Origin of the sequence: Filimonas zeae (genome assembly GCF_014641615.1) — a bacterium.
Classification (GTDB): domain Bacteria; phylum Bacteroidota; class Bacteroidia; order Chitinophagales; family Chitinophagaceae; genus Filimonas; species Filimonas zeae.
In genome coordinates this window covers 461,374-519,044 of the sequence record NZ_BMIB01000002.1, presented here as the reverse complement: position 1 = coordinate 519,044, position 57,671 = coordinate 461,374, and the positions used below count along the sequence as shown (strand labels likewise).

Below are 57,671 nucleotides of genomic sequence, written 5' to 3'. Positions count from 1 at the left end.
TGCTGCTGCCGCATCTTTCAGAAAAGTAATGCTTTCTATGTCTGAAGGATTGAAAGAGCTTAAAATGGAATTGCCGGAATAAGTTGGTTGTGGAGGGGAGGTAGGGTTGATACTACCCGAAGTGGGGCCTGAGCTGAAATTGGTTGCCTGAATATTGGTAAGCTTCTGGTCTATGTAAGGGAAACCATCAATTACAATCAGAGGGGCCGGAGAGTTGCCGGTTCCAAAGGTGCTGATACCTCTTACGGTTATTTTGTTATTCCGTACATCAAACTGCACACCCGGTACCTTACCTTCCAAACGCTCCATAATGTTTGGCGATGGTGTTTGCTCAATATCTTTAGCAGTAACCACAGCAAAGGAACCGGTAACGCTGTTCTTTTTCAGCCTTTGATAACCGGTACTCAGTACCACTTCTTCCTGCTCCTGCTCTGTTGGCTGCAGGGTAATGGTAATAGGAGCGTTGTTGTTTGCAGGGTTGGCATAAGCCCGCCCCATGTTGTAGCCCACATAAGTGGCTTCTACTTTGTAGCGTCCGTCGGGCACCCCTTTAAAGCTGAATTCTCCTTTGGCATTGGTTTGTACTTTCCAATCCAGCGGGTTCAGTATTACGGTTGCGCCTTCCAGCGGCTTACCCTCTCTGTCTGCCACTTTGCCGGAAATGACATAGTCTGCGGGTGCTGCCTGTAAAGGTGTATAATTATCATCTGTAGCACCGGCTGCTTTCCTTTCTTTAATCAGTACAATGTTGCCCTTAATTTCATAAGAAAGATTAAGCCCATTCAGGCACTTATCTAAAGCCACGGTAAGAGGGGCATCTTTTACGGCCACAGTAATCAGCGGCGCTTTGTCCAGCAATTGCTGGTCCCAGAAAAAGGAATAGCCGGTTTGTGCCTTAATACTGTTGAACGCCTGTGTTAACGGTATTTGTTTGGCAGATAAAGTTACTTTTTGTGCATAGCCACGCGCGCTTACCTGCTGCAGGCACACAAATAATAATACGATACTTAATCTCATAACCAGTGCAATTTTTCTCCGGAGGGGCGACTGCAATACAGTACGTACGGAATTCCGGAAATTTTCGTTTGTTGTGAACAAACGCCCGCTCAATAGCCGGCGTTTGAATAACGCTGCCAGTTTCATAGCTTTGTTGTTAGTTGAGGATGTTAAATAAACAGTCTTTTTACTCGAAATGCCTTGTTTAGCGTAAACGCCGCAACATCATAAGCCGGGAGCAGGTAGGAGCGCTCCTGGTTTTTTTATGCGGTACGCCCGTTGTTCTCTCAATGTTTGATAATCACCATGTAAATCTTCCTGTATTACGGGGGTTAAATAATCTATTTTGCTGACGAAACATAGAGTTTGCTGCCTTCCAGCCGGCAACGAATGCCCTGGCTTTGCAGCACCTCAATTATATTGGATAAGTATACTTTACGGGGATCGATAATGCCACCATATATACCCTGTGGTACGGTGCCTTCATACACCACTTCCACATCGTACAGTCTGGTAATTTGCCGCATCAGTGCTTTTACATCCAGTCCGCGCATATCCAGCGAACCGTTTTTCCAGGCAACTGCCTGATCAATGTCTGCATTGGGTACCAATGTGGCCGTATTGTTTTGTACAATCAGCTGCTGGCCGGGGGTAAGCAGGTATTCCTGTACCCGCACTTTACCTTCCAGTAAAGTGGTTTTTGCAGCAACTTCATCCGTATAATCGTTTACATTAAAGCTGGTGCCCAGCACTTCCACGTTTTGCGAGCGGCTTTGTACGCGAAAAGGTGCTCTGGCATCAGGCTTTACTTCAAAATAGGCTTCACCCTGTAATTCAACCCGGCGTTCATTGGCAGCAAAGCTTACCGGATAACGGATAGAGCTGGCTGCATTCAGCCATACTTTAGAACCATCCGGCAGTGCCAGCTGAAACTGACCACCGCGCGGGGTAGATAAGGTATTAAACTGTAACGGTGCATTGGCAGTAGTATTGCTACCTGTGTAGGTTAAAGCATTGCCTGCACCTTTTTGTATGTTAGCGTTGCCCTGTGTGGCCAGCAGGCCTGCTGTTGCGCTGTCCAGAGGTATGGTACGGCCATCGGCCAGTGTAAGCATGGCTTTATTGCTTACAGGGGCTTTGTCTGGTTGTTGTGCCAGTGGCCGGCTGGCTGGCTTATTATAAAAAAGCCAGGCGCCTGCTGCTACGGAAATGACAACCGCAGCAGCGGCCGCAATACGTGCGAAAACGGGGATACGACGTATGTTGGCGGGCGCAGACTGGCTGTGTAAAATATGGTTGATTACCGGTTCCCATTCCTGGGGCTGGTAATTAGAAGGAGTTTGTTGATTTTCGAATACCGGCAGCAGCATGTTTTCCCAGGCTTTGGTGTCTGTGGATTGCTGCAATGCTGTCATCAATTCCTGCGTTTCCGCTTCGGAAGCTGTATTCTGAAGGTATTTATGTAAAAGTTGCTGTATGTAGTCTTTATTTTCCAAATTGATTTGCAGTTCTCTGGATATAAAAACGCACAGGGAGACAGGAGGGACCGTTCTTTCTAAAAAAATATTTCTGTTAACAGAAATAGCGGAATAAAAACATCCAGATGTTGCTGAATATACTGTTCTAAAAACTTCACGGCCAGCACAATCTGGTTTTTTACCGTGTTTTGAGACATATTTAATTTTTCTGCTATTTCTGCGTGTGTCAGTTCTTCCTGGCGGCTGAGGCGAAAAATCAATTGCCTTTTGGGGGGCAATGCTGCAATAGCGGCATGTAGTAGCTGCTGTGCCTCTCTAAAGCTCACTTTCTCCAGTACATCATTGGTGGCAGCGGCAGAAAAAGGCTGTTGCTGTAACCATTTCCAGGCGCTGGCCTGTTTACGTAAATAACTGATGGAGAGGTTAGAAGCAGCGCGGAATACCCAGCCGGAAGGGTTTTCCATCAGCCCCAGTGCTTCGCGGTGCATCCACACTTTTAAAAATGTCTCCTGTACTATTTCGCGGGCCGGTTCTTCCAGTTTTACTACCTGCATGGCAGCAGCAAACAGAGATGGGGTAAAGGCATGGAATAAAGTCCGGAACGCCTGTTCATCACCGGCAGCCAGGCGCTGCCACAACTCGGGTACGGTATTTAAATGCTCGCCGGACAATTACGCGCTATAAAAGATTTTTGTAGTGCTGTTAACCTGCAAGTTAACTGTTTTTACGCAATACCGTCAGGCGCTCACGGTAGTGAATGCTTCCAGCGCTTCCGGGTTTAACAAAGTAATATTTTTACCATCGGCCTGTATCAGGTTGTCCTGGGTAAATTCGGTCATCAGCCGGAACACCGTTTCGTAAGTAGTGCCTGCATAAGAAGCTATATCCTGCCGGCTGAGGTTAATATTTATATGGCCTTCCGAAGTAATACCAAATTTTTTATGCAAACGCAGCAGTGCGTGTGCCAGGCGGCCTTTTACCGGCATATGGGCCAGGTTACGCATGGTTTTTTCAGATTCCTGCAGCTCTTCTGCGTAAAACAGCATCAGCTGAAACAGATAGTCTGTGTTGGTTTTCAATGTGGAATAGAAAAACGCTTTTTCAATATAACAAACAGTGGTAGCTTCCAGTGCGGTAGCGGTAATAGGATAGTGTGGGTCGTTACCAAATCCCCGGTGCCCGAAAATATCGCCAGGGGTGGCAAAGCGCATAATCAGTTCTTTATCGGCGCCCCAGTGTTTATGTATTTTTACAGTACCCTCATATACAAAGTAAATACCCTGCACGGTGTCGCCCTCTTTAAATATTACTTCGCCCTTTTTAAACTTCAGGTTCTGGCGGTGGGCTTCCACTGCCGGCAGCCATTCTTTTAAACACAGCCGGCAAAGCTGGCACTGATCCATGGCACACCCGTCTTTACTTTTCTTCATACCATTCAAACTTGCAGGGTGAAATTAGGGTATTCCCTGTTATTCAGCTTGCTTTGTTAACGGCAGTATAGCTGGTTATAACAGAATTTACCTGTGCGGGCAGGCTGCCTGCAGCCAAATGAACCACTTCGCCTACTATAATAATAGCCGGATTGGTAAAACCACCGTATTCTGCTTTAAAAACAATGTCTTTTACGGTACCTGTAACCATTCTTTCGCGTTCCGTAGTGCCATCCTGTATAATAGCTACAGGGGTAGATGCCTTTCCGTTTGCGGCAAACAGGTCCATAATCTGCTCCAGCTTACTCATGGCCATTAATAATACCACTGTGGCGGAAGATTGGGCGGCCAGTTGTACATCAGCCGAAAGATGGCCCGTGCGGGTAGTTCCGGTGGTTACCCAGAAGCTTTCTGCCAGTCCGCGGCAGGTTACCGGTATCATTTGCGATGCGGCAACCGCAATGGCGCTGGTAATGCCGGGTACTACGGTAACCGGTATGTTATGGCTACGCGCGCAGTCAATTTCTTCCTGTGCACGGCCAAACACAAAAGGATCGCCCCCTTTTAAACGCACTACGTGGCCATAGGTAAGGGCGCTTTCTATAATTAACTGATTAATAGCCTGCTGCGATAGCGCATGGCAGCCAAAGCGCTTGCCCACAAAAGTGGTTATGGCATCCGGTGCAGCGTATTGCAGCAGCTGTTCATTGGCCAGTGCATCATATAATATCACTTTAGCAGCACGTAAAGTTTTAACCGCCTTAAGGGTTAAAAGGTCTGGATCGCCTGGACCGGCGCCTACCAGAGAAAGATGGGGAGTAATTGCAGTTTTCATATTAACTAAAAAAATATTTAATGTTTTGGTCAGGTATTTTATGTGAATTTAAAATATTTCAACCTAAATTTATGACATAGATCATGTTTTTATTTTGTTTTCGATTGGTTGTTCTGGTTTATGTGTTGTATGCAATAAAAATATATCTGACGATTGCCTGTCATCTGACTATTCTTTTTCAATAACCAAAACTGTTTATATGCGTATTGTTGTTATTGGTAATGGAATGGTGGGATACAAGTTTTGCGAAAAACTGACTGCCAAACTGCCTGCCGGCGCTGCCGATGTTGTTGTTTTCGGGGAAGAGATTCACCCTGCGTATGACCGCGTACACCTTAGCGAGTTTTTTTCTGGTAAAAATGCCGCCGATTTATGTCTGGCGGGCACCAGCTGGTACGGGGAAAAAGGAATTGCCCTGCATCTGGGCGATCCCGTACAACGTATTGATCTGGTAAATAAGACGGTACATTCTTACAAAGGGCTTGCGGTACCTTTTGATTACCTGGTGCTGGCAACAGGCTCAGCGGCATTTGTACCACCGATACCAGGCGTAGAAAAAGAGGGGGTGTTTTTGTACCGCACCATAGAAGATCTGGAAATGATGACGGCATACGCGCCCAAAGCGCGCCGGGCAGCGGTTATAGGTGGCGGTTTGCTGGGGCTGGAAGCAGCTAAGGCGCTGCTGGACCTGGGTATTGCCGACACCCATGTAATTGAATTTGCCCCCCGCCTGATGCCGCGGCAGATAGATGAAGCAGGCTCAGATATGCTGAAAGACCGTTTGCAGCAACTGGGCTTAACCATACATACCAATAAAAATACAGTTGCCATTACGGGAGAAGAATGCATAAACGGGATGCAGTTTGCCGATCATTCGGTGCTGGACGTAGATATGCTGGTTATTTCTGCCGGTATTAAACCGCGGGATGAGCTGGCGGCGCACGCCGGCCTGCAGACAGGGCCCCGGGGTGGTATTGTAGTAAACGACAAGCTGCAAACCTCGCATCCGTTTGTTTTTGCCATTGGTGAATGTGCTTTGCATAACGACTTTATATATGGCCTGGTAGCGCCCGGCTACGAAATGGCAGAAGTGGTAGCCACCAACCTGGCAGGGGGCGATAAATCCTTTACCGGTTTTGATATGAGCACCAAACTAAAACTGATTGGTGTAGATGTGGCCAGCTTTGGAGCGCCTTTTATAGGGCCCGGTCAGGGGCGTACACTGGTATGGCAGGATACCATTAAAGGGGTATATAAAAGAATAAATACCACACCCGACGGCAAATATCTGCTGGGAGGCATACTGGTAGGGGATGCAGCTGAATACAATATGCTGCTGCAAACCGTAAAAAACAAAGTGGTATTACCGCCCGATGCCAGCGAAGTATTGCTGGGTGCCAGAGGAGGCCAGCACAGTGGTGCAGGCAGCGGTGTTGCCTCTTTACCGGATGATGCCTTGATATGCAGTTGCGAAGGCATTACCAAAGGTGCTATTGCAGGCCTGGTACAGGAAGGTTGTGAAACCCTGGATGGTATAAAAAAGAGCTGCAAGGCAGGAACCGGCTGCGGTGGCTGTGTACCTATGGTTAAAGATATTATTGAGGATACGCTGAAAGCGCAGGGAAAGCTGTTGCGTAAGATGGTGTGCGAGCATTTTGCTTACTCCAGACAGGAACTGTACGATCTGATAAAAATGAAAAAGCTGTACAGCTACGATGAGGTGCTGGATGAGCTGGGTAAAGGAGATGGCTGTGAGGTGTGTAAGCCACTGGTAAGCTCGGTGCTGGCCAGCTTGTGGAATGATCTGGTGCTGGCTAAAGGCAATGATACCGCACAGGATTCCAATGATCGCTTCCTGGCCAATATTCAGAAAGGGGGTACTTATTCTGTGGTGCCCCGTATACCGGGCGGAGAAATTACACCGGATAAGCTGATGGTAATTGCCAGTGTGGCAAAGAAGTATAATTTATATACTAAAATAACCGGTGGTCAGCGTATTGATATGTTTGGCGCCCATGTAAGTGATCTGCCGTTGATATGGGAAGAACTGGTGGCAGCTGGTTTTGAAAGCGGGCACGCATACGGAAAAGCGCTTCGCACGGTAAAAAGCTGTGTGGGCAGTACCTGGTGCCGGTTTGGGTTACATGATAGTGTGAGTTTTGCCATAAAAGTGGAAGAGCGTTACCGTGGCTTGCGTGCGCCGCATAAGTTTAAATCGGCGGTATCGGGCTGTATCCGGGAATGTGCCGAAGCGCAATCGAAAGACTTTGGCATCATTGCTACGGAAAAAGGATGGAACCTGTATGTATGTGGTAATGGTGGTTCCAAGCCCCAGCATGCACTGCTCCTGGCTGCTGACCTGGATAGTGAAACCTGTATAAAGTATATTGACCGCTTTTTAATGTTCTACATTAAAACGGCTGACCCGCTTACACGTACGGCCACCTGGCTCAACAAAATGGAAGGTGGTATTGACTACCTCCGGAATGTGGTGGTGCATGATAGTCTGGGCATGGCAGAAGCCTTTGAAGCTGAAATGCAGCAACTGGTGAATAACTACAAATGTGAATGGAAAGAGGTGGTGGATTCGCCCGAACTGCGCAAACGCTTTAACCACTTTGTAAACGCTCCAGGCGAAAAAGATCCGCAGGTGCAGTTTGATGGCATGCGTGATCAGAAGCGCGCCAGAGAATGGAAGTAAACCATTGTTACTACTTATTTACCTACGCTTAAATTATTACTCATGTCTGTTAACAGCACACAGCAAATTACCTGGTTTATGGCATGCACTACGGCCGATGTGCCTGAAAATGGTGGTGTATGTGTAAAATATCAGGAAGATCAGATTGCTTTATTCAATTTTTCGCGCAGGGGCGAATGGTATGCTACACAAAACCTTTGTCCGCACCGGCAGCAGATGGCCATAAGCCGTGGTATGATTGGCTCGCAGGGTGGGGAGCCGAAGGTGGCCTGCCCGTTTCATAAAAAAACTTTTTCGCTGGAAGACGGGCGTTGCCTCAGTGGCGATGATACGTGCAGTTTAAAAGTGTATCCCGTAAAAGTGGAAGGCAATCATGTATATATAGGCATTAGCGACGACGAGGCATTATCGGAAGTACTGGCGTAAAAGTAAAGCCCGGCAGGTGGCAGCCTGTCCGGGCTTTTAGGTTGCAAACAAGCGTTACTCATTTAAACCCGATCAAATGTACAGTAAAACCAAACTACTGCGGGCAATACTTTGCGTATTGCCGGGGCTTTACCTGTGCGCACCCGCGCGGGCGCAATTACAGGTAAATGCACAGCTGAGAACACGAACCGAGTTCAGAAACGGGCAGGGAGCGCCGCTGGCCAAAGGGGCTGATGCCGCTTTTTTTACTTCGCAGCGCACCCGCCTGGGGCTTTTGTACAACGCCTACCGGCTTAAGCTGGGGCTTACCGTGCAGGATGCCAGGGTGTGGGGGCAGGATGCCTCAACTATTAACCGCACTACTACCGCCGACAATAACGGGTTGATGCTGCACGAAGCCTGGGCAGAAATACAGTTAACAGATACTATTATTAAAACCAGCGCCCTTACCCTGAAAATAGGAAGACAGGAACTGGTGTATGATGATCAGCGTTTGCTGGGCAACCTGGATTGGCTGCAGCAGGCAAGAAGGCACGACGCTGCTTTGCTGAAATATGAATCGGCTGCCTGGAAGCTGCACGCAGGTGTTGCCTTTAACCAGAATAAGGAAAATGCTGCGGGCACGGTATACAACAATACACCGGCGGGCAATAACGCGGGTAACACCAACGGAGGTGCTATTTATAAAAGCCTGCAGTTTTTATACGCAGGCAGGCAATGGGCCAACGGAAGCGCTTCATGGTTGCTGCTGGCCGATCAGTTTAACAAATTTCATTACGATACTACCGGCACGGTTATTACCAAAACTTACGATAAGGGTGTGTGGAATCGTGTTACCACCGGCTTTTATTTCAATAACAGCTTTCAGCAGCTGAATGTAACTGCGGCAGCCTATTATCAGCTGGGTAAAACCAATGCCGGGCAAACATTGCGTGCCGGTATGGTTAATCTGGCGGCAGCCTGGCAGTTTAGCAAAAAGCTGTCACTGACAGCGGGCTTCGATTATACATCGGGCGGTGTTAGCGGTTCTGGTAATAGCAAAGCTTTTGATCCCTTATATGGTACGCCGCATAAGTTCTGGGGATTTATGGATTATTTCTATGCAGTCAATGGCTTTGGCAATACCGGCCTGCAGGATTATTTTCTGAAACTGAAATGGAAAGCCAGTGCCCGTGGTGTATTAGGATTAGATGTACACCAGTTCAACAGCGTGGCAGCAGTAGCTGACCCCACCAAGCCGGGTGCTAGCAACAAAAACTTTGGGCAGGAGCTGGATGTGATATACAACTATACTATTACGCCGCAGATTGGTATTGAGGCCGGGTATAGTCACTTTTTTACCACCAGCACACTGGCGGCTGCAAAAAATATAACCAATGCCAAAGGCGGGGCTGACTGGGCCTACCTGATGGTGAATATTAAACCTGCCTTTCTTTTCAAATAATTAAAACGGATAACCATGGATTACAAAAAACCTTCAGAAGTAGTAGGAATGCTTATACAGTCGGGCGTAGATAAGACAAGGCTGTCGGCTTCCGATTTATGGATACGTGGAATATTGTCCGGCGCCATTCTGGGTTTTGGTACCACCCTGGCAGTAACCGCTACCACCCAAACGGGAATGGGTATAGTAGGGGCGGCCATTTTTCCGGCCTGTTTTGTAATAGTGGTGCTAATGGGCTTTGAGCTGGTTACGGGCAGTTTTGCGGTATTGCCTGCTGCTTACTTCGATGGCCGCATTACGCTGAAGAAGATGCTGAAAAACCTGGCACTGGTGTATATGGCCAATCTGCTGGGTGGTATATTATATGCCGGTTTATTCTGGGTGTCTGCTACCAGTACCGGGCATAGCGGCGGCAATGCAGTAACTGCAGCCATTGTAAAGCTGGCAGAAGCTAAAACAACCGGGTATGCCCAATATGGCGGGGCGGGAATATTCACTGCTTTTGTAAAGGGCATTCTGTGTAACTGGATGGTAACAATGGGTGTGGTAATGTCGCTCACATCCACCTCCACCCTAGGCAAAATTCTGGCGGCCTGGCTGCCGGTGTTCATCTTTTTTGCACAGGGGTTTGAGCATGCGGTGGTAAATATGTTTGTAATTCCTGCCGGTATGTTACTGGGGGCAAAAGTATCTGTAACGCATTGGTGGCTCTGGAATCAGTTGCCTGTTACGCTGGGTAACATTGTAGGAGGGGTGGTGTTTACCGGCCTGGCCCTTTACCTCACGCACGGTAAAAAAACGGGCAGTTTGACTGCCGTACACGACGCTGCTGCTTAATAGGGTTTTATAAACAAAAAAGCCCTCCGCCAAATGGCAGGGGGCTTTAACCCATCATAAATATGATTACAGGTGAGCCTGTATTTTTTTGTCTAATACAGATTTAGGTACCGCACCAATCTGCTTGTCTACCACCTGGCCACCTTTAATAAACAGGATAGCAGGAATAGAAGTAATACCGTAGTTAACACTAACGTTAGGGTTATTATCTACGTTTACTTTACCTATGTTTACTTTACCGTCGTATTCTTTAGCTAATTCTTCGATAACTGGTCCTATAGCACGGCAAGGTCCACACCACTCCGCCCAGAAATCCACTACTGTGAGTTTGTCGCTATCCAGTACCGTTGACTGGAAGTTTGCGTCTGTCAGTTCTAAAGCCATATTAATCGTGTTTTAATGTTTATTTCTATACAATCGAATTGTCAAATTTACATCCAAAATCAATTGGCTGCGCTTTTGACTTTTCCACCGGGTGTAGATAATGGCGTTGTGCCATTGAGGCAGAAACAGACGAAAAACTGTCAGTCAAACCCCTATTTTTGCGGCTGAATTACGCAATATGACCCCTGAAAGGAGAGGAAAGCTGCTAAACGCGTTAAATAAGCGCCAGCCGGATTTAGCAGTAGTACTGGAAAATGTGGAAGACCCCCGGAACGTAACGGCCGTAATGCGTAGCTGCGATGCGGTTGGCATACAGGATATCTATATCATTACAAATCAAGGCCCCCGGCCCGAAAAATACTCGTTTGTAAGCGCCCGCAGCGCCGATAAATGGGTAAATCTGCACCATTTTGATAACCTGGAAGCTTGTGTGAAAGTTTTACGAAGTAAATATAACCGCCTGCTCACCACCAGCCTGGCCGATAACTCCGTAGAGATTTATGAGGTAGATTTTACGCAAAGCACCGCCCTGGTATTTGGAAACGAGCGGAGAGGGGTAAGCGCCGAAATGTGTGCGCTGGCCGATGGTAACATTAACATTCCCCAGGTGGGCATGCTGCAAAGCCTGAATATTTCCGTAGCCTGTGCCGTATGTATTTATGAGGCATTCCGGCAGAAAAAGGCGGCGGGGCATTACGACCAGGCTGCGCTGGAACCCGCCCGGATGAATGCGGTGTGGGAAAGCTGGACAGAGGGCTACGAAACGGCTAACTGGGATGTGGAGGAATAAGATAGCTTTTGAATAAGCAAATTGTTGTATAACACAAAAGCGTCCCGGTTTTCTGAGACGCTTTTGTGTTTTTACGAACTTATATAAACCGGGATAATTACCGGGATTGTATAGAGGATAAAGACCATTTTTTTTCTTTGGCCACACCGGTAACTACCACGAACAAGGCTATTACGCACCAGGCCAGTAACTGCCAGGTTACCATTGACCATCCGCCCAGTTGCCAGCACTGCAGACCTGAGAAGGTGCCAACAGCACCACCCATAAAATAGATGGTCATGTATGCCGTGTTAATACGGCTGTGAGAAGAAGCATCCAGTGTATAAATAGAAGTAGCATTGGTTACCATCATGGCCTGTACGCCAATGTCCAGCACTACTACCGATACTGCCAGAGAAGCCACAGAGTAAGGCAGTAGTTTCATGGCTATAATGCTCAGTATCATCAGGCCCAGTGCGCAGGCTTGCGACAGGGCAGGGTTTCTTTTATCTGCCAGTTTACCAAATACCGGCGCCAGCAGCGCACCACCCACGGCCAGCAAACCAAACAATCCAATGGTATCGGGGCGGTAATGAAAAGGAGCGTTACTCAGGTGAAAGGTAAGCGTTGTCCAGAAACTGCAGAACATACCAAAGGTAAGCGCACCCAGCAGCGCCGTACGTTGTAACATGGTAAAGCGTTTTAACTGGTAAGCGGTAGAGCGGATAAGGCTGGCATAGCTACCCTGAAAGGCAGGCTGCACACTGGGAAAGCGGTAGCGTGTTATTAGCATTACGCCGGAAACCATTACGGCCGCCATACCATATACAAAACGCCAGCTGAACCATTGGGCAATAAAACCACTGAATACCCGGGCCAGCAATACGCCCGAAATAACACCCGTAAACACAATGCCCACGTTACGGCCACGGTTTACAGGATCTAACCCTGCTGCCATGGGCAGTATTACCTGGGCGGCTACCCCCAGTAACCCCAGCAATGCGCTGCACATATATAACAGCGGTAAAGAGGGGCTGAAAGCTATGCCGGTAAGTAATACCACCAGCGCGCCCTGCAGCAGCAGTATCAGTTTTTTCTTGTCCATTTTATCGCCCAGCGGTACCAGAAAAAACAGGCCAAGCCCATAACCCACCTGTGTAAGAACAGCAGAAAAACCTATTTGCTTTTCGGTGGTTTGAAAGGTAAGGGCCATTGCTTTCAGCAGGGGCTGATTGTAGTAAATATTGGCTACGCATATGCCTGCGGTAACAGCCATTAATAAGATAGTGGATCGGGAAACAGATGCCTGCATATATTGGATTAATCAAATGATATAAAGCGTGCTTATTCCTCCTGGAAAAAGCTATTCAAATGCAGGCAACCGGTATGTAAAATGGAAAAAAGTAAGTGTGAATTACAGAGAATCCATAGCCAGTGCGGCTATAAGCGCGGTATAAGTATTGCGCTGATCGGTAAATAATTTACTGGGATAGTCGGGTCGCATAAAGAAGGGCGAAGATATATCTTTTATCTTTATCACATGAAACAACTGTTACTGGTAGCACTGGTTTTATCTATGGCGCTGGCCAGCCAGGCGCAACAGCAGATTCTCCGTGTAAAAATGGACGATGTACTGAAGATAGCGGAAGAAAGTGAAGTGCCTGTTATTGTAAATTTCTGGGCTACCTGGTGCGGGCCCTGCATTCATGAAATACCCTGGTTTGAAAAATATGTATACGCCAGTGAAAAGCCGGTGAAGCTGTTGCTGGTAAGCCTGGATTTTAAAGAAGATTTTCCGGCTAAGATTGCTGCCTTTGCTAAAAAGAACAATTACCGCTCACAGATAGTATGGCTGGAAGAAACCAATGCCGATAGCTTTTGCCCTAAAATAGATTCTACCTGGGAAGGGGCTATACCTGCCAGCCTGTTTATTAATAAAGCCAAAGGCTACCGTAAGTTTTTTGGCCGCCAGCTAACAGATCCGCAGTTTAAAATAGAACTGGAAGCACTGCTGAAATAACGGGCTCCCGTAAGGGTAGTTGATTAACACAGGTGTCCATATCCTAAACATTCTTAAATTAAACCTTTCATATGAAGCTAATGCGCGTTTCTGTTGCGTTATGTTGTATGGGAACCCTGTTTTATCTGGGATGCCAGAAATCAGCCTCCCTTTCTACCGATCCTGGCCCTTATACTCCCGAGCCGGGAGTGGCTACTATTTCAGGTCGTGTAACTGATGAGCGTAAAATGCCCGTAAGTGGTGCTGTAGTAAAAGCGGGTGCTACAGGAATTGCTACCACGGATGTGGATGGACGTTTTACCATTAAAAATGTAAGCATTGACAAAAAGGCCGGTGCTATAAGGGTTGAAAAAGACAGCTTTTTTACTGGCGTTAAAACCCTGGTGGTAGGTGCGGGTAATGAAAATAACGTAGCTGTTCAACTGTTAAGAAAAAAAGTAGCAGGTACATTCAGCGCTGCTTCAGGCGGCACAGTAACCCTTCCGTCCGGTGGTGGCAAGGTGGCGTTTCCGGCTGAAGGTGTTATGAACGAAGCCACCAAAGCGGCTTACACGGGTACGGTTACTACCAGCGCTTTTTTCTTTGATCCTACTGCGGCCGGTTTTGAAAATATTATTCCGGGTGCATTGCGTGGCCTTGATAGTAATAACCGCGAAACCGGCCTGCAATCGTTCAGCATGATTGCAGTGGAGTTAACAGGCGCTAATGGCCAGAAATTACAACTGGCTGCCGGTAAAACTGCCACCATTACTTTTGCCATACCGGCAGGATTACGTGCTCAGGCACCTGCCACCATTCCTTTATGGTATCTGAATGAAACGACGGGCTTATGGAAAGAAGAGGGGAGGGCTACCAGACAAGGCAATACCTATGTAGGTACGGTAACACACTTTTCTTACTGGAACTGCGATGCGCCTTTTGAACTGGTAGACTTTTCAGCTATTATCAAAGCGCAATCGGGCGATCCGCTGCCCAATGCCAAAGTGGTGTTACAGGCTACCGGTGCAGCCGACAGTCTTAGCATTTATGGTTCCGGCTTAACCGGGGCAGATGGCTATACCGGTGGTAAAGTACCCGCCGGCCGCACACTGAAAATGCAGGTGCTGGATAAATGCGGTAACCTGCTGTACTCAAAAATAATAGGACCGTTTACCGGCAAAGCCGATCTGGGTAACGTAACAGTTACTTACAATGGTGGTATTGTTACCTTTTCCGGTACAGCGGTTAACTGCAGCGATGCACCCATTACCAACGGGTACGTTACTATTACGCTGGATGGCGCTGTAAACCGCGCAACTGTTACCAATGGCAGCTTTTCGTTAGCTATACCACGTTGTATAAGTACGGCTGCTACAGCCAGTGTGGTAGCATACGATCTGGTTGCGCTGGCAGAAGGCACTGCTAAAGAGGTGGCTGTAAACGGTACTACAGTAAATGCCGGTCAGCTGAAGGCATGCGGTACCTCACTGGAGCAGTTTTTTACCTATTCTGTAAACGGGGTGGAATACAATTTTACAGCGCCGGCAGATTCTATGTATGCAAGGGTATACAAGTCTAACACAGATTCAATTGCCGATATTTCGGTATACAGCTCCTCGCCTTATACCAGATTATCCGGTAGTTTACGTGCAGCATCCATGCAACCGGGCACTAAAACTTTCGATTATTTCTCTTTCTACAGAGAGGGCGGTTCTTTTCAAACAGGTAAAGTGCTAACTGCTACCATTACCGAAAACAGCAAATATCTGGCGGGTACTATATCCGGAACAGTAGCTGATTCTTCCAATGGTAATCAAACTTATTCAGTAACAGGTAAGTTCAGAATGAAACGTCAGTAGCAGGATGTTTTCTACAGCCGTATAAAAAGCGGGTGCATCAGTGGAATGATACACCCGCTTTTTATTATCAATAACCTTCATCAAATGCTTTATTAAGACTGACGCTTGATTGTGCAGCCTACTGATTTGCTTTCTTTAACAGTAATGGCTTTGCCTCCAACCACTTCGTCAATAGCAGCATGCAGGTGCTGGCGGGTTACGGCGCTGGCATCGGAAGGGTTATCATCAATAGCGCCTTTGTATTCCAGGGTGCCTTTGCTGTTAAACAGAAATACTTCCGGTGTACGGGTTGCACCAAAGGCATTGGCTATTTTAGAATCGGTGTCAACAGCATAATACCAGTTGTACTTCTGATCGGTAGCATACTTCTTCATGGCATCATAAGAGTCAGCTTCGCTACGTTGTGCCTCGTTGGAATTGATAATAATAACACCAATGTTGTTTTTCTGCGCATAGGCAGCTATTTCGTTGGTACGTGCCTGATTTTTTACCACGTAGGGGCAGGTGTTGCAGGAGAACATTACCAGCAGGCCGTTCTTCTTTTTAGCATCGTCTAATGATATTTCTTTGCCGCTTACATCTTTCATTTTAATAGTGGCTGCGGGCAGTGCACTGCCTGGTGTAAGCGAAGTAATGTTTTGTGCGAATGTGGCAGAGCCTGCAATTACAGCGGCGGCCAGCAATACGAGTGTTTTTTTCATTGTATCTTATTTTTAGTTTATTGTTTCAGTTTGCTTGTTTGCCTGTTTTATGGTGGCTGCCTTCAGCAGCGTAATGCTCACGTTCAATTCAAAGCCAATCAGCAGAATGAGGGAGTTCAGAAACACCAGTAACATAATAATCAGCAACGTACCAATAGAACCATATACTTTGTTGTAATTGGAGAAGTTCTGCACCCATACGGAAAAGCCATACGTTACCAAAATGGTTAAAAAGGTAGCGAAAAAAGCACCGGGCGACAAAATTTTCCAGCGTTTTTTTACTGATGGGGCGTAACGGTAAATAATTCCAATGCCGTAGAGAAACAGAAACACAATTACTACCCAGCGCAGGCTGCGTATCAGCCATTTTACTGCTTCGCTGGTAATGTTAAGGCTGTGCATAATAAAGCGGAACAGCGTGCCCTGGCCCAGTGATATTAACAGCGTGCCCAGAATAAGAAAAATAACCAGGGTGGTAAGCCGCATGGCCCGCAGGCGCTTGTTTATAAAGTTGCTTTTATAGCGGTGTGGCAACGAGCGGTCAAAGGTGCGTATAATGCCCATAACCGCGTTGGAGGAATAAAAAATGGCCAGTATAAAACCAACCGACAACAAGCCGGTTTTGGGCTTGTTGAAGAAGTCGTCCAGAAAAGTAATTACTAAGGTACGGGTTTCGCGGTTGGGGGTAAGATCGCGCACAAACCGGAATAACTCCTGCGAAATCAGTTTTGATACCGGCAGGTAGGGTAGTAAGGTGAACAGAAAGATACAGGCAGCAGGGATAGCCATGATAAAGTTATACGAAATAGCTGCTGCCCGTTCGCTCAGGTTCATTTTGTTTACCTGTTTAAAAAAATAGCGCATTACATCATACAAAGGAAGCCCTTCCATACCGGGTAATATGGTACGGCGTGTTTTGTTTTTTACATATACAACAGGCTTTGTGTTTAATATAATACGCTGTAGTTTAATCATCTTTTGATACCTCTTTGGTCTAATCCTTTGTGATAAGCTTTTGCATAGTCAAGGTGCTCTGCGTAAGTAGCGCTGAAGTGGTGAGTGCCATTCATTTCGGCACTGGCCACAAAAAACAGGTATTCAGTACGGGGGGCATCCAGCACAGCATCAATGGTAATTTTAGAAGGGGTACAAATGGGGCCTGGAGGTAATCCTTTGTTACGGTAGGTGTTGTAGGGAGAAACCACCTGTGTATGTTCGTTGCTGATGCGGCGTATAGCAAAATCTTTCAGTGCAAACTTAACGGTAGGGTCTGCGCCCAGGTTCATGCCTTTGGCAATGCGGTTCATGTACACGCTGGCAATTTTACCTTTTTCCTGGTTGGCATTGGTTTCTTCTTCCACAATAGAAGCCAGCGTATACACCTGTTCGGTGGTCAGGTTTTGATTAGTAGCTTTCTGGCGGCGTTCTGAGGTCCAGAATTGCGCCTGTTCTGCCAGTAAACGGGCCAGTATTTTATCCAGGGGGGTGCTCCAGTTAAGCACATAAGTGTCGGGTATTACCAGCGTCATTACGGTATTGGTATCTACACCAAAAGCCTGTAATGAGTCGTTACTGTTGAGAAAGCGGATAGCAGTAGCCGAATCTACCCGGAAGTTTTTGCCAATAACACGGGCCAGATCTTCACGGGTTCTCAGCTTATTAATTACCAGGCGTGCAGGTACCTGCCTGTTATTGCGAAGCATGCGAAGAATGGAGAACAGGCTTTGCCCTTTGGTTATTTCAAAGCGTCCGGGTTTTATCTTCTGCCATACATCCAGACGGGCAGCCAGTGCGTTAAACAGGCTAACGTTGCGTACCAGCTGTTTTTCTTCCAGCTGTTGTGTTACTTCCTGCTGTGCAGTTGCCTTTTCATATACGAGTACGTACTTACTCTTTTCATCAAATTGTGTTGCGGAAGTAAAAAACAACCAGCCGGTAATACCAGCTGCCAGCAGCAACAAAATGAATAAAAAGGCGAAAAACTTTTTCATAAATAAGATTGGTTAGGTGGGGATTTTTAGGGAGGCCAATATAATAAAAAACCCTGTCTGCTTTACACAGACAGGGTCTATAAATATTTATCTGTAAGTTTTCGTTACTGGTTTGCGCTGTCGCCTCCAGCTGCCGGAGCAGGTGTAGCAGGTTGAGCCGCAGGAGCACTGGTTGTAGTGTTCACTTTCTGCAGAATAGAGCTATCTGTTGCAGAAGTTGAACCTTTCATAAATACAACAGATACCAGGCAAAGAATACCAATAATAGCCGCAAACAGCCAGGTACCTTTTTCCAGTACGTCTGTAGTTTGTTTTACGCCCATAAACTGGTTGCTGATACCGGCAATATTACCGGACAAGCCACCACCTTTCGGATTCTGCACCAACACAATAAAGCCCAGGATTACAGAGGCCAGTACAATAAGAATGAAAAAAAGAATTGTCATAAAAAAAGGTTGTTTTAAGCAGAGGGCGCTTCTTATTTTCCACTCAGCTTGCTTGTTTCTATTATTTTGGAGGCAAAATAAGCAGTTTTAGCCGGATTCAAAAAACTTAATTTAGAATACAACTGAATTGCTTTATCGTGTTTGCCCTGTTTTACCAGTACATCTGCCATAGATTCGGTAAGAATTTCTCTGGCTTCTATAGAAAGGGCGGCAATACCCTTTACTTCCTGCTCTTTACCAGGGTCGGTACCCAGATCGTTCGGATGCGGGTTAATACGACGCATCTGACGCAACCAGTCAGTAAACTTCCTTACTTTTTTACCCAGTGTATCGTCTGAAGCGGCTTCAAGTACTTCTTCCAGGTCAATACCCTGAGAGGCGAAGTAGTCAATCATATATGGCTCCAGACCAAAAGGCAGCTTAGCAGCATTGTCTACCGGCTTTTTGAAGGAAGCAGCCGAAGAGGATAGCATTTCTGACAGACGGGAAGGAGAGAAATTACTTTCTTCTGTACCGGGTTGCTCTGGTCCGTCTGTATTGTCGTCCAGCGGTGGCAGATTGTCTGAAGAATTGGAAGTTACTTCTACAATACCAGCGGCGGCATAATCCTGATCTGTTGAAGCTGCTGGTGCTTCTGTAACAGAAGTTTCAGCAACAGGTGCTTCAGGAGCAGCGGAAGCTGATTCTGCCAGCTCCACAATATTTATAGATTCCGGTCTGGCTACAGATGTTTCATCTGTTACCTCTATTACCGGAGGTCTCGATAAACGATAAGGGCCAGATGCGCCATACTGTTCTGCGTCTGTAGCAGATTCAACAGCAGGAGATGCTTCCTGTACCGGCTCTGCCGGGGCAGGATAAGCAGTAGCAGCAACCGGTTCTTCCTGTTGGGCTATTACTTCAATGCTCTCAGGCGCGCTGGTTGCTTCTGTAGCGGGTGCTGTTTCTGCAACTGCTGCTTCCGGGGTTTCTGTAACCTCCGGGGTAGCTATTGTAGTTTCAGGCACAGCTTCAGTTACTGTTGTAACAGTGCTGTCTGCTACAGGTAAGGTGGCTTCAGGCGCAGGTAAAGCTGTTTCCGGCTCTGCTGCGGGCTGAGTGCTTTCTGCTGTGTCCTGGTATGGCTGCTGGTATATGGGGTTGGTATACCAGGGATCATATACCTTAGGCTGCTCTGCTACCGGTTCCGGTAAAGGAGCAGGGGTAACAGGCGGCGGCGTAAAACGGTTTTCCGGTTCAGCAGGCGCATAGCGGTCCATGGTTGGAGCCTGCGAATATTCACTATTGTCAGCCGGGGTATAAGAAGACGCTGGTGCGTATGACTGCTCAGACGGCGTATAACGGTCTATTGTTGGCGGCGGCGCGTAATCATTTACAGATGATGGAGGCGTATACGACGGCTGGGCAGGTGCCGGAGTTTCTGCAGGGGCTGGTGCCGGTGCAGAAAAACCTTGTGGCAGGTATGCAGAATAGGCGTCGTTAACAGACGATGCTGCGGGAGTTGCCTGCGATGGTGCCGGCGTTTCTGCCGGTTGCTGGTAAGCCGGGTTGGTATACCAGGGCTCGTATGTTTTAGACTGCTCAGATGCAGACTCCGGTGCCGGTGTTGCAGCAGGCGGGGTAGGCTGAGCAGGGTTATATGAATCGGAAGGCGTATAGGAAGCGCCCGGCGTATAGGATGATTCTGGCGTATAGGAAGAACCGGGCGTGTAAGAAGACGCGGGCGTATAAGCTGCATCAGACGATGTATGGGACGCTGCCGGAGCATACGGAGATTCCGGTGCCTTTGACGTTTCCGGTGCATACGACGAGCCAGGCGTATAAGAAGACGCCGGGTTATAAGATGATTCCGGTGTATAGGAAGTTCCGGGCGTATACGAAGATGCGGGTGTGTAACCTGCATCTGGTGTATATGCCGGTGGCGTAGCAGCAGGCGGAGTGGCCGGAGGCGTGTTGCCGCTTACTTTAGACAATACATCCTGCTGTGGCAGATAAGCTGCATAAGAGTCATTAATGGATACTGACGGTGCAGGTGCGGCAGGTGTTGCCGGTACTTCTGGTGCGGGTGTTGACGCCGCAGGAAAAGCAGGCTCTTTATGAAAATCCGGATTGTTGTACCAGGGCTGATTCTGTACGGAAGCAGCGCTACCCACTTCAGGGGCAGGCGTGTAGCCGGGAGGGGCATACGGGTTGCTCTCAAAAGAAGCAGGCTTTGGTGCTTCAACCGGTGGCGGTGGTGTATAAGATGGTGTTGCCGCTGGTGCCGGTGTGTAAGCCGGTGGCGGAGTATATGTATTAGCAGGAGCGGGAGCAGGCTGGTTATAGCCGGCATCGGGTTGCGCCTGTAAATGTTGATCTAACCAGAAGGTGTTGGGGAAAAACAGCGCCGTTTTCTGTAGCTGGTGGGTAAAACCAGGATGGTTTACCTGCTTCATTTTCTGTGTAAGCAGTAATTGTGCTACTGAAAAAAACGGTTGCTCGTCTGTAATGGCCAATAACTCGTCTACCGTAACCTGACCCAGGTTAGGCTTGCCCGTAAGCAAATGCACTATTTTATCTTCTACCAGATTCATCCGCAATAATAATTGTTTTTAAGAGGCGCCAGGTTTTCGACGCATGAAAATACTATTTACCTGTTACCAGTTTGAAAAAATCCGGTTGAAAATTTCATCTGACATGTTTTTCACTATCTCGTTCATCAGACTTCCTTCTGCCTGCTGGAGGGAAAGAGAGGCTGCAAAATCAAAATCGCGGCTGATGTCAAACTCCTGAGTTTTGTTGTCAACAGTATTTTTAAATACAATATGCGCGCCAACTGTTAAACGGTTGGTGGCGGCCTGCTGGCCGGATATACCGGAGGTGATTACATTATAATTGGTTATTTGTCCGCTTACCTGGTAGTGCGCATCATCGTTCTGGGTACGGGTAAGTTTGGTATAATTACCCACTTTCTGGGTAAAAGCGTCTGTTACCAGGGGGGCCAGCTGGGCATTCACATAACGGGCCTTGTTTTCGAGCAGACTTATTTTAATAGTCTTGATTTTGTTATAGTCGATAGACACATCCCGGAAGGTATACACACCACAGGAGGGGAGCAGGGTGGTTAATAATAGAAGCGTAAAGGCTACCGGCAGCAATGCCAGGCGCATTTTGCCAATGAAGGTTTTTTTGTTGGGGGATTGATTCATCTGCTTTTATTAATCGGTTACTACTCTCAGCTGCAAACTAACAACTACAAAACGACATTACAGGTCTTCAATATTATATTCTTTCAGTTTCCGGTACAAAGTGCGCTCACTGATGCCCAGGTCGGTAGCCGCATCTTTACGTTTGCCTTTGTGTTTCTTCAATGCCTTCACTATCAGTTCTTTTTCCTTGTCCAGTATATTCAGCGATTCTTCTACTTCTTCATGATGATGAATTTCATCGTCGTGATGGTCGTGCGGCAGTATTACCGGGTGGGAAGAGGCTGGTATCATGGCAGACTGTGCTACCGGGCTGGAAATAGCCGGCGACTGAAATACGGCAGCAGGCAAATCGGTTGTATGGCCGGCTGCGTAGTCGTTCATCAGCGATTCTTTGGTGTAACTGGCTACATTACCTGCCATACTGGGGTTCTGTAAAATTTCCAGAAACATCTTTTTCAGTTCGGTAACGTCCTTTTTCATATCAAAGAACAGCTTGTACAGTATTTCCCGTTCGTTGGCAAACTCTCCACCTGTACTTCCCTGTGCGGCAGCCAGTACCGGTAATCGGTTCTGGTTTTTTTCGGGCAGAAACTGGCGCATTTCTACCGCGTTCAGCACAGGTGTTTTGCTTAATACCGAAACCTGCTCCGCTATATTCTTCAGTTCCCTTACGTTGCCCGGCCAGGGGTAGTTCACCAGCAGATTGCGGGCTTCTTCATCCAGCTGAACGGGGTTGGTTTTATAGCGTTCTGCAAAGTCCACCACAAACTTTCTGAATAGCAGAGGAATATCTTCCCTGCGGTCTTTCAGGGCCGGTACCCGTATAGGTACGGTGCTTAAACGATAATATAAGTCTTCGCGAAACTTTCCGTTCTGGGTAAATTCCAGCAGTTCGCGGTTGGTGGCGGCAATTACCCGTACATCGGTTTTCTGTACTTTGGAAGAACCTACGCGGATAAATTCGCCGGTTTCCAGTACGCGCAGCAGGCGTGCCTGGGTGCCAATGGGCATTTCGCCAATCTCATCCAGAAAAATGGTACCACCATTTACGGTTTCAAAATAGCCTTTACGGCTGTCTACCGCTCCGGTAAAAGCGCCTTTTTCGTGGCCGAATAATTCCGAATCGATGGTGCCTTCGGGTATAGCGCCGCAGTTAACGGCTATAAATGAATTATGCTTACGTGCGGATAATGCATGTATGATTTGTGAAAACGCCTCTTTACCTACACCGCTTTCGCCCACAATCAGTACACTCAGGTCGGTTACTGCTACCTGGGTAGCCACGTTGAGTGCATGGTTTAAAGCCGGTGAGTTGCCTATAATGCCAAATCTGTTCTTAATGCTCTGTACATCCATGCTAAAAAGTTAAAGGTCACTTTTGAATATGTCCCAGCAGGGTAGCCTGTGTGCTACCGGTAACGGTTACCATTACGTAGTCGCCTTTTTTATAACCGGCATCTCCTTTAGGAAATACCACTACCTTGTTGCGGCTGTTACGTCCCATCCAGTCCCTATCACTTCTCTTGCTATCCCCTTCAATCAATACCTTAAAGGTCTGGCCCAGGTCGCGTTCATTGCTCTCGCGGGAGAGGCGGTTCTGCAGATTTACTATTTCGGTTAACCTGCGTTTTTTTACTTCTTCCGGAACATCATCCTTATAACGGCGTGCAGCCAGGGTACCCGGGCGCTCGCTGTAAAAGAACATATAGCTCATATCATACTGGCTATACTCCATAATAGATAAGGTATCCTGATGCTCTTCCTCTGTTTCGGTGCAAAAACCGGTTATTACATCGGAGCTGATACCACAGTCCGGCATAATCTGCTTAATCTGATCAATCTTGGCCATATACCATTCGCGGGTATACGTACGGTTCATCAGTTGCAGAATGCGGGTGTTACCGCTTTGCACCGGCAGGTGTATGTATTTACAGATATTCTCGTACTTAGCCATGGTGGTAAGTACTTCTTCTGTAATGTCTTTAGGATGGGAGGTACTGAAACGTACCCGCAGATCGGGGCTGATAAGCGCTACCATTTCCAGCAGGCGGCCAAAAGTAATAGCATCGCCAGTGGCGTTTTGGGTGGTGGCTTCAGCAGCTTCATTTACCCAGTAGTAGCTGTCTACGTTCTGTCCTAACAGGGTAACCTCTTTAAAACCACGGTTAAACAAATCCTGTGCTTCGGCTACAATAGAAAAAGCATCGCGGCTGCGCTCGCGGCCACGGGTAAAAGGCACTACGCAAAAGCTGCACATATTATTACAACCACGCATAATAGATACAAAGGCAGAAATGCCGTTGCTTTCCAGGCGTATGGGAGAAATATCGGCGTAGGTTTCGTCGCGGCTCAGTAACACGTTTACAGAGCGCTGGCCGGTTTCGGCTTCTTCAATCAGGCCGGGCAGGCTGCGGTAGGCATCTGGGCCTACTACCATATCTACCAGTTTCTCTTCTTCCAGAAATTTGGCTTTCAAACGTTCTGCCATACAGCCCAATACCCCTACCAGCAGGCCGGGTTTGTTTTCCTTGGCTTTACGGAATTCGGTAAGGCGTTTGCGAACGGTTTGTTCTGCCTTTTCGCGGATAGAACAGGTATTCAATAACACCAGATCGGCTTCCTCCGCATTGCGGGTAGCACCGTATCCCTCGGTATTTAATATAGAGGCCACTATTTCACTATCGCTGAAATTCATCTGGCAACCATAACTTTCTATGTAGAATTTTTTCCTGTACAAGGTGGGGTCATTAACAAAAGGAGCATAGGCTTCACCCTGGCGGCTTTCGTCATGAACTTTTGCAGTTAAATCCAACATTTCCATTCTCTTACATTTGGTTGAAACGCAAAAGTAATGAAAAGAGCGGAAGTGTCAGTTTGGCAGTTTGTTAACAGTTTTTTTTTGGTTGCGGAAGCTATATTTGCAAGCCTTTTATTCCCCCGTTCGCAAACATGATGAAATTTAAAATCTTACCCGTTTTAGGTGTATTGTGTTCATTTTGGGCTTCTGCACAGGATATGATTGTGCGTACGCTGCCTACAGAGGTGTTCCGCACCATTACACACGACGCCAAAGATACCAGCAGCTGGAAGTGGAAAAGAGGGGGGCAATTCAACCTGAACCTTTCGCAAGGCTCGCTGAGTAACTGGGCAGCCGGGGGAGATAACTTTTCTATGGCCTTTAACAGCTACGTAAATTATTTCATGTACTTTAAAAAGGGGAAGCATAGCTGGGATAATAACGTAGATATGTATTTCGGGTATATTCAAACTTCCAGTTCGGGCAGCCGGAAAAACGACGACCGGTTAGATTACCTATCCAAATACGGTTTTCAGATAGATAGCCTTAAAAGATTCTTTTTATCAGGACTTTTTAACTTCCGTTCTCAGTTTTTTGACGGGTATTCTGATAACAAACTGGCCTCTACTTTCCTTTCTCCGGCCTATGTTTTATTTTCTTTGGGTATGGACTATAAACCTCTGCCCAATTTTTCAGTCTTTCTATCACCATTAACATCCCGTGCAACTATTGTTGCCAGTAAACGGCTGGCTGAGCTGGGGTTATATGGGGTACCAAAAGGTAGAAGGGCTATTAATGCGTTGGGTGCGTTTTCATCTATTAACTACTCCAAAGACATTGCAAAAAACGTGTCTTACCGTGGAAGGATGGATTTGTTCTCTGATTACAAGAATAACCCCTGGAATATTGACTTGTATCTGACCAATTATTTTACTTTCAAGATCAATAAATACCTCTCGGCCACCTATAACCTGGACATGATTTACGATGATGATGTAAAACTGTTTGGAAAAACAAAGGATAGCCCCGCATTGCAGGTGAAAAGCCTGGTGGGTATTGGCTTCCTTTACAAACTGGCCCCGGTGGCACATCAGTAACCGTTATCAGGCTTAACCCGCCCACCGTACAGCACTATCATAGTACATGATAGCATGCACCGTATTTGCTGCACAACGGGATCTCAACCTTTAAACGTAGTTGTGTGAGATTTACTTTGCCATTCGCTTTTTGTTTGTGCGTGTCGGGTGCTTATGCCCAGCAGCCTGAAACCGAAACCACTGCTTCTTCCAAAAAGAAAAATGTGGGCCTTATTGTAGGCAACCTGGTAGATACGGTGAACAAAACACCGGTTACCTATGCTACCGTGCGCCTGCAACTGATGGCGGATACGTTGCAGCAGAAAAGTGTGGTGAGCGATAAAAACGGCTCTTTTGAGCTGGATAAAATAGCATTTGGCTATTACCGGTTAAAAGTAAATGCCATTGGTTATTCACCATTGGTAATGGACAGCATTCATGTACGTGAAGAGCGATTCGACTTTAATCTGGGCGATATTAAGCTGGGTACCAGTGCTTCCGCTTTATCGGAAGTAATAGTTTATGCGGAGAAGCCGCTGATAGAAAATACGGATGGCAAAATTACCTATAACGTAGGGGAGAGTGCGTTAAGCAATGGTTCTTCCACAGCAGAGATATTAAAAAACATGCCGCTGGTAAGCAGCGACCCTAACGGTAAAATGCTGCTGCGGGGCAAGGAGCCTAAAATATTGATTGATGACAAGCCGGTAGATTTAAGTGCTGAGCAATTGCAGGACTTACTGGAAAGCCTGCCCGGCGGTTCCATTGAAAAGGTAGAACTGATGCTGAACCCGCCGCCGGAATATGCTACCGAACAGGGTGGCGTAATTAATATTGTTACCAAAAAAGGCCGCATTGGCTGGGTGGGTAAAACCACACTGGCTATAGGCAGCCGCAACGAGGGCAACCTTTCCGGCAATCTCTCTTACCGCAACAAAGGTTTTTCTTTTACAGGTATTGCGGGTGTGGCGGGTAGTAAATTCAATAGCACCAGCTATTCCCGCCGGGAGAATATGTATGCTGACTCCTCCAACTACCTGAATACAGATGGCAGCTCATCCAGTAAAAACCTGCGCCCTAATGTAAGGTTACAGGTAGATTATGAACTGGACAAGCGAAACCTGTTGAATGTGGTATATCAGGGCAACCTGAGTGATGTGGACAATAACAGCACCACCCAGTACACCAACCTGAGCGCCGGCAAAGTGGTTACCCGTGCCAGTACGCGCGATAACGCTACCGCCAGCAATAATACCGGACACGGCTTTAACCTCAGCTACACCCATAAAGGCAGCAATACGGCCGAAAAACTGCGCATCATTGCCGGTGGTAACCTGAACCGGAATACCAACAACCGCACTTTTTTTCAGCGCTACCTGAATACCGATCTTACCCCTTCGGGCAACGATTCGTTACAGCAACAGAACAGCCGCAATACCAATAATAATTACAACATACGGGTAGATTACAACAAGCCGATGTTTAATGAGCGCTCTTCTATTACCACAGGTGCTACCTGGAGCGATAGCAGGTATCATAACCTGCTGGACACCCGTTTTCTCCGTAAATCAGACAGTAGCTTTGTTGACAATGCAGGGCTGAGCAATGACTTTACTTACGGCCAGCGCATATTTACCGTACGTGGCGGCTTTACACTGGCTTTTCCTGCCGAATGGAAACTGATTGGTGGAGTACAGGCAGAATATACCAGTTTTGATTTTGATTTCAGAAGGGGCAATACACTACCGGTAACTCATTCTTACTGGAACTATCTGCCCAACCTTACGCTGCGTAAGGAGTTTGACCGCACACTTAACACGGCATTGGTATACCGGGCTTCTATACGCAGACCAGGCATGGGCGAGTTAAACCCCAACATAGACTACGGCGACCCTTATAACCTGCGCTATGGTAATCCTTATCTGGACGCCTCACTGGCGGATAATTTTGACTGGAACATCAGCTGGATTAAGGGCAAATACTATATCAATGGTTCACTGGGCTTTAATCAGGTAAAGGATGTAATCAACAGCATCCGCACGCTGGTAGATGATGGTAAAACCGAAACCACCTACCGTAACATCAGCGCGCGTAAAGAATATGAATCAGGTTTATGGGGTGGTTACACCATCAGCCGTCAGTTACGGGTAAACGCCAGTGTGAGCTATAGCTATAATGTATATGACGAAATAGGTAAAACGTTGTATAAATACCGGGATGGAGGTTCGTTCACTTCTTCCTTTAACTACAGCTATAATCCAACTTCAGTACTGCGCTTTGAAGGTAATGCCCGCTATAACACCTACGCCGATCCGCAGGGCCGCTCTAAAAGTAATATCTCACTGAACCTGGGCGTACAGCATAAGTTTTTTGAAAAACGACTGATAGTGCAGCTGAATGTGATTGATCCGTTTTCTACGTTGAAGAACACAACCTATACTTACGGCAGTAACTACTATCTGGAGAGTTTCCGCAGTACGGTAACCCGTAACTTCCGGTTGTCGTTTACGTATCAGTTGAACAGAATGGTGCAGAAGAAAGTGAGTGATAAAGAAATGAAGGCAGCAGTAGATAGGGTGAGAGGCATTTAGGGCCTTTCACCTAATAAGAAAAAGGCTACCAGTGTATATTTTTGGAAAGCTGAAATTCACAGATTAAAACTTCTGTATCTGACTCAAGGAGGACTATTGTATATTTCTTCTTATAGGAAATGCATTTATATCCTATAAGTGCTCTGCCAGGTTCCCGACAAATGGCATAACGTTTCCGTGAATCAGCAATTTGTATTAAATAGTCGTATATGGCGTCGGTAAATTTTTCAGCTGTAGCTATTAGTCCATGTGATTCTATAAAAAAAGCTATGGCGGCAATACTTTCAGCGGCAGACTCTTTAATGGTTATTTGTCGCTTGCCCACTTTCTAATCAGTTTTTTAGAGTAGGCTTTCGCTTCTTCAAGGGATAAGACTTTTTCAGATTTTGTTTTTAACGCAGCTTTTTTTTGCAGTTCTCTGTAATCTTCTTCCGGAACTACAACGTATGATTTATTATCGATAACTAATGTGTTCATCAGAAATGCTTTTAGTAAAGTTAGCAAAAAAAGATATCAGAATCCTTTCTGAACTACGCCTCTTGTATGGAGTTGCTCAGAAAGGGCTTCTGATAGCATATCGGTATAAGGCAGGTGTAAACCTATTGTGCTACAGGGGTTCCTTTAGGCAAACGCGCAGCCAGCCAGCTGTCTTTTGCCGGTACCAGCCATTTGCTTTCCAGTTCCTGCTTAGTGGCGGCGAGGTTGTTGAAATAGATAGTATCGGGGCTGATAAAGCCGTTTTGTACGGCGTAGCCGATTTGTGATAGCGGCAGCAACTCTACTTTGTCTTTTACAACAAAGGCCAGGCTCTGGCGGTCGAACATGCTTACTTTAAAGCGTTCTTCTATCGCTTTTATTACCCGAACAGAGCTATCTGTGCTGCATCCGCTTACGCCTGCGGCGGTTTCATCGGCCATCAGTACCACAAACTGACCAAAGAACAGGTTGCCGTAACCTTTAACGGGTGTACCGTGGGTATTCCAGCTGGCAACAAAGTCGTGTAATAAGGTTTCTATTTCTAATGCTTCCGCAATGCCAAAGGGGCGGCTGGACTGATAAATCCATACGCGTGAAGAGGCATCGAAATTATCGGGAAGCAGGTGTGTGTAGTTCCAATTCATGGTACAAAGATAACTTATTGACAAGAAAAAAGCCTGACGATGGTCAGGCTGTAATATTTATAACATGCTGTTGGCGGTTAGTTCATGCTTTCAGCAATCATCTCTGCAATATCGTACACTTTTACTTCTTCTTCCTTCTCATCCAGTTTCACACCATCCGTCATCATGGTATTACAGAAAGGACAGGAGGAGGCGATTACCTTAGCGCCGGTTGCCAGGGCTTCGTTAGCGCGGTCTGTGTTAATGCGGGTTTTACCGGGCTCGTCTTCCTTAAACATCTGCGCACCACCGGCACCACAGCATAAGCCGTTTGAGCGGCAGCGTTTCATTTCTACCAGTTCACCATCCAGTGCTTCCAGCACTTTGCGGGGCGCCTCATAAATATCGTTGGCGCGTCCCAGGTAGCAGCTGTCGTGAAAGGTAATGCGTTTGCCTTTAAAGGCTCCACCTTCTTTCAGGCGTATTTTGCCCTCGTTAATCAATTCCTGTAAAAGAGTGGTGTGGTGAATCACCTCGTAATTACCCCCCAGTGCCGGATACTCGTTCTTCAGCGTGTTAAAGCAGTGAGGGCAGGTGGTTACTATCTTTTTAATCCCATAACCATTGAGCACCTGTATGTTATTATAGGCCATCATCTGGAACAGGAACTCGTTGCCAGCCCTTCGCGCAGGATCGCCGGTACACGCTTCTTCTTTACCCAGAATCGCATATTTCAGACCTACTTTGTTAAGAATAGTGGCAAATGCCCTGGTTATTTTTTGGGAACGCTGATCAAAACTACCTGCGCACCCAACCCAGAAGAGTATATCGGGAGTTTCACCAGAGTTCATATAATCGGCTACAGTACGTACGTCCATAGTTATAGTTGGGAGTTTGTAGTTGGAAATTTGAAGTTATATTTTTGAGGATGCATCTTCATGTGATATAAGAGTTTGCCTATTTCCGTTGATTGCTCAGTACAATACTTATAGTCTGTTTCTGATATATATAGGCAGTGGAAAGCAAATTCAATCCATGTTTGCGTTTCCGTATTCTCCATATCGGCATCGGTAATCTTTGCTTTAAAATGTGCCGGATAATCTCTCTTGCCATATCCTTCAGCCAGGTTTACACAAACCGACCTGGAAGAGCGTCTTACCTGATCGGTAAGGCTATATCTCTCTTCCTTTGGAAATAGCTTACTCATCTCAAAAATCTTCATCGCCAGCTCAAACGCTTTTTTGTAAACAATCAGGTCTTTATGATTCCCCATAAGGCAGCAATTATAAAATACTCCCAATTCCCAACTACAAACTCCCAACTCAATTTTCACTTATCCAACGGTCGCGATCGTCCGGGGAGAATTTCCACGGCGCAAAGTTGTTTTCAATGTTGCTGAACATGCCATTCCATTCGGCAGGGGCGCTGGAAGCTTCCATTACCAGGTGGCGGCGCAGTTGCAGAATAATATCAAGAGGGGAGATGCTTACCGGGCATTCCTGAACGCAGGCGTTACAGGTAGTACAGGCACGAAGTTCTTCCTCAGTAATATAGTCGTGAACTAAAGATTTACCATCGTCTTTGTATTCTCCATTTGCGTTGATGTTTTCTCCGATGGCTTCTGCACGGTCGCGGGTATCCATCATAATCTTCCGGGGGCTCAGCTTTTTGCCCGTAATGTTGGCCGGGCAGGCAGCAGTACAACGTCCGCATTCGGTACAGCTATAAGCATCCAGCACGTTTTTCCAGCTCAGGTCCATCACGTCACGTGCACCAAAACGGGGCATTTCTGCAGGGGCCTGATCGGCAGGCGGAGCCAGTTCGGGCTGCATCATGTACAATACCTCTTTCTGTACTTCGGGCATATTGTGCATTTCACCCATCGGTTTCAGGCGGGCAAACCAGGCATTGGGGAAGGCGAGTACAATATGCAGGTGTTTGGAATACGGCAAATAATTAAGGAAGGCCAGAATGCCCAGTATGTGCAACCACCAGCAGGTTCTTTCAATACCTTCCAGTGTGCCGCTGCTTAAACCGGCCAGCATAGGCTGAAACAGAGCGGATACCCGGAAATTACCGGTAACCGCTTCCCCATAGTGGCTGTAGCCACGCTGCTGTAACAGGGTATCAGCTGCATTCATGGTCAAAAACAGCGTCATCAGTACAATCTCAGTAATCAGAATGTAGTTGGCATCGCTGCGGGGCCATCCTGTTAAGTCACTGTGGTTCAGGCGTTTTACTTTTACCAGATTCCTTCTTACCAGAAAGATGGCGCAGGCCAGTAACACACCGGCGGCCAGTATTTCAAATGAATTGATGAGAACATTATAAAATCCGCCCAGTGGCTCTGCAAACAGGCGGTGTTTGCCCAGAATGCCATCCAGCAGAATTTCCAGTACCTCCGCATTAATAATGATAAAACCGGCGTATACCACAAAGTGCAGTACGGCTACCAGCGGATTGCGGAACATTTTCTTTTGCCCGAATGCGAGCAGCAACAGGTTGCGCCAACGTTTTTCCGGCTGATCGTTTAACGGTTCGGGGCGACCCAGCATTATGTTTCTGTATATCTGCCGGGATTTTTTACTGAAAAGTATAATTGCTACAGCCAACACCACAATAAAGGCTGCTTCCTGAATAATATGCATACGGCAACTAGGTTGTTGTATGGCGCTAAGGTAACTGATTTTCTGCTCGTTAATGGCTGTTTTTGCAATATGTAATTTGCTATTTGTGAATTGTAGCTTTATTTTGCGGCACATCAGCCATTAAAAACCACCGGATGGGGAACAGAAATTACGTACTGAATAAGGCCACTGCCGAGCAAAAAATGCAACGGATGGCGCTGGAAATTGCAGAGCAACTGAGCGAAGATGAGGCACCGCTTATTATTATAGGTGTGCGCCAGAGCGGTATGGTACTTGCTGAAAAAATAGGCGCGCTGGCAAAGCCGTACCTGAAAGCACCGGTACAGGTAATTTCTGTAAGTCTGGATAAACACCAGCCCACAGACGTAACGCTGAGCGAACAGGTGGATTTTACCGGAAAAAACGTAATTATTGTGGATGATGTAACCAATAGCGGCCATACCTTATTATATGCACTGAAACCGCTGCTGGCTTATTTTCCTAAAAGAATACAAACACTGGTGCTGGTAGAACGCATGCACAAACATTTCCCCATAAAGGCGGATTATGTGGGTTTATCGCTGGCTACCACCGAGCAGGCGCATATACAGGTAGAGGTAGAAAATGGCGAAGTGCTGGGCGCTTACCTGTAAGCTGTTAAAAACGGACATTGGTACTTTCAATTATAATCGTGAAATTGCTCACCGCATAAAAAAATAATCTGATATTTTATGGACGCAAACATCCAGGCTAAAGTAAACGAATGGCTGAACGGCAGCTATGACCAGGCAACAAAAGACGAAATTACAAGGTTACAGAAAGACACGCCGGATGAACTGGCAGATGCTTTTTACCGCAACCTGGAGTTTGGTACCGGCGGTTTGCGTGGCATTATGGGTGTAGGCACCAATCGTATGAACAAGTATACGGTAGGTATGGCTACCCAGGGTTTTGCCAACTATCTGCGTAAAACCTATGGCGATCAGCCTGTTAAAGTGGTAATTGGTCACGACAGCCGTAATAACAGCCGTTTTTTTGCAGAAACCACCGCCAATGTGTTTGCAGCCAATGGTATTCAGGTATATCTTTTTGAAGCCCTGCGCCCTACGCCGGAACTGAGTTTTGCTATTCGTACCCTGGGTTGCCAGGCGGGTGTGGTTTGTACCGCATCGCACAACCCTAAAGAGTACAACGGCTATAAAGCTTACTGGAACGATGGTGGCCAGTTGGTTCCTCCCCACGATAAAAATGTAATTCACGAAGTAGAAGCCATCAGCAATGTAGATGAGGTGAAGTTCACTGGTGGTGAAAGTTTGATTACCCTGATTGGTAAAGATACCGACGAAGCATACATCAACATGGTGAAAGGCCTGAGCGTGTATCCGGAAGTAATCAGCAAACAGCACGATCTTAAAATTGTATATACACCTATCCACGGTACAGGTATTATGCTGGTACCGGCGGTGTTAAAAGCATACGGCTTTACCAATGTAACCGTTGTGGAAGAGCAGGCTACTCCGGATGGTAATTTTCCTACGGTTGCTTACCCCAACCCGGAAGAAGCGGACGCTATGGCTATTGGTTTAAAGAAAGCTAAAGCACTTGACGCGGATATTCTTACGGGTACCGACCCCGATGCGGATCGCGTAGGTGTGGGTGTTAAAAACCACAAGGGCGATTGGGTACTGATGAATGGTAACCAAACGGCAGTACTGGCTTTTGCATACGCTATTGAGGCGCGTAAGAAAAAAGGACTGGCACAGCCGAACGATATGGTTATTAAAACCATTGTTACTTCTGAAATGATTGATGAAGTAGCAAAACAAAACAATATCAGCTGCTATAATGTACTTACCGGCTTTAAATGGATTGCGGAGCTGATTAAAGAGAAAGAAGGTAAAGAGAACTACGTTATTGGTGGTGAAGAAAGCTTTGGTTTGATGACCGGCGATCAGGTGCGTGATAAAGATGCGGTAAGTGCCGTGGCTTTATTGTGTGAGATGGCTGCTTACGAAAAAGAGCAAGGCAGAACACTGTACGATAAACTGATTGAGTTATATATTCAGTACGGCTTCTTCTTAGAGCACCTGATAAGCATTACCAAAAAAGGTATGCGTGGCCAGGAAGAAATTGCTGAAATGATGCAGAGCTACCGTAACAACCCACCTGCTACCATTAACGGATCTGCGGTGGTGCAGTTGCTGGACTACCAGTTACAGGTAGGTAAAAACCTGAAAACCGGCGAAAGCTGGGATATTACCCTGCCTAAGAGCAACGTATTGCAGTTTGTACTGGAAGATGGCACTAAAATTTCTGCCCGCCCTTCCGGCACCGAGCCTAAGATTAAATTCTATTTCAGCGTAAACACTAAACTGGCCTCCAAAGATCAGTTTGATGCTACGTATGCTGAGCTGGAAAACAGAATCAAGGGTATTATTACCGATATGAAGCTGAAGTAATCCGGCAGTGATATGATATGCAGGCCCGTAACAGGTTTTCAATACTTGTTACGGGCTTTTTGCTATAGTACTATCCTCCAAAAACCACGCTAACAATATCACTGAACTGTCCTGTTTCAACCAATGTACTGGCAAAGCGGCCCATGTATTCCCGGCGCTCTGGTTGTAACGGAATGGCCAGCGGGCGCTTGTCTATATAGGGCGAATCAAATCCATAGCCTATCGGTTGCCATTCCTGCCCCGGAAAGCGGCAATAAAACGATACATTAAAAAGGTGGTTTTTGGTAAAATGCAGCTCTACTATATCACTCACCACTTTGGCTTTAAAACTGGGTTTCAGCAGGCTTTCATCAATTGCTTCATTTTTACATTTAATGCTCAGTCTGGCTATGACACTTTCATCTGCCCCTGAGCGTTTTAAAACCATAGCCATGGTGCGCATGCGGAAAATGGTTTTGCGCTCCAGTACCCGTTTCAGGCTATTGGCTGCTTTAGATTCAATTTTCTTTCTTTCCGCATCTTCGAGTGCCTCAATGTAGGTGCGTATTTCATTCTCCAGTTCCGTTATTTCATTATCGTTCTTATACGTATTACCGGTGCGGGCTACCGCTTCTCTTATACCACTCAGGAAATTTCTGCACCATTCCAGCTTTCCACTATCTGTTTTAGGAACAAAATCAGCATATTTTCTTAACGTCATTATTTTATTCAGGTGTTTTATTAAAAAATAAACACTTCCTAAAATGTTCGGGAAGTGTTTTGTATGTTTTCACGTTACCGTTATTTTCTTTTCTGTTACCTCATTTTTCTTGTTCGTTATTGCTTTTCTTCCTGGGGCTACTGCGGTTTATGGGTTGGCTACCATTATTGTTATAAAACGCTTCCCAAATATTTCAGGAACTCTTTTTGTACTTTTTTCAGTAACGAACACTAAAAATGTGGCAATGAAAATTTAAAGAAAACACTTCCGTAAAAGTGTAGGAAGTGTGCCGGTGAATTTTCCGTTACCGGAAAAATTATTTCAGCGCCCAACATTTATAAATAGTGTTCCTGAAATGTTTAGGAAGTGCCTATGGTAAGTAGCAGCGTTCCTGAACATTTCAGGAAGTGTTTTTAAACAATGAACGTACTTCCTGAAGTTTTTTGGAAGTGTTTTAGTATTTAGCAAAGCAACCCAAAAACAAATTGCACAAACACTACAAACATTTACACAACTATTGTTTTTCTGTGTATTCTCCGGTTTTTATTCAGTAGTAACAGCTGGTTGTTACGGAAGAACAAACAACTGCTCAACAGTACCGGATATATTTTCTGCCGATGCAGGCTTTTCCGGTAAAGCACTGCAAAATATTGCCAAAGAACTTTTGGTTTTAAATGGACTTGAGTAATGGATTTTAAAACAACTGCGGATGCAGTTGTAGCGTGCGGGAGTTTTCTCTGGCAGTGAAAATAAACAATTTAATGTTTTCAGAAAATTTTGTGCGGTACATTTTAATTAAACCAGAATACCGGATTTTCTTTTTATGTAACCATATAGTTTCCTATTTTTGATGTGTAACTATATGGTTACGTATTTTGTAAGGTTTATGGAAGTAAGAAGAGATGTATTTCAGGCTATTGCCGATCCTACACGCAGGGCTATTATTCAGCTGCTGGCACAAAAGCCCCTGAATCTGAATGCGGTAGCCGGGCAGTTTGACATAAGCCGTCCGGCGGTTTCCAAACACATGCGTATACTAACGGAGTGTGGTTTGGTGGTTGTAGTGAAGAAAGGCCGGGAGCATTATTGTAATGCCAATCTGCAATCGTTACAGGAGGTGCAGGCCTGGGTAGCACAGTACAGCGAATTCTGGAACCGGCGGCTGGATGTGCTGGAAGACCTGCTGAAACAAGACAAGGATAACGCTAACGTATAAACTGATAAGCCATGGAAAAAATAAGTATTACGCTGGAACGTATTATGGCTGCTTCGCCGGAAGCGGTATACGATGCCTGGCTAAAGCCGGAATGGTTGGGCAAATGGATGTTTGGCCCGGCGGTGCGGGAAGAGGAAATTCTACGCCTGGAAAACGACCCTGTAGTGGGCGGTCAGTTCTCTTACCTGGTAAAGCGGGGTGATGATATTATTAACCATGTGGGCACCTATCTGGCGCTGGTGCCCGGCAGGCAATTGAGTTTTACGTGGGGTATAGAAGGGGGATCGGTAGATGAGAGTGTTGTGAATATTGAATTGTTTACTACAGCCGGCGGATGCAGGCTGGTGCTTACCCATGAACTGGCAGCAGACTGGGCAGATTATGCGGGCCGTACCAGAGAAGGCTGGACGTTTATGCTGGGTAAACTGAACAGTGTGTATCTGGCAGAAACCGATATACCACGCGTTACCGCCCAGATGCTGATACGCAAACCGGCAGCGGAGGTATATACCGCATTTGCAGATCCTGCTGTTACCCGGCATTTCTGGTTTACCCATGGAAGTGATATACTGGAAAAAGGCAAAACGGTTACCTGGACCTGGGAGATGTATAATGTATCTACCAACGTATATGTACGTGAGGCGGTACCCGGCAAAAAGATAGCGATTGAGTGGGATGAACCTGCTACCTATGTGGATTTTGAATTTCGTGACCTGGGAGATGATACTACTTATGTGGTAATTACCCATTATGGTTTTAATGTAAGCGGGAGCGACCTGATAAAGCTGGTGGCTGATACGGCAGGTGGCTTTACCACGGTACTGGATGGCCTGAAGGCCTACCTGGAACATGGATTATTACTAAACCTTATTGCTGATAAGTTTCCCAAAAACGCTGTGCAACATGGAAAATAAGAACAATAGTTATGGACGTTTCATAGCAGATGATACGTTGTATATGGAAAGGGTATTACCTGGTACGCCTGAAAAGATATGGGCTTATATTACTGAATCTGACAAGCGTGCGCTGTGGCTGGCAGCGGGGGAAATGGAGTTATGGCCGGGTGGTAATGTAGCATTGCATTTTTATCATAATAATCTGAGTCCTTTACCAGGTGAGATACCAGCTAAGTATAAAAGCATGGAGAACGGAGCCGACCTGAAGGGGAAGGTGCTGGTGTGTGAGCCGCCGCATATATTAAGTTTTACCTGGGGTGATGAATCGGAGGTAACCTTTGAACTAACGGCTCAGGCAGATGCAACACGGGTAGTGATTACTCACCGTAAACTGAAGCAGGATAAAGCGAATCGTTTAAGTGTATCATCCGGATGGCATACACATATGGCGATACTACTGGCACAGCTGGAGGGGAGAACGCCAGACAATTTCTGGCAATTGCATGCAGGGCTGGAAGAGGCGTATGTACAGGTGTTGTGAGAAAAATATCATATACCTGATTAATTGTCAACATATTACAACTGCGCTGGCCAGGCTGGCGCAGGCTTTGTACCTTTGCAGGAGATATGAGAAAGTATGAAGATTTATACAGGCACAAAGGCATGCGTAACCAGCTGGTAAGCCTGTTACGTGAGAAGGGTATTGTGGATGAGGGTGTACTGGAAGCCATCAACACCATTCCCCGGCATTTCTTTTTAGATTCGGCTTTTGATGCCATTGCCTATGAAGACCGTGCTTTTCCTATTGGAGAAGGGCAAACTATTTCACAACCTTATACCGTAGCCTATCAAACCCAGTTGTTACAGATTAAAAGGGGTGATAAGGTGCTGGAAATAGGTACCGGCAGTGTGTATCAGGCCACGGTGCTGGCACAGATGCAGGCACGCGTTTACACAATTGAGCGCCAGAAGAATTTGTACGAGCACAACAAAGGCTACGTGTTCAAGAGCAAGTATCCCAACATCAAATTCTTTTATGGAGATGGGTTTGAGGGATTGCCTACCTATGCACCGTTTGACAAAGTTATTATCACTGCCGCTGCTCCTTTTATTCCACCCAAGCTGATTGCACAACTGAAAGTGGGTGGGTATATGGTTATACCGGTTGATGAGGCCGATGGCAGTTCACAGCGTATGCTGCGGATTACGAAGGTGGGAGAGAATGCTACTACGGAGGAAAGCTTTGATTTGTTTTCCTTTGTGCCAATGCTGACCGGTAAGAATGGATAAATAGAGGTTTTTATTATAGTAACAGGGCATTCATCAACCAGTGAATGCCCTGTTGGTTTTTTACAATGTAATGCGCAGTGTAAAGAAAGGGTAGGTTTGTTATTTTAATGTTGCGCGTGCTATTGCTTATTGATTTTGTGCTGGCAGAGAATTTTCTTAATAAAACAGATAAGTTTTATAATTTTCCTGTTCATATACAACGTTCACATACCCAGCCCTTAGCTATGTTAAAACATGCTTTCTTTTGTTGCTGTATTCTTATGGCTGTTTGCTGCCAGAAAAAGGATACCGTTTTATTGCCCGATGATCCGGCTGTTATTACTGTTCCTGGTTTACCGGATTTACAAGCGTTTCATATAAGCATTACAGAAAGGGGTTCCACTACGGCTGCATTTCAATGGAATGAAGCCGGTGATTACCAGAGCGATAGTGTAATATATACGCTGGAATTAAATGGAAAAACAATTGTAACCGGCTTACAGAAAACCGAATACCGGTTTACGGATCTGGAGCCTGCAACAACTTATACTTTAAAAGTAAAGGCATTGGCAGGAAAGGCACCAGGCACTGTGTCCACTTCCTTTCAGTTTACAACAGATGATGGTTATCTGAAGTTTGCAAAGTCGTTATTTACCAATGTATCTCCTTACGATCTTGTGGCTACACCCGACAACGGATATGTTGTTTGTATGTTTTATGGTACCCGAAATGCACTGGTTGTTGCCCGGTTGGATTCGCTGGGAAACGAAAAGTGGCGTAAAATGTATCCTTACCGGGCAATAGGAACCAGGATACTGGCAACAGGAGATGGCTATGTTATAATGGGCTCTTCTTATCTGCTGAAGCTGGATGGAGAGGGAAACACCATGTGGTACCGGGAGTTTAATTATTCAGAAGTTGCCTTTCAGTCTTTTATCCGGGCTTCGAATGGAGATTTGCTGGTAACTGGTTTTGATCAGGGACTGAACAATCCTAAAATGTATATGATTGCATCTGTAAGGAGGTTGAATGCCCAGGGGGAGTTAAAATGGCGTAAGACATACGGTACCACCCTACGCAACCAGGGCAATGATATCATTTTTGGCAAAACAGAAGATGAAATATATGTATATGGCTCCAAAGCGCTGCCGGTTGCAGGATGGGAAGATGGTAACACCCAGCGCTGGTTGTTCCGTATTGATGGAGCGGGTAACTTTTTGTGGGAGGCTGATTATGGAGATAGTAAGTATGATTTTTCAACCAGCCTGATCAGGGTGGGAGAACATTTGATATTAGGCGGCTTCAGGTTGGGAATAGGGCAGATTTCAGAAAAGCGTATTATCCGTACAGATTTGTCGGGCAATGTGATAAATACTATTCAGGTAGGTTTGGATGAGTTTTACGGAACTATTGTAAAGTTACTACCAACGCCCGATAACGGATATATTGCCTGTACCTGGGAGGGAAATTATAGCCGTAAGGCTATGCTATGGAAGTATGATGCATCTGATAAAGTGGAATGGTCCGGAACATACCTGGGTAGCAATTATGAAGCCATGGCCCGCTCAGTAATACAAACAGCCGATGGTGGATATTGCATGGCTGTATCTATGTCGGCCGGCTATAATATCAATTCCGTATTGTGGTTATTAAAACTAAATCCTACAGGCTTTTATGAATAAAATATACTTTGCAGCATTAATAACGCTGTTGTTTTCCTGCAAAAAACAGACTGATTATATTTCTGTGCCTGTAGAAGCACCCGGTTCTCTCACTGTTTTAACTGTTAACCCGCTTGCCCTGAACAGATATGTGGTAACTTTTTCTGTAAAAGCAGATTCTGGTTATTCTTATGATGAATATGGTTTAATGGTTTCGCGTGATTCTATTAATAGTATGGCTGCTGAGCGGGTGTATAGTATGGGTAAACTGGAAAAGTTTACACAAAAAACAGATAGTTGTGTAGTGGATTCTCTGTTGGCTGCTACTATTTACCATATGAAAGTTTTTGCCAGAAAGGGTAACAAGTTATACCTGAGCAGCGGAAAAACACTGGTTGCCCGCCCATTTCAGATAACTGCTATTGGTGGTGGCCAGAGTTCCACGCCTATGGCTTCCCGTGGGCAATGGCTGGAGATTGTTACTACATTTAAAGACGTTCAACCTTCCGTTATAGACTCGAAAGTGAAGATAGGAGGGCTGGAAGCAAAAGTAGCAGCAGAGCTGGATAATACTCTGCTTGTAATGGTACCTGATTTGTTAATGCCGGGTAAAAAGAGTATAGAGATTGAACGGAATGGTTTGCGTTTGGTAACATCTGACACGCTGGATATTCTGAAAGGACGTTATACTGCGCTGAATGATCTTCCCTTTGACTACCGCTCTTCTTTTGGTGTTTGTCAGATTGGAAATACCGGTTACTTACTGGGAGGTGCCAATTATGCCATGACGTATCCCACCGGCCTGCATAATGATATGCTTACTTATGATATAACATCTGACAAATGGAGTTGGGGTAACTACCGTAATTATCCCGCCAGCTTTATTAAAGAACACGATATGTATGCGGTAAATGGTAAAATTTACTGCATAGCCGGCCGTGATACTATGTTATATACTACCGAATTTCCTTCCAGTGGCAGGGTATACGAATTTGATCCGGCTACTAACCGCTGGACGCAAAAAAGAGATTTTCCTGGAAGGCGGCGGTTTGACCCCACAGGGTTTGTAATAAATAATAAAATTTACATTATTGGGGGTAATAGTAATGGCCCGCTTACAGATGTGTGGGAGTATAATCCTGCTACCGATGTATGGACGCGTAAAGCAGAATTTCCAGGCACTTCTGTAATCTGTTCCGCTATGTTTAATTACGGAAACAAGATTTATATGTTTGGTGGGTATTTTCCGCAATCGTTGGTGATTAATGATTTCTGGGAATACGATTTATCAACAGATAAATGGAAGCAGCTTGAGTTGAAAGAGCCCATTAAAGAAAGATATCGGTCTGTTTGTTTTACAATAGGCAGGAAAGGGTATATGCTGGGAGGGGTGTATTATGGATATGATGCTTTCGGTGGAGGCGAGTATTATATGTCTGATAGCTGGGAGCTGGATCTGGAAACTTTACACTGGACACGTATTTCTGATTACGCCACGCCTGCTATGCCTGCAAACTTTACTCACTTTTTTGCAAAATCTGCTGCTTTTGTAAATGGCAACGCTGCTATTATTTATGATAAAGGGAAAATGTTCCGGTTTACTGCGGACTAGATAACATATGAGGAGGTTGCTTATTTCCTATACGCAATCTCCACACTCACCACCCCCTGCTTCACCATATCAATCGCATTGGCCGCAGCCCTGCTTAAATCAATAAGCCGGTTTCCGGCAAATGGTCCCCGGTCATTAATGCGCACCGTTACGCTTTTACCGTTGGCCAGGTTTTTAACCGTTACCATGGTGCCGAACGGAAGCGTACGATGTGCGGCGGTGAGCTTTTTCTGGCTGAATATTTCCCCGTTGGCGGTTTTGCGGCCGTCGAACTTATCGGCATAGTAGGAAGCCTTTCCGGTTTGTTTCGTCATTTTACCGGAGGAGCTGGAAGTGCTGCCCGAAGTTTTTCCACCGGTGCTTTTTTCAGGAACGCTTTTGCGGTGGCAGGAGCTTACGGTGACTAATAAACATAAACAGGCGCTGACAAGGATAAGGGGTTTCTGACGCATGGCTGCAAAATACATTCTTCCGGCATACTTTTTTTATCTGATTCGTAAAAAACACCATGGGAGAAGCAGCCATCCGGCTTTCTCATAAAGCTATACTTGCCGTACACCGCAACTATGAAGAAGCCGCCTCCGTAGTAAAACTGGTATATGTAAACGACAATCTGCCGGGGATTGTCCGTGTAAAAAAAGGCAAAAACTTCAGTTATCTCTATCGAGACAAACCTTTGACAGATGAGATGCAGCTGGAGCGCATCCGTAAGCTGGCTATTCCGCCAGCCTGGGAGAATGTGTGGATATGTGCGTTGCCTAACGGCCATATACAGGCTACCGGTAAAGATACCCGTAACAGAAAACAATACCGCTACCATGCACTATGGCAGGTGGTGCGCAACGAAACCAAGTTTCATCATATGTACGAGTTTGGGAAGGCATTACCGGCTTTACGGCTACAGGTTGAGCGTGATATGGCCTTGCCCGGATTGAGCGAGGCAAAGGTGCTGGCTACCGTAGTAAGCCTGATGGAACGTACGTTTATACGGGTAGGAAACAGTGAATATGAAAAGCTGAACGGATCGTATGGGCTTACCACGCTTAAAGACAAACACGTACAGATACACGGCAGCGAAATGAAGTTTGCTTTTACCGGCAAGAAAGGAATTGATCATGAGATTACACTGAAAAACCGGAGACTGGCCAAAGCGGTGCAGCAATGCCGGGATATACCCGGTAAAGAACTGTTTCAATATTATGATGCGGAAGGTAACCGGCATCCGGTGGATTCCGGCATGGTAAACCGGTATATACAAGCCGCTACCGGGCAGGATTTTACGGCCAAGGATTTCCGCACCTGGGCTGGCTCGCTGCTGGCGTTACACACGTTGTGCGCGGCGGGGGAGGCACTGACGGAAACGGAAGGAAAGCGTGCGGTAAATACTATGCTGGATGAAGTGAGTAAAAAACTGGGTAATACCCGCACCGTGTGTAAAAAATATTATGTGCATCCCGGACTGATACAATTATATCAGGATAAAAAGCTGCAACGTTATTTAAAGGAACTTGACGATCTGGAGGAGCCGGACGAAACTGCTGGGCTTACCGGGGAAGAGGAGGTGCTGATGAAGGTGCTGAAAGCCATTAACAGGGGAAATGGTTCTACAGAAGAGAAGTTAAAAGTCAAAAGTAAAAATTAAAAATGGCGGAGTGGGATGTGGTAGGCTTTTTGAAATTTGATTGAGTATTAATGACTTTTAAACCGTAAACACTATGAAAAAGATCCATGTAATGAGTATTGTGGCCATGATGATGGCCCTGAGCAGCTGCCAGATAGTAGGTGATATATTTAAAGCCGGCGTATGGGTGGGTATTCTGCTCGTATTTGCGGTGGTGGCTGTTATTGTATGGCTGTTTTCGAGGGGACGCAAATAATTCCGTATATAGCAACGTATGTAAAAGAAACGTCAGACGACCGGTTCGCCTGGCGTTTTTTATTGAGTATCGGGCATTTATGGCCTTTTTAGGGTATAACAATGTCTTAAAAAGTGCTAAACTACTAAGTGTTAATGTCTTTTTAGTGCCCGAGAACTTTCTGAAACGGCTGTTTGGATGTACCTTTGCGCAATGGATAACGATAGCGATATACTAGAGCAGCTGGCGGAGCGGGAATATGAGTACGGTTTTGTTACGGATATTGATATGGAAATCGTTCCTGCCGGCCTGAACGAAGATACCGTTCGGTTCGTTTCTGAGAAGAAGAATGAGCCTGAATGGTTGCTGGAATGGCGGATGAAAGGATACCAATCCTTTCTGAAGCAGGAAATGCCCCATTGGCAAAATTTCGAGATGCCGGAAATGGATTTCCAGAAAATCTCCTATTACGCAGCTCCCAAAAAACAGGCTAAATACAGCAGCCTGGATGAGGTAGACCCTGAATTGCTGCGCACTTTTGAAAAACTGGGCATTCCTGTTAACGAGCAGAAGCACCTGGCGGGTGTAGCAGTAGATATTGTGTTTGACAGTGTTTCTGTTACCACTACCTACAAAAAACAACTGGAAGAGCTGGGTATTATTTTCTGTTCTATCAGCGAAGCGGTTCAGAACCATCCTGACCTGGTAAAAAAATACCTGGGTACTGTGGTGCCGCCGTCTGACAACATTTTTGCCTCTTTAAATACAGCAGTATTTACAGATGGTTCTTTCGTGTACATTCCCAAAGGGGTGCGTTGCCCTATGGAGCTGAGTACGTATTTCCGTATTAACGCGGAAAATACCGGCCAGTTTGAGCGTACGCTGATTATTGCCGATGAAGGCAGTTATGTAAGCTACCTGGAAGGTTGTACAGCGCCTATGCGCGACGAAAACCAGCTGCATGCGGCGGTAGTGGAACTGATTGCGATGAAAGATGCGGAAATCAAGTACTCTACTGTACAAAACTGGTATCCTGGCGATAAAGATGGTAAAGGTGGTATTTACAACTTTGTTACCAAGCGTGGCGCCTGCCGTGGCGAGCGTTCTAAAATATCCTGGACACAGGTGGAAACCGGTTCAGCCATTACCTGGAAATACCCGAGTGTATTGTTACTGGGTGAAGGCTCTGAAGGCGAGTTTTACTCTGTGGCCGTAACTAATAAAAAGCAGATAGCTGATACGGGTACTAAAATTCACCACCTCGGTGCTAATACCAAAAGCCGTATCATCTCCAAAGGCATTTCTGCCGGTGAGGGACAAAACAGCTATCGTGGTCTGGTACAGATTGGCCCTAAGGCTAACAACGCACGTAATTTTACCCAGTGCGATTCGCTGCTGATAGGCAATAACTGTGGGGCGCATACCTTTCCTTACATTGAATCTAAAAACAATACCGCCATGCTGGAGCACGAAGCTACTACCAGCAAAATTGGAGAAGACCAGGTGTTTTACCTGAACCAGCGTGGTATTGACCAGGAAAAGGCAATTGCCCTTATTGTAAACGGTTATGCCAAAGAGGTACTGAACCAGTTGCCGATGGAATTTGCAGTAGAAGCACAAAAATTATTATCCCTTACGCTGGAAGGCAGTGTAGGCTAGTTAAACAAAGAATGAGGACAATGTTAGTTATAAAAGATTTACACGCGAGTATTGACGGTAAAGAGATCTTAAAAGGTATCAACCTTACTGTAAACGCAGGCGAAGTGCATGCGATTATGGGACCCAACGGTTCCGGTAAAAGTTCACTGGCAAGTGTACTGGCTGGTCGTGAAAACTATGAGGTAACAGGTGGTGAGGTGTGGCTGGATGGCAAAAACGTACTGGATATGAAACCGGAAGAAAGAGCAAGGGAAGGTGTTTTCCTGGCATTTCAATACCCGGTAGAAATTCCCGGTGTTTCTAATATCAACTTTCTGAAAACCGCGCTGGGCGAAATCAGACAACACCATGGCTTACCTCCGTTAAGCGCGAAGGAGTTCCTGGCTATGACCAGGGAAAAGCAGAAACTGGTGGAGTTTGATGCCAAGCTGGCCAACCGTTCTCTGAACGAAGGCTTCAGCGGCGGTGAGAAAAAACGCAACGAAGTATTTCAGCTGGCTATGTTACAGCCTAAGCTGAGCATTCTGGATGAAACCGATTCCGGACTGGATATCGACGCTTTACGTATTGTATCGAATGGTGTAAACAAATTACGCTCAAAAGACAATGCTTTTGTACTGATTACCCACTATCAGCGCCTGCTGGATTACATTGTTCCTGATGTGGTTCACGTGCTGTATAATGGCAGAATTGTACGTTCCGGTACCAAAGAACTGGCGCTGGAGCTGGAAGACAAAGGCTACGACTGGCTGAAAGAAGAACTGAGAGTAAGTGAATCCATTCAATAATTATTATGACGAATCAGGTAGCTACACCTTTATATAATAAATTGTCCGCTGCGTTTGAATCCCGCAACGCAGCTGATCTTACGCCTTTGCGGGAAGCGGCTTTTGCCAAATTTAAAGCCAAAGGTTTTCCTTCTGTAAAAGAAGAAGACTGGCGTTTTACCAGCCTGGTGCCTTATCTGGATGTGGACTTTAGCGTAACTGCTGAAGCTGCCGGTGATGCAGGCATACAGCAGGCAGTAGATGCGGCAGCCATTGAAGGGCTGGAAGCTTACCGCCTGGTGGTGGTAAACGGCCGTATTCATTCGGGTTTATCGGTACTGCCGGAGCCTGATGAAATGCACATTGGTCCTTTACAGGAGGTGATTAACACCGATGCATTCCGCGCGCATTTTGAAGCGGAAGACCATACCGGTGGTAACTCCTTTACTCAGCTGAACACGGCATTTTTTACCGATGGTGTTTATATTGAAGTGCCTAAGAATGTATCTATAGAAAAGCCGGTACACATTATTCATGTGAACACTGCTTCTGTACCTACACTGTTTCACCCACGCCAGGTAATTGTGGTAAACCGCAGTGCCGGCGCTGTATTCCTGGAAACCTCTGTATCACTGCATCCTAAGCAGGCTATGTTTTTTAACAATGTGCTGCAGGTGATAGTGAAAGAGAACGGCGAATGCACGCATTACCGTATTCAGGATAACGCTCCCGGTGAAAGATGGGTACACCATACACAGGTAACCCAGCACCGTACCAGCCGTTACAGCAACTATACCTTCAGCCTGCCGGGTGCAGACCTGATACGGAATAACCTGGAACTGAAACTGGATGGTACTGCTACAGAAAGTCATCTATACGGCCTTTACCTGGCTGCCGGTAACCAGCTTACCGATAACCATACAGCTATTGAACATATTCACCCGGCCTGCCAGAGTACCGAGCATTACAAAGGCGTACTGCTGGACAATGCCCGTGCAGTGTTTAACGGTAAGGTGTTTGTACAGCGCGAAGCCCAGCAAACCAATGCCTACCAGCAGAACAATAACCTGCTGATAAGCGATAAGGCAACGGTATATGCCAAGCCACAGCTGGAGATTTTTGCAGATGATGTAAAGTGTAGCCACGGTTGTACTATTGGTCAGTTTAACAACGAGTCTCTGTTCTATTTACAGAGCCGTGGCATAGGAGAGGAGAGCGCCCGCAAACTGCTGGTAGAAGCCTTTATGTTTGATGTGACAGACAAGATAGAACACGAGCCTATCCGCGAACATCTGCAGGAGCTGATTCATCAGAAGATGACAGCAGCCATGGCAGCTGGTGCGTAACTACAATTACTCTTTTGAATGTATATAGTGGGGTGTTGTATTACAACTCCCCACTTTTAAATTTATAGTATCATGGATATAGAAGCGATCAGGAAGGATTTCCCCATACTGGATACGAAAGTATATGGTAAACGACTGGTATACCTGGATAACGGCGCTACCACACAAAAGCCAACGGCTGTGCTGGAAGCACTGGATCATTACTATAAAACGTATAACAGCAACGTGCACCGTGGTGTACACCTGCTGAGCCAGCAGGCTACCGATGCGTTTGAAGCGGCCCGCACCAAAGTGGCTGCGTTTATTAACGCAAAGCATACGTACGAGGTAATTTTTACCAAAGGCACCACCGATGGAATAAACCTGATTGCCAGCTGTTTCGGCCGCGGTTTTTTGAAAGCGGGCGACAGCATTCTGATATCGGCCATGGAGCACCATTCTAACATTGTGCCCTGGCAAATGATCTGCGAAGAAAAGGGCGCTACCGTAAAAGTGATTCCGATGAATGAAGACGGTGTGCTGCAAATGGATCAGCTGCCGGCTTTACTGGATGATACGGTTAAACTGGTAGCATGTACCTATGTAAGTAACTCACTCGGTACCGTTAACCCCGTGCGTGAAATTATAAAACAGGCACATAGCAAAGGCATTCCGGTATTGCTGGATGGTGCGCAGGCGGTACAGCATATTCCGGTAGATGTACAGGAGCTGGATGTGGATTTTCTGGTATTCTCCAGCCACAAACTGTATGGCCCTACCGGTGTGGGTATACTATATGGCAAAGAAGAATGGCTGAATAAACTGCCTCCTTACCAGGGCGGTGGTGATATGATTAAGACCGTTACGTTTGCCAAAACCACCTATAACGATCTGCCGTTTAAGTTTGAAGCCGGTACGCCGGATATGAGCGGAGCAGTAGGTTTGGCGGCGGCGATTGATTATGTAACGGCTATTGGCCTGGACAATATTCAGAAAGAAGAGCAGGCGCTGCTGGCTTATGCGCTGGAGCAACTGACCGCTATTGAAGGCCTGCGTCTGGTGGGTAAATCGCCCGAACGTTCCGGCGTTATTTCCTTCCTGTATAAAAACACGCATCCGTTTGATGTGGGTGAACTGCTGGATAAACAAGGTATTGCGGTACGTACCGGGCACCATTGCTGCCAGCCGGTAATGGATTTTCTGGGTATACCCGGAACGGCGCGTGCTTCCTTTGCTTTTTACAATACAAAAGAAGAAGTGGATATACTGGTGGCTGCCCTGAAAAAGGCTGCGGCTATGCTGGACTAAAAATGTGTGTTATGACGATTCAGGAAAAACAGGATGAGATTATAGAAGAGTTTGAGTTGTTCAGCGACTGGATGGATAAATATGAAAATATTATTCAGATAGGCAAGGAGCTTCCCATGATTGAAGAGCAGTATAAAACCGAAGATCATTTGATAAGAGGCTGCCAGAGCCGTGTGTGGCTGCATGCGGAATACAAAGACGGTGTGATTAACTTTACGGCCGATAGCGATGCGGTAATTACCCGCGGGCTGATTAGTCTGGTAGTAAAGGTGTTATCGGGCCATACGCCCAAGGAAATTGCCGGAGCTGATCTGTATTTTATAGACAGTATTGGCCTTACCAGTCATTTATCGCCCACCCGTTCTAACGGCCTGCTGAGTATGGTAAAGCAGATAAAAGCGTATGCTATTGCTTTTCAGGTACAGGAACAAAAATAACAGTATCATGAACGAAGTTACCTTAAGAGATAAGATAGAAGATGTACTACGTACGGTACATGACCCCGAGATACCGGTAAACATATTTGAACTGGGTTTGGTGTATGGTATTGAGATAGGAAATAACAATTCAGTACAGATTATCATGACCCTTACAGCCCCTGCCTGCCCCGTAGCAGGTGATATTATATTTGAAGTGGAAAGCAAAGTACGCGCTGTGGAAGGTGTGGGGGATGTGCATGTTCACCTTACTTTTGATCCGCCATGGAATAAGGAAATGATGAGTGAGGAGGCGAAGCTGGAGCTGGGATGGTTATAAATTCAAAGTAGCATGCTGCGTTCACCTGCTTTATTACATGATCTTTCAGAAAATTTTCATCGGCCATATATACGGGCGGGGATGTAACCTGTATCCATCCTATCAGTGTAATTGGTTGTGTAAGAATGTACAGAAAACCGGCTGTTAAGCCGGTTTTCTGTTGATGGTTACTATAGTTTTAGCCTTATTGCTTCAACAGGTTGTTTAGCTTTTGTTCAAGTGTTTGTAAGCGTTGTTCCAGCAATTTGTTATTGTTTTCCAACGCTTGTTTTTCAGCTGCCTGTGCCTGCTTCTGATTGTTCAGTTCTTTATGCTGAGAAATAATATAAAGGGTGAGTTCTTCAATTTTCTTCAGCAATGCAGCCTGGTTACTGCCCATATCTATACCTTCTTTCTCTACTACAGCGGCGGAGGGTACATCTGGTAAATGTTTGTGCTGCTGAATATATTGTTCCAGCTGCGGCAGCGGAGTTAAACGGTAAGAAGAATCAAATATATAATCAGGCCATTTGTCATAAGGCTTTACTACTATTTTGGTAAATAGTGCAGCACCATTCACGGCAAGCTTGTAGCCGGTTGGTACTGTTTCGGTGCCTATAACAAGTGTACCGTTATTGGTAAGCTTCATTCTAACAGGTGAAGTAGTGCCTGTTCTGCCAGTTTCAAAATAAATATTCCCGGCAATAGCAGCTGACAAGTGCAGATCGTTATAGCTTTCCACTACACTACTTCCAGCATGGTTGGTAACGGCATAGCTGGTACCTGCTGTACCTGCAACAAGCCTGGAGTTAGTATTGCTGGTGTTGTGGACGGTGATGAAGTTGTCTCTGGCAGCAACGTTCTCGATCATATGAAATCTGGAAACAGGTGCACCTCCGCCAAAATAGCCCAGTGAAAGTCTGCCCTGAACATTAATAGCATCTGTTGGAACAAACTCCTGAACATTGGTAACATCCTCATCTCTCAGCAGTGCAAAGGACTCTCCAGATGCATATCCGGTAAAGGAGAGACTATATACGGTGGAATTGTTTAAAAATTCAAGTGCCAGATACGTTTCATTATTGTAGGTGAGAGAAACGAGCCGTTGTGCCTCAAAATGGCTCATAATGCTTCCTCTGTTAAAGTTATAAGCGGTGGCTGTATTTACTTCCACCGATATTTTTCTGTTTCCGGCAGATACGCCGCCTCTTATAGCACTTATTCGCCCCATTACATAAGATTCAGGCATTAATGTACCTGTATACATTTTATGAAGCAACAGATAGTTAGGCCCCTGAGAATCTTCTGTTGACCCCGGGATGGTTCTATTGAGGAAATATGGCCGATTACTGATAAAGTTGAATGTGGAAGCGTTGAATTCCAGCGGAAACCGGGCAGTAGTTGTTCGGTTAAGTGAATTGATTCGGCTTACCCCACTGGAAAAGTATAATTCCAGCCCTTCGGAGCCTGTGGGAAAATTATTGGAGCCATTTATTTTTATTGCATTGCCGGTTACGTTGCTGCCGGCAGCGGTGGTTACATCTGTTAAGGTTTGGCTGTGGCCGATGTTATATAAAAGTAAACCGAATAGTAGTAGTGAGGCTGCTTTTGTCATACAGTGTATTGATGGTTGAAAATTGTATTTACCCCAAAAATAAAGCAACCACCGCTTTGGGCAGTGGTTGCTGAAAAATTGCATACAGATATTATCAGGAAGCCGATGGTGCTGCCGGAGCTTCTGTTTCTACTTCCACTTTGGGCGGTATCAGCTTATACACTACCGGCGTAACAATACGCGATAACAATGTAGAGCTGATTAAACCTCCTATCATTACTATAGCCAGTGGCGATATCAGCGGGTTGCTGGAAAGTGCAATAGGCAACAGCCCACCAATAGCAGTAAGCGTGGTAAGAATAATAGGCAGGAAGCGTATTTCACCTGCTTTTTCCACGGCTTCCATCAGGCCCATGCCTTCTCTGCGTAGCTGGTTGGTAAAGTCTACCAGTAGTATGGTATTCTTTACTTCAATTCCGGCCAATGCTACAATTCCAATGGTGGCCACGAACGACATAGAATTGCCTGTTACCAGCAGGGCCAGTACGGCGCCCACAATACCCAGTGGTATTACACTTAATACAATCAATGTGCTTTTGAAGGTTTTAAACTCCAGAATCAGTACCGCAATAAACAGAAACAGGGTTACCAGAATGATGCTGCCAAAGCCTCCGAACGATTGGTTGCGGCTTTCTATTTCGCCACCCATTTCGTAGGTATAGCCTTTAGGTAGCTTCATTTTGTTCATCTGCTCAATTACGCTTTGTATTACCCGGTCGTTGAGGTAACCTTTTTGTACAAAGGAATTGACAGATACGGTTCTGTTTTTATTGTGGTGGTTGATTTTAAGCGGAGAGGTTTCCAGTTGCAGGGTAGCCAGTTGCGATAAGGGAATGGCCTGGCCCTGGCTGTTGTTTACATACAGGTTATCAAAAATGGTAAGGTCCGGATAAGACGGGCGTGGGGTGGTAAGAATGATGGCATAATCATCTCCATCCGAATCGGGGTTGGTAAAAGTGCCTACATTCAAACCTGCTATGGCCATACGTACGGTGCGGCCTATATTTACGGTAGGTACGCCCAGGGCCTGTGCTTTGTCTTTATTAATCTGTACGCGTATATCTGTTTTCAGGTTGCGTACCGGGTTGTTGGTGTAGAGGGTGCCTGGTGTTTTAATCAACATATCCTCCACCTTTGAGGCCAGCATACGCAGGGTATCCAGATCTTCTCCCTGAAGGCGTACTTCTACCGGCGAAATAATGGGCTCGCCCTGCTCAAAGTCTTTCACTTCTACTTTGGCACCGGGGTAGGGTGTCCATTTATTACGCAGCAGTTGTATAATCTCCTGCTTTTTATCGGTACGTGTATCGGGGTGTAACTGTACAAACAGCTCTGCAAAGTCCGTACGTTCGTTTTGTGTAAACACATTATAGTAAATGCGTGGGTTACCCTTGCCTACGTTGGTAGCAAAGTATTGTACTTCGGGCATCTTTTTCAGTTCCTTTTCAATCTGCCGGGCAATGGAATCTGTATAGTGCAGGTTGGATTGCAGGGGGGCAGATATATTAATAAGGAACTGTGGCTTTTCTGAGGCCGGGAAAAGGCTCATACCTACCACCGGTATTAACCGTAAGGCTCCTGCGAAAATTACTACGGCAACAATGATGGTGATAATGGGATGGTGCAGTGCCTTATCCAGCAGTTTTGCATAACTGCCATGAATAATCTTTTGCAGACCACGCATAAACAGGTTGCCTTCTGCATGGGCATGGGGCTTCAGCAGTTTACTGCTGAGGAAGGGTACTACGGTAAGCGCTACTATCATAGATGCCAGCACGGAACAGATAACGGCTACCGGCAGGCTGCGTATAAAATCGCCGGAAGCTTCGGGTAAAAACATCAGTGGCATAAAGGCTATAATAAGGGTGGCGGTGCAACCCAGTACGGCCATACCTATCTGTTTGGTGGCTTTAAGCGTGGCATCTAACCGGGAATGCCCTTCGCGCAGCCAGCGTTCAATATTTTCCACTACCACAATGCTGTCATCTACCAGCAGCCCCAGTGCTACTACAAAGCCTACAATGCTTAACTGGTTAAGGCTGTAGCCAAGCAGACTGGTCATTACAATACCTATAGCCAGCGATAGAGGTATAGAAAACATTACTACCAGTGAAGCCCGGGTGCCCAGCGGCAACAGGGTAAGTAATACCAGGCCAATGGCTATCAGAAAGTCTTTACCCAGCCCGCCCAGTCGGTGGTTTACATTCTCTGCCTGATCGAAGTGCAGTTGCAGGTCTATATTGGCAGGAAGTGATTTTTTAAATGCTTCAATTACCGGCAGGTAGGCTTTCTGTACCTGAGTAATGTTTTCGCCCGACTTTTGTGCGGCTACCACAAACACACAGCGGTGGCCATTGAGGCGGGTAATATCAGTTTCCGGTGCGTAATCGAAGTATACAGCAGCTACATCTTTCAGCAGTATGTTTTTACCGTTGGCAGTAAATACTACGGTGTTTCTTATCTCATCAATATTCTGATAGTTGCCGTTGGTTTTAATATTGAACGATTTGCTGTTCTGGTTAACGTTACCACCGGGTATATTGGCTACTTCGCTTTGCAGGGCACCGGCTATATAGTTAACAGGAATGCGTAATTGCGCCATTTTTTCCAGCTGCATATCCACACGGATAATACGGTCGGGCAGGCCTGCAATTTCTACGTTCTTTAGCTGCTTAATCTTTTCCAGACCATCCTGCAGGTCTTCGGCTGCTTTTTGCAGCTTCTCCCGCGAGGCATTGTCTGATACCAGCCCTATCTGCAGAATGTTCACATTGCTGGGGTCGGCTTTCTGTACCTCCATTTTATAAATGTCAGCAGGCAGTTCGGCCCGCACGGCATTGGTTTCGCGTACCAGTTCCTGGTATTTGTCGTCTACATTACTGCTGTAACGATATTCTACAGTAAGTACCGCCAAACCATCGCTGATGGTAGATTTGATGCGTTTAATATTATCCAGACCATAGATGCGTTTTTCCAGTGGCTTTACCACCAGGTCTTCCATGTCTTTGGGGCTGGTGCCGGGGTATACCACAATTACCGGAAAGTTGGGCGCGTTCAGGTCCGGATCTTCCGAGCGGGGCATGTTTAATACGGTAGTAACACCCAGTGCTATTACCATTAAAACCATAATGAGGGTGAACTGGTAATTCTTTACCGCGTAGGCTGAAATTTTCATGGGCGTGCAGTATTATTTTGAATAACAATAGGGGAGTGGTCGTTGAGGTAGGCATTGCCGGAAATGATCAAGGCTTTTACGCTATCCAGTCCGCCGGTAACAAACACCTTGTTGTTGGCAATACCGCCCAGCGATACTTTCACTTTTTCGGCAGTTTTGTTATCATTGGTCACAAACACATAGCCTTCGTTCTGATCGCCATCCAGCAACGCATCGTAAGGTATTACCCAGGCGTTTACTGCCTGGGAAGGGGTGATGGTAGCTTTGCCAAACAGGCCCGATGCTATAGCGTGGGGTTTCTGCTGTAGTTTCAGCTGAATGATAAAGGTGCCACTGGTGGCATCAACCCCTTCTGATTTTTTAGATACCGTGGCGGGCAGGCGCTGACCGGGCAGGGCGTCTGTTTCTATGTACGCCTTATCGCCAGGTTGTATGGCAGCCCATTGTCTGTCGCTTACCCCGGCTTTCAGCAGCCATTCACCCTGGCGGCCACCGTTTACCATTACCACGGGGGTACCGGGGCCAACCACCTGACCTTCGTTGGCAAACTTGCGCAGTACATAGCCGTTGGCAGGTGCTTTAATTTCAGAATAGCTCTGATTAAATTTAACGGCGCTCAGTTGCTGGCGTGCCACATCCAGGGCGGTTTTGGCGTTCTGCATCTGCTCCAGTGTGGCCACACTGTCTTTATACAAACTGCTGGCACGCGCATAATCTCTTTCTGCCTTTTGTAAGCCCAGCGTGGCCTGTTCTGCCTGTGCATTCACTTCTGCCAGGTGCAGTGTGGCTATTAACTGGCCTTTGCTTACTGCATCGCCTTCTTTTACATAAATGCGGTTAATAACGCCGCCGTTTTTAAAACCCAGGCTGGTTTCATCGTCGGTGGTAAACTGGCCGGATGCAAAAATATCCTGCCGGCTGTCTGCCTTTTCCAGGCTCATTACCTGAACGGGAATAGTATCGCGGCCGGTTGTTTTTTCAGCAGCGGGTTTGTTGTTGTGGCAGCTGCCTGCGGCAGCAGTAAGGGTAAGTAAAAGTATGGCTGGCTTCATATAAAGCGTTTTATTTATTGGTAACGGAATAGGAGGCGGTTTCTCTTTCCAGGGCGGCAGCGGCAATCAGTACTTTGTACCGGTTAATGGTTACGGCCAGCTGCGCACTGGTAAGCTGGTTGCGGGCATCAACAGTTTCAATAAAAGTATTGGTGCCTGCTTTGTAACCTTTGTCAATTAACCGGTAGTAAGTGCCGGCAGCTTCTTGTTGTTTCAGAGAGGCCTGGCAGGTGCGCCAGGCGGCTAACAGGTTATTGCGGGCAGCGCTGCTGCTTACGGTAAGCTGTTGTAACAGCACCTCTTTATTCAGTTGCGCGTTTTTTATATCTAATTCTGACTGCCTTATTTTATACTGATTGCGGTTGCCGGCAAACAGGGGCATGGACAATTGCAGACCTGCCATATAGTAGCGGCTCTGGCCATTGAACTTCCAGTTTTGCGCCTGTGAGCCCAGATCCAGAAAGCCGTTAAGCTTAGGTACCGCATATTGCCGGTTCATTTTATCTGCCGTTTGGTTAAGGGTAATCAGTTGCTGAACTGTTTTCAGCTCTTCCCGGCCGCTGATTACCGGGGTATCTGCCAGCATACGGGTGGCCTGCGCCAGGCTTTCATCTGTGTTTAAGGCAGTATCAATAGTAGCGGCAGCATCGCGGTTCAGTAGTGCGTTAAAGTATAAACGGGCATTTTCTGCCTGCTGCTGTGCACTGGTAATCTGTGCCTGTATGCCTTCGCTCTCGCTTTCGGCTCTTAATATATAGGCATGCAACCCTTTGCCATTTTCCAGCAGTTTTTCATTTACCCGTTTACTTTCCTGCGCCAGCTGTTGGGCGCTCTGGTAAACAGATACGGCCTGTGTGGCAGTGAGGTAGTTGAAATAAGCGGTTTTAATGTTTTTTACCAGCTCGCGGCGGTAGGTGGTTATTTCATAATCCTGCAGGCTTACCTGCTGCTCCTGAATCTTTTTATTGTAGCCGATATCGGTGTTGATGATGGGTACGGTAGTGCGTATTTTACCATCGTAAAAGTTCTGTGGCAAAAAGTTGATTCTTTCGTTCTGCAACATGGGAAACTTGCCCGGGGAAGTCAACTGGTTTAAGGTGGAATACACCGGATTCAGCAGATCACCCAGGGGCAGGGGAATATCCCGGCCACCATCGGCTGTCTGGTAATCGAACATAAAACTGACCGTTGGCAGGTACAGACTTCTGGCACTTTTCAGTGCGTACATGGCTTTTTCCAGCGAAATATTCTTTTGCTGCAGTACCAGGTTATGTTCAAATCCTTCTGTTATATACCTGTCCAGCACCGTTGTCTGGGCCTGTAGCAGGCGACCCGGCAGGTGAAGGGCAAAAAGGGTAAAGAATACTAAAACTGCTTTCATTGTTAACAGTGTTAAGTGATATGAAAAAAAATTAACGCTTCGACATCAGGGTAATCAGACTCTGGAAAGTCTGTTCCATGGCCTGGTCAGGCTGTGGAAAAATGTTTTTGGTATGGGTAATATGCTCCAGATGGCCGCTCAGGTGCATAGATACCAGCCCGTGCATGGCAGACCATACCAGCATAGCCGCTTCATGCGGTTGCTGATCTTTAAAATAACCTTCCTGCATACAGGCTTCCACCGTATTAATCAGTGCGTAAAATGCCTGTTCGCCTTCATCCCAGTCTTCATCATGACAGTGATTATCAAGGTATTCCATTGGTTCCTTTAAAATAAACATCAGCCGGTAATAATCTGCATTTTCTACTGCAAACTGCATGTAAATGCGGCCCATGGCTTTTAACCGCTCAAAGGGCGATTCTACCTGAGCCAATACGGCAAACCGGCTGTTGAGCAGAAAAAAGCCTTCGCTGTGCAGGGCATGCATCACATCACTTTTGTCCATATAGTACAGATAGATAGCGGTGGGACTGATGCCTATAGCAGAAGCTATTTTGCGCATAGAGGTGGCCTCGTAGCCATGTTTCAGAAACAGTTCCCGGGCTGCTTCCAGTATTTTCTTTTTCAGGTCCTCTGCAGGGCGGTCTGTCTTCTTTACGGTAACCATGGTGCAAACATAGGTTAACGGTGTAAAGTGTGCAAAAATAAAATGATGAACGGTTGATGGCGGCTAACGGCTGTATGTTTTAAAGCAGGTATTAAGGTGACTTAAGAAAGGTTTAAGGCATGGAAGGCGGGCAGCCTGATATTTTTGTAATGATTTATGATACCACTTATAAAACATAACACCGCTGCATCTTTTTACGGGCCCGAACTAACGATTGCATCTGACTTATTTTACTTTTTCAGAGAGAATGCTTCTGCCATGTGGATGTATGATATAGAAACGCTGGCGTTTGTAGAAGTGAATGCGGCTGCTTTACGTGTATACGGTTATACGCGCGAAGAGTTTTTGAAAATGAACCTGTTACAAATACGGCCTGAAGGAGAAGATGAGCTATTGAAAGCTTTTTTACAATTGAATCCGGATACCAGACAAAAGCGTACCGGTACCTGGCGGCATCAGAAAGCAGACGGTAGTATTATATGGGTGGATATTGTTTCTTTTCCGGTAGTGTTTAACGGCAGTAAGGTAAAAATGGTTACCGCGCGGGATGTTTCGTCGGAAAAGGAAGGCAGGCATGCCGGTTTTCACCCTGTTTTGCAGGGAGGTGAATCCATTGCGGATGAAGAGGATGACGGTTTAACAG

General features: G+C 46.2%; 54 protein-coding genes (2 of these 54 only partly in view). 26 read left to right on the top strand and 28 right to left on the bottom strand.

Annotation, left to right across the window (positions count from 1 at the left end; translation table 11 throughout):
* The 5 genes from IEY13_RS08975 to cobA form a co-directional block, all read right to left on the bottom strand.
* Positions 1 to 1,017, bottom strand: the 5' portion of a protein-coding gene (locus IEY13_RS08975; protein ID WP_188951642.1) for a SusC/RagA family TonB-linked outer membrane protein. It extends 2,580 nt beyond the left edge of the window; only the first 1,017 of its 3,597 coding nucleotides appear in the window; the start codon lies at positions 1,015 to 1,017; its stop codon lies beyond the left edge, outside the window.
* A gap of 320 nt (positions 1,018 to 1,337) precedes the next feature.
* Positions 1,338 to 2,492, bottom strand: a complete 1,155-nt coding sequence (locus IEY13_RS08970) for a FecR family protein (RefSeq protein ID WP_188951641.1) — start codon at positions 2,490 to 2,492, stop codon at positions 1,338 to 1,340.
* Positions 2,493 to 2,551: 59 nt separating this feature from the next.
* Entirely contained in the window at positions 2,552 to 3,145 is a 594-nt protein-coding gene (locus IEY13_RS08965) for an RNA polymerase sigma-70 factor (RefSeq protein WP_188951640.1), read from the bottom strand.
* Between the two features lie 66 nt (positions 3,146 to 3,211).
* Positions 3,212 to 3,904, bottom strand: a complete 693-nt coding sequence (locus tag IEY13_RS08960; RefSeq protein WP_188951639.1) for a Crp/Fnr family transcriptional regulator — start codon at positions 3,902 to 3,904, stop codon at positions 3,212 to 3,214.
* A gap of 43 nt (positions 3,905 to 3,947) precedes the next feature.
* Positions 3,948 to 4,739 carry a uroporphyrinogen-III C-methyltransferase gene (gene cobA / locus IEY13_RS08955; protein WP_188951638.1) on the bottom strand — a complete coding sequence of 264 codons (792 nt, stop codon included), beginning with the start codon at positions 4,737 to 4,739 and terminating at the stop codon, positions 3,948 to 3,950.
* A 199-nt stretch (positions 4,740 to 4,938) separates the two neighbouring features.
* On the opposite strand from cobA, the gene nirB reads away from it, so the two are divergent.
* From nirB to IEY13_RS08935, 4 genes are all read left to right on the top strand, one after another.
* On the top strand, positions 4,939 to 7,440 hold the full coding sequence (gene nirB / locus IEY13_RS08950) for a nitrite reductase large subunit NirB (RefSeq protein ID WP_188951637.1): 2,502 nt from the start codon (positions 4,939 to 4,941) through the stop codon (positions 7,438 to 7,440).
* Positions 7,441 to 7,482: 42 nt separating this feature from the next.
* Positions 7,483 to 7,866 carry a nitrite reductase small subunit NirD gene (nirD, locus tag IEY13_RS08945; protein WP_188951636.1) on the top strand — a complete coding sequence of 128 codons (384 nt, stop codon included), beginning with the start codon at positions 7,483 to 7,485 and terminating at the stop codon, positions 7,864 to 7,866.
* Between the two features lie 76 nt (positions 7,867 to 7,942).
* On the top strand, positions 7,943 to 9,310 hold the full coding sequence (locus tag IEY13_RS08940) for an alginate export family protein (protein WP_188951635.1): 1,368 nt from the start codon (positions 7,943 to 7,945) through the stop codon (positions 9,308 to 9,310).
* A 15-nt stretch (positions 9,311 to 9,325) separates the two neighbouring features.
* Positions 9,326 to 10,147 carry a formate/nitrite transporter family protein gene (locus IEY13_RS08935; protein ID WP_188951634.1) on the top strand — a complete coding sequence of 274 codons (822 nt, stop codon included), beginning with the start codon at positions 9,326 to 9,328 and terminating at the stop codon, positions 10,145 to 10,147.
* A 66-nt stretch (positions 10,148 to 10,213) separates the two neighbouring features.
* Here IEY13_RS08935 and trxA read toward each other — a convergent pair whose 3' ends face one another.
* On the bottom strand, positions 10,214 to 10,531 hold the full coding sequence (trxA, locus tag IEY13_RS08930) for a thioredoxin (RefSeq protein WP_116733964.1): 318 nt from the start codon (positions 10,529 to 10,531) through the stop codon (positions 10,214 to 10,216).
* 178 nt (positions 10,532 to 10,709) lie between these two features.
* Here trxA and IEY13_RS08925 point away from each other — a divergent pair, with 178 nt between their 5' ends.
* Complete coding sequence (locus IEY13_RS08925; protein ID WP_188951633.1) at positions 10,710 to 11,321, top strand: TrmH family RNA methyltransferase; 612 nt, start codon at positions 10,710 to 10,712, stop codon at positions 11,319 to 11,321.
* 97 nt (positions 11,322 to 11,418) lie between these two features.
* Here IEY13_RS08925 and IEY13_RS08920 read toward each other — a convergent pair whose 3' ends face one another.
* Both IEY13_RS08920 and IEY13_RS30305 read right to left on the bottom strand, forming a co-directional pair.
* On the bottom strand, positions 11,419 to 12,612 hold the full coding sequence (locus tag IEY13_RS08920; protein ID WP_188951632.1) for an MFS transporter: 1,194 nt from the start codon (positions 12,610 to 12,612) through the stop codon (positions 11,419 to 11,421).
* A 102-nt stretch (positions 12,613 to 12,714) separates the two neighbouring features.
* Positions 12,715 to 12,840, bottom strand: coding sequence for a hypothetical protein (locus IEY13_RS30305; protein WP_262891969.1), 126 nt, complete (start codon positions 12,838 to 12,840; stop codon positions 12,715 to 12,717).
* Between IEY13_RS30305 and IEY13_RS08915 the strand changes: the two genes are divergently transcribed.
* Positions 12,841 to 13,320: a thioredoxin domain-containing protein gene (locus IEY13_RS08915; protein WP_188951631.1), complete on the top strand. Its 480-nt coding sequence runs from the start codon at positions 12,841 to 12,843 to the stop codon at positions 13,318 to 13,320. It abuts the gene before it with no gap.
* 71 nt (positions 13,321 to 13,391) lie between these two features.
* A complete protein-coding gene (locus IEY13_RS08910) occupies positions 13,392 to 15,158 on the top strand; it encodes a carboxypeptidase-like regulatory domain-containing protein (RefSeq protein WP_229687799.1) in 1,767 nt (588 codons plus the stop codon).
* A 92-nt stretch (positions 15,159 to 15,250) separates the two neighbouring features.
* Here the strand turns inward: IEY13_RS08910 and IEY13_RS08905 are convergent, their stop codons facing one another.
* From IEY13_RS08905 to miaB, 8 genes are all read right to left on the bottom strand, one after another.
* Complete coding sequence (locus tag IEY13_RS08905; protein ID WP_188951630.1) at positions 15,251 to 15,859, bottom strand: thioredoxin family protein; 609 nt, start codon at positions 15,857 to 15,859, stop codon at positions 15,251 to 15,253.
* 12 nt (positions 15,860 to 15,871) lie between these two features.
* Complete coding sequence (locus IEY13_RS08900; protein WP_188951629.1) at positions 15,872 to 16,834, bottom strand: YihY/virulence factor BrkB family protein; 963 nt, start codon at positions 16,832 to 16,834, stop codon at positions 15,872 to 15,874.
* The gene (gene mltG, locus IEY13_RS08895; protein WP_188951628.1) at positions 16,831 to 17,850 is read right to left on the bottom strand and encodes an endolytic transglycosylase MltG; all 1,020 of its coding nucleotides are present in this window, start codon (positions 17,848 to 17,850) and stop codon (positions 16,831 to 16,833) included. Before mltG ends, IEY13_RS08900 begins: the two co-directional genes overlap by 4 nt.
* A gap of 104 nt (positions 17,851 to 17,954) precedes the next feature.
* Complete coding sequence (gene secG, locus IEY13_RS08890; RefSeq protein ID WP_188951627.1) at positions 17,955 to 18,296, bottom strand: preprotein translocase subunit SecG; 342 nt, start codon at positions 18,294 to 18,296, stop codon at positions 17,955 to 17,957.
* 32 nt (positions 18,297 to 18,328) lie between these two features.
* Positions 18,329 to 20,869: a DUF8458 domain-containing protein gene (locus IEY13_RS08885; protein ID WP_188951626.1), complete on the bottom strand. Its 2,541-nt coding sequence runs from the start codon at positions 20,867 to 20,869 to the stop codon at positions 18,329 to 18,331.
* A gap of 63 nt (positions 20,870 to 20,932) precedes the next feature.
* Positions 20,933 to 21,484, bottom strand: a complete 552-nt coding sequence (gene lptE, locus IEY13_RS08880; RefSeq protein WP_229687798.1) for an LPS assembly lipoprotein LptE — start codon at positions 21,482 to 21,484, stop codon at positions 20,933 to 20,935.
* Positions 21,485 to 21,541: 57 nt separating this feature from the next.
* On the bottom strand, positions 21,542 to 22,840 hold the full coding sequence (locus IEY13_RS08875; protein ID WP_188951625.1) for a sigma-54 interaction domain-containing protein: 1,299 nt from the start codon (positions 22,838 to 22,840) through the stop codon (positions 21,542 to 21,544).
* Between the two features lie 16 nt (positions 22,841 to 22,856).
* Positions 22,857 to 24,299 carry a tRNA (N6-isopentenyl adenosine(37)-C2)-methylthiotransferase MiaB gene (miaB, locus tag IEY13_RS08870; RefSeq protein WP_188952663.1) on the bottom strand — a complete coding sequence of 481 codons (1,443 nt, stop codon included), beginning with the start codon at positions 24,297 to 24,299 and terminating at the stop codon, positions 22,857 to 22,859.
* 134 nt (positions 24,300 to 24,433) lie between these two features.
* On the opposite strand from miaB, the gene IEY13_RS08865 reads away from it, so the two are divergent.
* Positions 24,434 to 25,378: a DUF3078 domain-containing protein gene (locus IEY13_RS08865; protein WP_229687797.1), complete on the top strand. Its 945-nt coding sequence runs from the start codon at positions 24,434 to 24,436 to the stop codon at positions 25,376 to 25,378.
* A 104-nt stretch (positions 25,379 to 25,482) separates the two neighbouring features.
* Positions 25,483 to 27,948: a TonB-dependent receptor gene (locus tag IEY13_RS08860; RefSeq protein ID WP_188951624.1), complete on the top strand. Its 2,466-nt coding sequence runs from the start codon at positions 25,483 to 25,485 to the stop codon at positions 27,946 to 27,948.
* Between the two features lie 306 nt (positions 27,949 to 28,254).
* Here IEY13_RS08860 and IEY13_RS08855 read toward each other — a convergent pair whose 3' ends face one another.
* The 5 genes from IEY13_RS08855 to IEY13_RS08835 form a co-directional block, all read right to left on the bottom strand.
* Positions 28,255 to 28,425 (bottom strand): hypothetical protein, encoded by a 171-nt coding sequence (locus tag IEY13_RS08855; protein WP_188951623.1) that lies wholly within the window; start codon positions 28,423 to 28,425, stop codon positions 28,255 to 28,257.
* A 122-nt stretch (positions 28,426 to 28,547) separates the two neighbouring features.
* Positions 28,548 to 29,069 (bottom strand): hypothetical protein, encoded by a 522-nt coding sequence (locus IEY13_RS08850; RefSeq protein WP_188951622.1) that lies wholly within the window; start codon positions 29,067 to 29,069, stop codon positions 28,548 to 28,550.
* 77 nt (positions 29,070 to 29,146) lie between these two features.
* Positions 29,147 to 29,926, bottom strand: coding sequence for a (Fe-S)-binding protein (locus tag IEY13_RS08845; RefSeq protein WP_188951621.1), 780 nt, complete (start codon positions 29,924 to 29,926; stop codon positions 29,147 to 29,149).
* A 2-nt stretch (positions 29,927 to 29,928) separates the two neighbouring features.
* The gene (locus IEY13_RS08840; RefSeq protein ID WP_188951620.1) at positions 29,929 to 30,321 is read right to left on the bottom strand and encodes a four helix bundle protein; all 393 of its coding nucleotides are present in this window, start codon (positions 30,319 to 30,321) and stop codon (positions 29,929 to 29,931) included.
* 49 nt (positions 30,322 to 30,370) lie between these two features.
* Positions 30,371 to 31,696 carry a 4Fe-4S dicluster domain-containing protein gene (locus IEY13_RS08835; RefSeq protein WP_188951619.1) on the bottom strand — a complete coding sequence of 442 codons (1,326 nt, stop codon included), beginning with the start codon at positions 31,694 to 31,696 and terminating at the stop codon, positions 30,371 to 30,373.
* Positions 31,697 to 31,830: 134 nt separating this feature from the next.
* Here IEY13_RS08835 and IEY13_RS08830 point away from each other — a divergent pair, with 134 nt between their 5' ends.
* Together IEY13_RS08830 and IEY13_RS08825 are read left to right on the top strand one after the other, a co-directional pair.
* On the top strand, positions 31,831 to 32,328 hold the full coding sequence (locus IEY13_RS08830; RefSeq protein ID WP_188951618.1) for a phosphoribosyltransferase family protein: 498 nt from the start codon (positions 31,831 to 31,833) through the stop codon (positions 32,326 to 32,328).
* 78 nt (positions 32,329 to 32,406) lie between these two features.
* Complete coding sequence (locus IEY13_RS08825) at positions 32,407 to 34,134, top strand: phospho-sugar mutase (protein ID WP_188951617.1); 1,728 nt, start codon at positions 32,407 to 32,409, stop codon at positions 34,132 to 34,134.
* A gap of 70 nt (positions 34,135 to 34,204) precedes the next feature.
* On the opposite strand, the gene IEY13_RS08820 is transcribed toward IEY13_RS08825, so the two are convergent.
* Positions 34,205 to 34,834, bottom strand: coding sequence for a hypothetical protein (locus IEY13_RS08820; protein WP_188951616.1), 630 nt, complete (start codon positions 34,832 to 34,834; stop codon positions 34,205 to 34,207).
* An 886-nt stretch (positions 34,835 to 35,720) separates the two neighbouring features.
* Here IEY13_RS08820 and IEY13_RS08815 point away from each other — a divergent pair.
* The 6 genes from IEY13_RS08815 to IEY13_RS08785 all read left to right on the top strand — a co-directional run bounded on the left by IEY13_RS08815 (position 35,721) and on the right by IEY13_RS08785 (position 41,488).
* Positions 35,721 to 36,050 (top strand): ArsR/SmtB family transcription factor, encoded by a 330-nt coding sequence (locus IEY13_RS08815; RefSeq protein ID WP_188951615.1) that lies wholly within the window; start codon positions 35,721 to 35,723, stop codon positions 36,048 to 36,050.
* 11 nt (positions 36,051 to 36,061) lie between these two features.
* Positions 36,062 to 36,964, top strand: coding sequence for an SRPBCC domain-containing protein (locus IEY13_RS30115; RefSeq protein ID WP_229687796.1), 903 nt, complete (start codon positions 36,062 to 36,064; stop codon positions 36,962 to 36,964).
* A complete protein-coding gene (locus IEY13_RS08800) occupies positions 36,954 to 37,487 on the top strand; it encodes an SRPBCC family protein (RefSeq protein ID WP_188951614.1) in 534 nt (177 codons plus the stop codon). Before IEY13_RS30115 ends, IEY13_RS08800 begins: the two co-directional genes overlap by 11 nt.
* Before the next feature lie 86 nt (positions 37,488 to 37,573).
* Positions 37,574 to 38,236 (top strand): protein-L-isoaspartate(D-aspartate) O-methyltransferase, encoded by a 663-nt coding sequence (locus IEY13_RS08795; protein WP_188951613.1) that lies wholly within the window; start codon positions 37,574 to 37,576, stop codon positions 38,234 to 38,236.
* A gap of 260 nt (positions 38,237 to 38,496) precedes the next feature.
* A complete protein-coding gene (locus tag IEY13_RS08790) occupies positions 38,497 to 39,897 on the top strand; it encodes a fibronectin type III domain-containing protein (RefSeq protein ID WP_188951612.1) in 1,401 nt (466 codons plus the stop codon).
* Positions 39,890 to 41,488, top strand: a complete 1,599-nt coding sequence (locus tag IEY13_RS08785; RefSeq protein WP_188951611.1) for a Kelch repeat-containing protein — start codon at positions 39,890 to 39,892, stop codon at positions 41,486 to 41,488. Before IEY13_RS08790 ends, IEY13_RS08785 begins: the two co-directional genes overlap by 8 nt.
* 20 nt (positions 41,489 to 41,508) lie before the next feature.
* On the opposite strand, the gene IEY13_RS30345 is transcribed toward IEY13_RS08785, so the two are convergent.
* Complete coding sequence (locus tag IEY13_RS30345) at positions 41,509 to 41,940, bottom strand: septal ring lytic transglycosylase RlpA family protein (RefSeq protein WP_188951610.1); 432 nt, start codon at positions 41,938 to 41,940, stop codon at positions 41,509 to 41,511.
* A gap of 56 nt (positions 41,941 to 41,996) precedes the next feature.
* Here IEY13_RS30345 and IEY13_RS08775 point away from each other — a divergent pair, with 56 nt between their 5' ends.
* The 8 genes from IEY13_RS08775 to IEY13_RS08740 all read left to right on the top strand — a co-directional run bounded on the left by IEY13_RS08775 (position 41,997) and on the right by IEY13_RS08740 (position 49,159).
* On the top strand, positions 41,997 to 43,130 hold the full coding sequence (locus tag IEY13_RS08775; protein ID WP_188951609.1) for a DNA topoisomerase IB: 1,134 nt from the start codon (positions 41,997 to 41,999) through the stop codon (positions 43,128 to 43,130).
* Positions 43,131 to 43,203: 73 nt separating this feature from the next.
* Entirely contained in the window at positions 43,204 to 43,365 is a 162-nt protein-coding gene (locus tag IEY13_RS08770; RefSeq protein WP_188951608.1) for a phosphatidate cytidylyltransferase, read from the top strand.
* 192 nt (positions 43,366 to 43,557) lie between these two features.
* A complete protein-coding gene (gene sufB, locus IEY13_RS08765; RefSeq protein ID WP_188951607.1) occupies positions 43,558 to 45,003 on the top strand; it encodes a Fe-S cluster assembly protein SufB in 1,446 nt (481 codons plus the stop codon).
* 20 nt (positions 45,004 to 45,023) lie between these two features.
* Complete coding sequence (gene sufC, locus IEY13_RS08760; protein WP_188951606.1) at positions 45,024 to 45,791, top strand: Fe-S cluster assembly ATPase SufC; 768 nt, start codon at positions 45,024 to 45,026, stop codon at positions 45,789 to 45,791.
* Positions 45,792 to 45,796: 5 nt separating this feature from the next.
* Positions 45,797 to 47,116: a Fe-S cluster assembly protein SufD gene (gene sufD / locus IEY13_RS08755; RefSeq protein WP_188951605.1), complete on the top strand. Its 1,320-nt coding sequence runs from the start codon at positions 45,797 to 45,799 to the stop codon at positions 47,114 to 47,116.
* 72 nt (positions 47,117 to 47,188) lie between these two features.
* Positions 47,189 to 48,403, top strand: a complete 1,215-nt coding sequence (locus IEY13_RS08750) for an aminotransferase class V-fold PLP-dependent enzyme (RefSeq protein WP_188951604.1) — start codon at positions 47,189 to 47,191, stop codon at positions 48,401 to 48,403.
* A gap of 11 nt (positions 48,404 to 48,414) precedes the next feature.
* Entirely contained in the window at positions 48,415 to 48,840 is a 426-nt protein-coding gene (locus IEY13_RS08745) for a SufE family protein (protein WP_188951603.1), read from the top strand.
* Positions 48,841 to 48,847: 7 nt separating this feature from the next.
* Positions 48,848 to 49,159, top strand: coding sequence for an iron-sulfur cluster assembly protein (locus tag IEY13_RS08740; protein ID WP_188951602.1), 312 nt, complete (start codon positions 48,848 to 48,850; stop codon positions 49,157 to 49,159).
* Between the two features lie 184 nt (positions 49,160 to 49,343).
* On the opposite strand, the gene IEY13_RS08735 is transcribed toward IEY13_RS08740, so the two are convergent.
* The 5 genes from IEY13_RS08735 to IEY13_RS08715 form a co-directional block, all read right to left on the bottom strand.
* Entirely contained in the window at positions 49,344 to 50,753 is a 1,410-nt protein-coding gene (locus IEY13_RS08735) for a hypothetical protein (protein ID WP_188951601.1), read from the bottom strand.
* A gap of 94 nt (positions 50,754 to 50,847) precedes the next feature.
* Positions 50,848 to 53,928: an efflux RND transporter permease subunit gene (locus IEY13_RS08730; RefSeq protein ID WP_188951600.1), complete on the bottom strand. Its 3,081-nt coding sequence runs from the start codon at positions 53,926 to 53,928 to the stop codon at positions 50,848 to 50,850.
* On the bottom strand, positions 53,925 to 54,980 hold the full coding sequence (locus IEY13_RS08725; RefSeq protein WP_188951599.1) for an efflux RND transporter periplasmic adaptor subunit: 1,056 nt from the start codon (positions 54,978 to 54,980) through the stop codon (positions 53,925 to 53,927). Before IEY13_RS08725 ends, IEY13_RS08730 begins: the two co-directional genes overlap by 4 nt.
* Positions 54,981 to 54,990: 10 nt before the next feature.
* Entirely contained in the window at positions 54,991 to 56,361 is a 1,371-nt protein-coding gene (locus IEY13_RS08720; RefSeq protein WP_188951598.1) for a TolC family protein, read from the bottom strand.
* A 31-nt stretch (positions 56,362 to 56,392) separates the two neighbouring features.
* Positions 56,393 to 57,028 (bottom strand): TetR/AcrR family transcriptional regulator, encoded by a 636-nt coding sequence (locus IEY13_RS08715; RefSeq protein WP_188951597.1) that lies wholly within the window; start codon positions 57,026 to 57,028, stop codon positions 56,393 to 56,395.
* Positions 57,029 to 57,184: 156 nt separating this feature from the next.
* Between IEY13_RS08715 and IEY13_RS08710 the strand changes: the two genes are divergently transcribed.
* Positions 57,185 to 57,671, top strand: the beginning of a protein-coding gene (locus IEY13_RS08710) for a PAS domain-containing protein (protein WP_188951596.1). Its footprint extends 944 nt past the window's final position; only the first 487 of its 1,431 coding nucleotides appear in the window; the start codon lies at positions 57,185 to 57,187; its stop codon lies off the right edge, out of view.

Bases quoted from the DNA above. Each gene is read 5' to 3' on its own strand.
- IEY13_RS08960 (WP_188951639.1), bottom strand. From the start codon at position 3,904: ATGAAGAAAAGTAAAGACGGGTGTGCCATGGATCAGTGCCAGCTTTGC.
- cobA (WP_188951638.1), bottom strand. From the start codon at position 4,739: ATGAAAACTGCAATTACTCCCCATCTTTCTCTGGTAGGCGCCGGTCCA.
- nirB (WP_188951637.1), top strand. From the start codon at position 4,939: ATGCGTATTGTTGTTATTGGTAATGGAATGGTGGGATACAAGTTTTGC.
- nirD (WP_188951636.1), top strand. From the start codon at position 7,483: ATGTCTGTTAACAGCACACAGCAAATTACCTGGTTTATGGCATGCACT.
- IEY13_RS08940 (WP_188951635.1), top strand. From the start codon at position 7,943: ATGTACAGTAAAACCAAACTACTGCGGGCAATACTTTGCGTATTGCCG.
- IEY13_RS08935 (WP_188951634.1), top strand. From the start codon at position 9,326: ATGGATTACAAAAAACCTTCAGAAGTAGTAGGAATGCTTATACAGTCG.
- trxA (WP_116733964.1), bottom strand. From the start codon at position 10,531: ATGGCTTTAGAACTGACAGACGCAAACTTCCAGTCAACGGTACTGGAT.
- IEY13_RS08925 (WP_188951633.1), top strand. From the start codon at position 10,710: ATGACCCCTGAAAGGAGAGGAAAGCTGCTAAACGCGTTAAATAAGCGC.
- IEY13_RS08920 (WP_188951632.1), bottom strand. From the start codon at position 12,612: ATGCAGGCATCTGTTTCCCGATCCACTATCTTATTAATGGCTGTTACC.
- IEY13_RS08915 (WP_188951631.1), top strand. From the start codon at position 12,841: ATGAAACAACTGTTACTGGTAGCACTGGTTTTATCTATGGCGCTGGCC.
- IEY13_RS08910 (WP_229687799.1), top strand. From the start codon at position 13,392: ATGAAGCTAATGCGCGTTTCTGTTGCGTTATGTTGTATGGGAACCCTG.
- IEY13_RS08905 (WP_188951630.1), bottom strand. From the start codon at position 15,859: ATGAAAAAAACACTCGTATTGCTGGCCGCCGCTGTAATTGCAGGCTCT.
- IEY13_RS08900 (WP_188951629.1), bottom strand. From the start codon at position 16,834: ATGATTAAACTACAGCGTATTATATTAAACACAAAGCCTGTTGTATAT.
- mltG (WP_188951628.1), bottom strand. From the start codon at position 17,850: ATGAAAAAGTTTTTCGCCTTTTTATTCATTTTGTTGCTGCTGGCAGCT.
- secG (WP_188951627.1), bottom strand. From the start codon at position 18,296: ATGACAATTCTTTTTTTCATTCTTATTGTACTGGCCTCTGTAATCCTG.
- IEY13_RS08885 (WP_188951626.1), bottom strand. From the start codon at position 20,869: ATGAATCTGGTAGAAGATAAAATAGTGCATTTGCTTACGGGCAAGCCT.
- lptE (WP_229687798.1), bottom strand. From the start codon at position 21,484: ATGAATCAATCCCCCAACAAAAAAACCTTCATTGGCAAAATGCGCCTG.
- IEY13_RS08875 (WP_188951625.1), bottom strand. From the start codon at position 22,840: ATGGATGTACAGAGCATTAAGAACAGATTTGGCATTATAGGCAACTCA.
- miaB (WP_188952663.1), bottom strand. From the start codon at position 24,299: ATGTTGGATTTAACTGCAAAAGTTCATGACGAAAGCCGCCAGGGTGAA.
- IEY13_RS08865 (WP_229687797.1), top strand. From the start codon at position 24,434: ATGATGAAATTTAAAATCTTACCCGTTTTAGGTGTATTGTGTTCATTT.
- IEY13_RS08855 (WP_188951623.1), bottom strand. From the start codon at position 28,425: ATGAACACATTAGTTATCGATAATAAATCATACGTTGTAGTTCCGGAA.
- IEY13_RS08850 (WP_188951622.1), bottom strand. From the start codon at position 29,069: ATGAATTGGAACTACACACACCTGCTTCCCGATAATTTCGATGCCTCT.
- IEY13_RS08845 (WP_188951621.1), bottom strand. From the start codon at position 29,926: ATGGACGTACGTACTGTAGCCGATTATATGAACTCTGGTGAAACTCCC.
- IEY13_RS08840 (WP_188951620.1), bottom strand. From the start codon at position 30,321: ATGGGGAATCATAAAGACCTGATTGTTTACAAAAAAGCGTTTGAGCTG.
- IEY13_RS08835 (WP_188951619.1), bottom strand. From the start codon at position 31,696: ATGCATATTATTCAGGAAGCAGCCTTTATTGTGGTGTTGGCTGTAGCA.
- IEY13_RS08830 (WP_188951618.1), top strand. From the start codon at position 31,831: ATGGGGAACAGAAATTACGTACTGAATAAGGCCACTGCCGAGCAAAAA.
- IEY13_RS08825 (WP_188951617.1), top strand. From the start codon at position 32,407: ATGGACGCAAACATCCAGGCTAAAGTAAACGAATGGCTGAACGGCAGC.
- IEY13_RS08820 (WP_188951616.1), bottom strand. From the start codon at position 34,834: ATGACGTTAAGAAAATATGCTGATTTTGTTCCTAAAACAGATAGTGGA.
- IEY13_RS08815 (WP_188951615.1), top strand. From the start codon at position 35,721: ATGGAAGTAAGAAGAGATGTATTTCAGGCTATTGCCGATCCTACACGC.
- IEY13_RS30115 (WP_229687796.1), top strand. From the start codon at position 36,062: ATGGAAAAAATAAGTATTACGCTGGAACGTATTATGGCTGCTTCGCCG.
- IEY13_RS08800 (WP_188951614.1), top strand. From the start codon at position 36,954: ATGGAAAATAAGAACAATAGTTATGGACGTTTCATAGCAGATGATACG.
- IEY13_RS08795 (WP_188951613.1), top strand. From the start codon at position 37,574: ATGAGAAAGTATGAAGATTTATACAGGCACAAAGGCATGCGTAACCAG.
- IEY13_RS08790 (WP_188951612.1), top strand. From the start codon at position 38,497: ATGGCTGTTTGCTGCCAGAAAAAGGATACCGTTTTATTGCCCGATGAT.
- IEY13_RS08785 (WP_188951611.1), top strand. From the start codon at position 39,890: ATGAATAAAATATACTTTGCAGCATTAATAACGCTGTTGTTTTCCTGC.
- IEY13_RS30345 (WP_188951610.1), bottom strand. From the start codon at position 41,940: ATGCGTCAGAAACCCCTTATCCTTGTCAGCGCCTGTTTATGTTTATTA.
- IEY13_RS08775 (WP_188951609.1), top strand. From the start codon at position 41,997: ATGGGAGAAGCAGCCATCCGGCTTTCTCATAAAGCTATACTTGCCGTA.
- IEY13_RS08770 (WP_188951608.1), top strand. From the start codon at position 43,204: ATGAAAAAGATCCATGTAATGAGTATTGTGGCCATGATGATGGCCCTG.
- sufB (WP_188951607.1), top strand. From the start codon at position 43,558: ATGGATAACGATAGCGATATACTAGAGCAGCTGGCGGAGCGGGAATAT.
- sufC (WP_188951606.1), top strand. From the start codon at position 45,024: ATGTTAGTTATAAAAGATTTACACGCGAGTATTGACGGTAAAGAGATC.
- sufD (WP_188951605.1), top strand. From the start codon at position 45,797: ATGACGAATCAGGTAGCTACACCTTTATATAATAAATTGTCCGCTGCG.
- IEY13_RS08750 (WP_188951604.1), top strand. From the start codon at position 47,189: ATGGATATAGAAGCGATCAGGAAGGATTTCCCCATACTGGATACGAAA.
- IEY13_RS08745 (WP_188951603.1), top strand. From the start codon at position 48,415: ATGACGATTCAGGAAAAACAGGATGAGATTATAGAAGAGTTTGAGTTG.
- IEY13_RS08740 (WP_188951602.1), top strand. From the start codon at position 48,848: ATGAACGAAGTTACCTTAAGAGATAAGATAGAAGATGTACTACGTACG.
- IEY13_RS08735 (WP_188951601.1), bottom strand. From the start codon at position 50,753: ATGACAAAAGCAGCCTCACTACTACTATTCGGTTTACTTTTATATAAC.
- IEY13_RS08730 (WP_188951600.1), bottom strand. From the start codon at position 53,928: ATGAAAATTTCAGCCTACGCGGTAAAGAATTACCAGTTCACCCTCATT.
- IEY13_RS08725 (WP_188951599.1), bottom strand. From the start codon at position 54,980: ATGAAGCCAGCCATACTTTTACTTACCCTTACTGCTGCCGCAGGCAGC.
- IEY13_RS08720 (WP_188951598.1), bottom strand. From the start codon at position 56,361: ATGAAAGCAGTTTTAGTATTCTTTACCCTTTTTGCCCTTCACCTGCCG.
- IEY13_RS08715 (WP_188951597.1), bottom strand. From the start codon at position 57,028: ATGGTTACCGTAAAGAAGACAGACCGCCCTGCAGAGGACCTGAAAAAG.